Here is a 57,671-nt window from a genome sequence, read left to right as displayed (position 1 = left end):
CTGGTTTAAGTGGGGTTGCACCTGGTAAAGGAGAAATTAATATACCTCCTGTTTCCGTTTGCCACCATGTATCCACTATTGGACAACGTCCTTCCCCCACAATACTGTAGTACCAATGCCAAGCCTCAGGATTAATCGGCTCACCAACAGAACCTAATAACCGTAAACTACTTCTATCACTCTCTCGAACAAATTGATCGCCTTCTCTCATCATGGCTCGAATGGCTGTTGGTGCAGTATATAAAATACTGACATTATGCTTATCAACAATGTGCCCTGTACGTGCCCATGTTGGATATTGTGGCACACCTTCAAACATAACCGTGGTTGTCCCATTCGATAATGGACCATAAATTACATAGGAGTGACCCGTAATCCAGCCCACATCAGCGGTACACCAAAACACATCATCTTGTTTAATATCAAACACTTCTCTAAAAGTTGTGTTGACATAAGTCAGGTAGCCTGCCGTAGTATGTAGCACACCTTTAGGTTTTCCAGTCGATCCAGAGGTATACAAGATAAAAAGTGGATCTTCGGCATTCATGGGTTCAGCTGGACAAATATCCGTAACTGTCATAATTTCCATGTGATACCACAAATCACGTCCTGCTTTAATCTCAATTGGATTTCCTGTGCGATGAACCACGATAACTGTCGCAGCTATTTCAGTACCTGCAATTTCCAATGCAGCATCAACATTAGCTTTTAATGGAATCGGTTTTCCACCACGCATACCAGAATCGGCTGTCACCACCAGTTTTGCCTGACAGTCTTCAATACGACTGGCCAAAGCATCTGGTGAGAAACCGCCGAATACAACACAATGTACAGCCCCAATACGTGTACAAGCCAACATAGCAATAGCGGCCTCAGAGGTCATCGGCATATACAACACCACACGATCACCCTTTTTAATACCATGCTTCTTTAATACATTGGCAAAACGGCATACTTCATCATGTAGCTCTTCAAATGAAATAATCTTATGTCTAGACGGATGATCACCCTCCCAAATAATTGCGGGCTTATGTGGATGTTCTTTTAAATGACGATCTAAACAATTTGCACTGACATTTAACTGGCCATCAGCAAACCATTCTATTTTAAAGTTATCTTGCTTATAGCAACTATTTTTAACTTGAGTAAATGGCTTAATCCAATCCAACCTCATTGCGGCATCCGCCCAAAATTCGTTGGGATGCTCTATAGACTGTTTATAACGCTCAAAATACTGTTGCTCATTGGTGCGTGCGGTTTTTACAAAGTCTTCAGATACGGGGTAGATATTATTCATTCGACTCTTCCTTGTTGTTTTATCTCTTCACGAGAAGGTTAATCCTACATTCCACTGTTACTTTTTATGATGATGACCTGAATACCATAACGCAAATTATTGGCCTAATGGATAAAAATCGCTGACTATTTGTTCAATTTTATGACCACATCAAGATCCTGCATTAATTTAGTCTTGCCCAATAGACTTGCAAAAATGAAAAAATATGTTAAATAAAATATGATGTACTGTGCTTTAGCAATAGAATATCTATTCATTTTAAATGGAAAAAAACGTGACAACTCATACTGATAAATTAAGTATAGTGAGTGAAAATACTGCACAACTATTACAAAATGCCGGTGAAAAAACAGCACAAACCGTCATTGCTCAAACTGCAAAATATAATGATGCCTACACTATAATTGATAAAATCATGGATAGTTTTTGGCAACGTGTACCTTATATTATTATTGCCATCATTGTTATTCTGATCTTTTGGCTTCTATCCAAGCTATTTAAGTTCTTCATCAGTAAAACAATTGCCAATCGTTCCTATACACGACAAAACCTTGTGTTGGTTTTGAACCGACTGGGCAGCACCCTAATTGTATTCTTCGGCTTTCTGATTGCGATGGTTATTGCTATTCCTGGCTTTACACCTGCACAGCTCATGAGTGCACTAGGTATTGGTTCTGTTGCGATTGGCTTTGCCTTCAAAGATATTTTCCAAAATATGTTATCGGGTATTTTAATTTTACTAGGTGAACCGTTTCGCATTGGTGACACCATTATTGTCAATAATATGGAAGGCACCGTAGAAGATATTCAAGTTCGTGCAACATTCTTGCGTTCACCAGATGGCCGCCGCGTCGTTATTCCGAATGCAACAGTTTATACCAGCTCAGTTATTGTCAGCACAGCATACACTCAGCGACGTTGTGAATTTAATGTCGGAATTGGCTATGAGGATGATGTACAAAAAGCCAAACACATTATTTTGGCTATTTTGGATCGAGAACAAACCATTTTAACAACACCTAAATTTAGTGTAAACGTAAGCAATCTCGCAGATTTTTCTGTCAAACTCAGTGTTATTTGGTGGGTTGATACACAAGAAACCTCAACCTCGGCATCCATCAGTCAAGTACAAGAACGTGTTGTTGAAGCCTTCCATCAAGAAAAAATCTCTATCCCTTACCCAGTTCAAGAAGTAAAAGTATTCCGTGGTGATGCTCAACTCACCACACTCTCAAACGATGAATAAAATTGCTGGAGTCTAGTTGAATCATTCAAGTAGACTCCGCCATTAAAATCGACTCATCAACCGACCTAAAATATAAGAAATAGCAGTTTCCGTACGTAATATACGTGAACCTAAACTCACTGCCTGCACACCATTTTTTTCTAATAATTCAATCTCATAAGGAATAAAACCACCCTCAGGACCAATAATCACAGTACAACCATGATCACAAGCGAAAGGCATCGTTTTTTCTGCATAAGGGTGTGCAACAAAAGCTGGTCGTTCAGGACTTAAATACGTCGGTAAGATATCTTCTACAAATGGTTTAAAACGTTTAAAAATTTCAATATTAGGTGCAATTGTATCGCCTGCTTGCTCTAAACCGAGCGTGACATAATCATCAATCTGCCTAAGAAATGGGCTTTGCCAATAGCTTTTATCCACACGATAGCTATGTATAAGCACAATTTTCTCTACCCCAAGACTAACACTATCCATAATCAAACGGCGTAATACTTTAGGTCTAGGCATAGCAACAATCAAAGTAATCGGTAATTTTGCTGCAGGTGCTTGACTACTTATAGGCCGAAGCTCTATACGCTGTTCTGTAAGCTGAGTAACTTGTGTTAAATATCTGAGCTTAGAGCGAATACCGACTTTGAGAGTATCTCCAACATTTAAAGCCAAATGCTGATGAATATGTTGTAATTGGCGCGGATTCTCTGTAAACCAAATGTCTGCCTGACACTGTTCTTCAGAGAGAAGTACAATATTCATCCCTCAGTAACATCCATCAAATACCGATCAATGACATCAATATGCCGCTGCAATGATCCACGATTACGCATGAGGACATGCTGCGCATCTGTATTCAATTGCTCAGCTAGAGCTGGATCTTCTATACATGCTTGTAATTGCTGTACAACTTGCTGTGCATCTTGGCCAAGTAAGATGGCTTTAGAATTTAAAAATTCATCTACAATACTTTGAAAATTAAAATAATTTGGACCAATCACTGTAGCTACATTCAGTACCAAAGGTTCTAAAATATTATGACCACCACCTGGCTCATTTAAAGATCCACCCACAAAACAGACCTGACTTAGTGCATACCACAGCCATAATTCTCCCATAGAATCAGCCAAATAGACTTGAGTATCAACTTCTATTTTTTGTCCCAGACTTCGACGCTGTGTGTCAAGTTTTAAACTTTGACATAAATTAAAAATAGCATCAAAACGCTCAGGATGACGTGGTACAACAATGCAGACATAATCACGATGCTGGTCTAAGAGTGGTTTTAACAATGCCAGTATTTTTTGTTCTTCTGGAGCGTGCGTACTTGCAATTGTAATAATTTTACGTTTGGCCAATTGCCAGTTTTGCAATAACTTTAGCTTTTGCTCAGCCAAACCTATAGGTGCTTGAATATCATATTTGATACTCCCCACAACCTTATTCTTATTTAAGTCTGCGCCCAAATCATTAAAGCGTTGTTGTGTAGCCTGATCTTGCGCCAAAATTTGGCTTAAACACTGTAACATTGGGGCAGTTAATGAAGATACCTTTGCATAAGCTTGGGCAGACTTCTCTGAAAGGCGTGCATTAATGAGTAAACTAGGAACAGCAAACTGAGTCGCCTGATCAAGCAAATTTGGCCATAATTCAGTTTCCACCAATAATAAAATTTTGGGCTGATATTGAGTGAAAAAAGCGCGGACAATTTGTTTTTGATCGGCAGGTAAATACACTGCTTGGAATAAACCCGCATATTCATCTTTAGCAAATAATGCCTGACTACGTGCCTGCCCCGTAGTAGTCGTGTTGGTTACTAAAACCGCATGACCTAATGTTAAGTAATGCTCAATTAAAGGTTGAGCGGCATTGGTTTCACCAACCGAAACTGCATGAAACCAAATTGTTGCAGTATTTAAAGCTGGCTGAAATGGCCCAAAACGTTCTAAGCATTCTGTTTGGTATTGTTCTGAATTAGTCGCACGCTTTTTTATACGCCATTTATAAAAAGGCTTAATTAAAAATAATGCAAGGTTATACCAAATTGGGGTAGTCAAGCCTGCGCCCTGTCTGAAATCTAATTAACGCAATATATCAAAGCATACAGGTCGAAACCAAGCATTTAGCAGAGAAACTCGCTCAATTATTTACTCGTTTCACAAAGTCTCTTGGACATGTTTGATATATTGTTGAATCAATTCATCGTTCCGCGAAAAATAGCACCACTGTCCATGTTTTTGTACCGAAACCAAACCTGCCTGTTGCAGAATGGATAGATGATTCGACATTGTCGACTGTGAAACATTGCCTAGACGCTCAATATGTCCTGCACAAACACCACGTTGAAAATCTTGTCCTTGGTCTATGGCAAAATATTGTTCAGGGTATTTTAACCACTGCAACACTTGACGCCTCAAAGGATTAGAAAGTGCTTTAAAAATTAAATCCACGTCCATTGAATATGATTCATTTACAGACAAAACCTGCTACTCCTCAATAATATTGATGACTGAACAAACAGCTGTAGCCATTGACTGTCCTACACAGGTAATGTCTGTATCTCAGCTTAAACGCCTTGCTTCAAGCTGGCCTCGATAAATTTATCGAGATCTCCATCAAGTACTGCACCCGTATTTGAATTTTCAACACCAGTACGTAAGTCCTTGATACGAGAATCATCAAGCACATAAGAACGAATCTGACTCCCCCAACCAATATCCGATTTAGAATCTTCTAATGCTTGTGCAGCTTCATTTCGTTTAGACATTTCTAATTCATACAACTTGGCACGCAATTGTTTCCATGCTTGATCTCGGTTGGCATGTTGTGAACGTTGGTTCTGACACGCCACCACGATTCCCGTTGGTGTATGTGTTAAACGGACAGCGGAGTCTGTTTTGTTAATGTGCTGACCACCGGCACCAGAAGCACGATAAGTATCAGTACGTACATCTGATGGATTGATCTCAATATCAATGTTGTCATCAACTTCTGGGGAAATAAATACTGCAGAAAATGAAGTATGACGACGATTACCAGAGTCAAAAGGTGACTTACGAACTAAACGGTGTACACCAGTCTCAGTACGTAACCAGCCATAAGCAAACTCACCTTCTACACGGATCGTTGCTGACTTAATACCTGCAACATCACCATCAGAGACTTCCATGAGTTCGCCTTTAAAACCATGACGTTCAATCCAACGTAAATACATACGAAGTAACATTGATGCCCAGTCTTGCGCCTCAGTACCACCAGAACCTGCTTGAATTTCCACGAAACATGGATTTGGGTCCATTGGGTGATTAAACATACGGCGGAACTCAAGTCCAGCTAAATCTTTTTCTGCTGCATTTAATTCGGTTTGTACTTCAACAAGCAGGCTTTCATCATCAGCCTCAACAGCCAAGTCTAACATCGCCTGTGCATCATCCAACTGATCACTCAGCTGATCTAATACATTTAAGACGTTTTCTAACTCGCCTTTTTCTTTAGCCATTGCCTGAGCACGACTTTGATCGTTCCAAATCGCTGGATCTTCTAACTCACGAAGGACCTCTTCTAAACGCTCTTTCTTTAGATCGTAGTCAAAGATACCCCCGTAATGTTTGACCACGGTCGTTTAAGTCTTTTAATTGGTTTAGATAGGGATTAATTTCCACGCGTTGAATCCTTGTAAATCGATAAACGTGCAGATTTTAGCATAACAACCCAAACATCCATATAAGCCAATGTCGCATTCTGTTTTAACGGACATAATTTAAATGCAGCATCTTGATGAAACACGCTATAACCCAATCTTTTATATTAATTTTTTACTCTATTTCTCTTTAATATTTTCAATATTTAATCTGTTTTTAAAGTAATTGGTATAAAATTGTAAAACACATCTTATATCCATCTTGTTAATAAAAAGATAACACTTGAAATTAGACATTATAATTCAACAAGTTAAATAAAAGTTTTTTATATAATCTTTTAAAAAAAACCATATTGAGCATTACAGTGATTGACGAATACTCATTTTCCATTAGACTGAAGTTGTAACAAAAAATGTTTTTTTATTTTATTAATATTGACTCTCCTTGGGGGAAAGCCATGAAAAAATTAGCCATTCTCACTGCGATCATTTCAGCAAGTGCATTTTCTATTTCGGCTCAAGCGTACCAAGCTGAAGTCGGCGGTACTTATAGTTATACTGACCGTGATCAAGGTAATGATACAAATAACTTTGCCATTGATGGTACTTACTACTTCAAACCTGTCCAAACACGTAATTCACCATTAAATGAAGCAGCATTCCTTGACCGTGCAAGTAATGTAAATGCAGATTTCCGTTATGGTGATAATAAAGGCACTAAAGATACACACTTTAACGCAGGTCTTGAATACTTCGTTCCAAACACTGATTTCTATGTAAGTGGCCGTGCTGGTCGTGATGAAACTAAAGTCAACAAACAAGACTATAAAAACCGTGTAACAACTTACGGTGCTGAGATTGGTTATCTTCCTACTCCAGGTTTATTACTTGCATTAGGTGTAACTGGTTACGATAAGAAAGAAGACCAAGGTGATTACCGTAAAAAAACTGACGGTGCTGACCCAACTGTACGTGCAAAATATGTTACTCAAGTAGGTAACTATGACATGAATTTTGAAGCTTCTGGCGCATTCGGTGATCTTGATGAGTACCGTGTTCGCAGTGACTTCTACTTAGACAAAACACTAAGTTTTGGTGTTGACTACTACAACAATGACTTAACTAAGGCTGATGAGTGGGGCATTTCTGCGAAGAAATTCTTCAACCAAAACGTGAGCTTAGAAGGTCGTGCTGGTTTTGGTGACAACGACAATAACTATGCAGTCCGTGCAGCGTACCGTTTCTAATTTCTTAGAGATGTGCTAATCGTACAAACAACAATGCCGCTCAATATGAGCGGCATTGTTATTTAAGATTAAACCTAGATAAAGTTGCAGCCGATACAGCCTGATCAATGCTGTAAGTGGATGACATTAAGCTGCAGACTCACTCGACCATTAAATACATTACGATCTAAACTATAGACTAAATTTACCTGCGCATTAGATTGATCAAAAGTAAATTTATCTTTGGCAGAAAAGGCAATAGCTTCAACACGTTCACCATTACCCAGTCTTAACCACAGCTTAAGATGAGTATCCTTCAACCAACGATAATCATCAATCTGAAAAACACCCTGAAAAACAGGTGCTGGAAACTGGTGTCCCCAAGGTCCAAGTTGCTCGATTTTCTCAACGGTGCTGAGCTGAAGTGCAGCCTCCTCCAATTCACCATCTGTCCACAATGTTGCTTGAAAAATATCTGGATCCATCTCAGCAATCAGCTGATTAAATGCCTGTTTAAAAGCGACAAAATCATTTTTATGAATAGTCAAACCTGCAGCAGCGGCATGACCACCAAAAAAACGTACTAAATTAGGCTGTTTCTCCGCAATTCGTTCAATTGCATCCCGAATATGAATCCCTTCAATAGAGCGTGCCGAGCCTTTGATATGTATACCATCTTGACCAGCCGCGAATACAATGGCTGGACGATGAAACTGTTCTTTTAAACGTCCTGCAACAATACCAATCACACCTTGGTGCCAATGTTCTTCATACATCACCAAAGCGGCTGGTAAATCGTCTTGATCAAACTGAATCTGAGATAATGTCGTTAAAGCTTCTTGCTTCATTTGCGTTTCAACTTGGCGACGTTCAAGATTAAGTTGATTCAATTGTCTTGCTAGCGCATAGGCTTGAGTTGGCTCAGTTGCCAATAAACACTCAATCCCAATATCCATAGTCTCCATACGACCAGCCGCATTGATTCTTGGGCCAAGTACAAAACCTAAATCTTCAGCTCGTAACTGTGCGGCATCACGGTTTGCGACATCAAGCAAAGCTGTAATTCCAATACGGCATTGTTGTTGTCGAATACGCTGCACGCCTGCATCAATCAAAATACGATTATTGTGATCTAAACTTGCAACATCAGCATAAGTTCCAAGTGCAACTAAATCTAAAAATTGAGTCATTTTGACACTCAATTTCCCTTGTTGTTCACGTTGGCGACTCAAATGTGCCAATAAGTAAAAAGCAACGCCAACACCTGCTAATGCCTTACTTGGAAATGGACAACCCAATTGATTTGGATTAACTACGGCCTCTGCTGCGGGGGGAGCTTTCGTTGTGAGATGATGATCAGTAATAATGACCTTCATTGCTAAAGCGTGCGCACTTGCTACACCTTCATGACTTGAAATGCCGTTATCTACAGTAATAAGTAAATCAGGATGAAAACGACTAAAAGCAAGTTCAGCAATTGCTGGCGTTAAACCATAACCATATTTGAAGCGATCTGGAACCAAGTAATCAACCTGTGCCCCCATTGCCCTCAACGCAAGCAGCATCAATGCCGTACTGGTTGCACCATCTGCATCATAGTCACCAACAATCACTATTTTAGCTTGCTGATCAATGGCTTGATCAACTAACTCTACTGCAGCAGAAAGACCTTTCATTTCTGTTGTGAATAGATGCTTTAACTTTAATTCTAATTCACGCTCAGATTGGACGCCACGTGCAGCTAAAATTTGAGCAAGAAAAACGGGAACCCCCTGAAAACATTCAGGGGAACTCAAGTAAGGACGTTGTAAAATACGAAGTTTAGACATTTAAGGCATGAGTCGCTGTATTGTCCACCGCCCCTCGACCAGTTGATAGTTTAAACGATCATGTAAACGGTTTGGTCGGCCTTGCCAAAACTCAAAAGACGTTGCAACAAGACGATAACCTCCCCAAAACTCAGGTTTCATCGCTTCAGCTTGTCCCAATTGCTCTTGTAAGGTATGGAAACGCTGCTCAAGCAGTTCACGACTCTCAATAGCGCCACTTTGTGGTGTACTAATATGCGCTGCTATCTGGCTATCACGAGGACGCTTATGATAATACTGCGTTGATTCTTCTAGTGAGATTTTATCAACACATCCAGAAATGCGAACCTGTCTCTCAAGCTCTGGCCAATAGAATAATAATTCAGCATGCGGATTAGCAGCTAAATCTAAACCTTTTTGACTGTCATAGTTGGTATAAAAGTCATAGCCTGCATGTGTTGCACCACGCAATAATACAGTGCGTACATGTGGATGACCTTGATGATCGGCAGTTGCTAAATACATGGCATAAGGTTCATGTAATTTTGCTTCTAATGCTTGATTAAACCAAACTAAAAATTGCTCATGGGGATCTGCATCAACTTGATTCTCAAGTAATTCCCCTTTTTGATAACTTAATCGTAGTTCACTTAAATCTTGAATTGTATCGCTCATAACAACATCCTAAGCAGTTGCGGCATGTAAACGAATTTGATCTGCCAAATGGTTGGCAAGCGTTGTGACTTCTTCTAAGTCATTACCTTCAACCATAACGCGAATTACAGGTTCTGTGCCAGATTTTCGAATTAAAATTCGGCCACGACCTTGCATTTTCGTTTCCGCTTGAGTGAACTCATTCACTAACTCTGGAATGTCATAAGGATCTATCATTTGATCAAGACGTACATTGACTAAAATCTGTGGGAAAAGCTCAAAACCTTGTAACAGTTCATCAAGGGATTTTTGCTGTTCAACCATAACCGTCATTACTTGCAATGCCGCAATAATAGCATCGCCTGTTGTGCTTTTATCTAGGGTTAACACATGACCAGAAGGCTCACCACCAATGCTCCAACCATTTTCTTCAAGTGCTTGTAAAACGTAACGATCTCCAACCTTCGCCCGTACAAAAGGAACCTTAGCTTTGTTCAGAGCCAATTCTAGTGCCATATTGCTCATTACAGTGCCAACAATACCCGCTGGTTTTTTCTGTGCTTGAGTAGCCAATATATATAATATGTGATCCCCTGTGACTAACTGCCCATGACGATCAACTAAAATTACTCGATCGGCATCACCATCAAATGCAATACCAAGATCAGCTTCATGCTCAACTACTGCTTTTTGTAAATGTTCGGGATGAGTAGAACCACAGTCTTTATTAATATTAAGGCCATCTGGCACATGATGCATTGCAATAACTTTAGCACCTAGCTCACGAAATACGGCAGGACCAACGTTATATGCAGCACCATTTGCGCAATCAATCACAACTTTTAAATTTCGCAGATCATAATGGTATGGGAATGTAGATTTACAAAATTCAATATAGCGACCATTAGCATCTTTAACACGTACGCTCTTACCTAAATTTGCACTATCTTCGATATGTAGCTCATTCGAAAGTTCTGCGTTAATCGCTTGTTGCAATTCATTAGAAAGCTTTTTGCCTTCACCTGAAAAAAATTTAATACCGTTATCAAAATATGGATTGTGAGAAGCAGAAATTACAATGCCTGCATCCGCATGTAATGCACGAGTTAAATGTGCAATGGCTGGCGTTGGCAAAGGGCCCAATAAATGTACATAAACACCAGCAGCATTTAGACCAGCTTGGAGTGCAGACTCTAAAATATAACCTGATAAGCGGGTATCTTTCCCCATTACAACGATAGGTTTTTTATTTGGACGAATATTTTTTAAAACTTTACCTGCAGCAAAACCAAGTTGTAAAGCGAACTGCGGAGTGATCGGAAATTGACCAAACTCACCACGAATACCATCTGTACCAAAATAACTCATACTTTTCCCACACTTTTATCCCAAGCACACCCAATATGGTGCCACTAGGATCTATTTTTAAGCTACTTAATTGATTGTTTATTTCCGTCTAGAAAATCAGTTCTGACAGACTAAAATATAATTTTTCTACTTTACACTAAAAAAAGAAAAAGCTGTCTCTAAGAGACAGCTTTTTCAATGAAAATACTAAAATAAATCAACCAATACGATAGTTAGGTGCTTCTTTTGTAATCGTTACGTCATGGACGTGTGATTCTTGCATACCCGCAGAAGTAATTTTTGCGAATTTTGCATTATGGCGTAGATCATCAATGACCGCTGAACCGGTATAACCCATTGATGAACGTAAACCACCCATCATTTGATGTACAATGGCGCCCATTGGTCCTTTGTAAGGAACACGACCTTCAATACCTTCTGGTACTAATTTTTCTGCACCTGCTTTAGCATCTTGGAAGTAACGGTCAGCAGAACCTGTTGAACCTGCCATTGCTCCCAAAGATCCCATACCACGATAAGCTTTATAGTAACGGCCTTGGAAGAATTCAACTTCACCTGGTGCTTCTTCAGTACCAGCCATTAAAGAGCCAACCATAATTGTACTTGCGCCAGCACCAATCGCTTTTGCCATATCGCCAGAGAAGCGAATACCACCATCTGCGATTAAAGGAATTTGTTCTTTAAGTGCATTAGCAACATTATCAATAGCTGAGATTTGAGGTACACCAATCCCTGCAACAATACGTGTTGTACAGATCGAACCTGGACCAATACCAACTTTAACAGCATCAGCACCAGCATCAAGTAAAGCAAGTGCAGCGTCACCTGTTGCAATATTACCGCCAATAACCTGTACTTGAGGATAGTTTTGTTTCACCCAACGTACACGTTCAATTACACCAGCAGAGTGGCCATGAGCAGTGTCAACTACGATTACGTCTACACCGGCCTCCACTAATGCTTCTACACGTGCTGGCGTTTCTGCACCAGTACCTACAGCGGCACCAACGCGTAAACGTCCCAATTCGTCTTTACAACTATTTGGATATAGCTCTGCTTTACGGAAATCAGTAACCGTAATTAAGCCTCTTAATTCATTGTGATCGTTCACCACTAAAACTTTTTCAATACGATGCTTCTGTAACAACGCTTGAATATTTTCTTTGGATTCACCTTCTTTCACGGTGACCAAACGATCAGCACCTGTCATGATATTGCTGACTGGTTGTTCAAAATTGGTTTCGAAGCGTGTATCACGACCCGTTACAATCCCTACAACTTTTCCATCTTTAACTACAGGCACACCACTAATGTGGTTAGATTCGGTGATTGCAATCAATTCACGAACCGTAGTTTCAGGACTCACTGTAATAGGGTCTTTTACCATACCTGCTTCAAATTTTTTCACACGACGAACTTCCGCAGCTTGTGCAGAGATATCCATATTTTTGTGTAAAATACCTATCCCGCCATTTTGCGCCATCGCAATTGCCATACGTGACTCAGTCACTGTATCCATTGCTGCTGAAACGAGCGGAATATTTAATTGAATGCCACGTGTCAAACGTGTCTTTAAAGAGACATCTTTAGGAAGGATGGTAGAATAGGCAGGGAGTAATAAGACATCATCGAAGGTTAACGCTTCTTGAACGATGGTCAGCATAACAGTCTCACTGGTAATTTCCGTGAGCCATTATAAACAAATTTACGCATAAATTTCATTTATTCTTAAAATTATTATGTCAATCACAAATCATCCCTTGAATTTAAGCATATTCCTTGTTCATTCCAGCATTAAACGCCAATGTTTTATCTCAACATACTCAGCAAAGTAATAACTTATCCTGCTGAGCATCGTTCAACTAAACCTCATTAACAAACCTGATCATAATCATCATCATTACTTGGTGGGGCTGTTTCAATCTCAATGAGTGGAATTAAGCCGTGATGACTACGTGCTTTATTACACTGTGCATCCCCTGCTTGTACTTCTTTACAGCTAGAACTACGTTGAGTATAAATTTTACAACTCACTTGCTCACCCACTGTTCCATCCAAAGCAACACAACGAGGTTGTGTTTGATTTGTCCCTTGCATACAAGAATAAACTGCTGTTAAAGGTTCAACCATATCATGAGGTATAATTTCACCTTCAGCCCAATAAAATGAGACACGGAAAAAGGCACAGCAGGCACCACAGCTTAGACAGGCATCCTGCGCAGGTATTTGAGATAGCATGTTTATTCTCGTTTTTAAATTGGGTTTTTACCCACGAATGCTAAAAAAAAATAAAATCCAACACAATCAATTTTTATATTTTTTTTGTCAACAAAAAAAGGCCAAGAATAACTGTATGCAATCTCCGCAAACACAGTGCCTCTCAGCCTTAGCGCAGTTTTAACTTATGACCAGAAATAGTAACCAAGTAACGTCATGATTCCTAAAACTAAAAATATTAAGGCACCAATTTTATGAATCAATGAAACAGGTAAACGACTTGCAAAACGATCACCAATGAGTACTGCGGGCACATTGGCAATTAACATTCCAATGGTTGTACCCATCGTCACTAAAAATACACTGTCATATTTCGCAGCTAGAGCAATCGTTGCAATTTGTGTCTTATCCCCAATTTCAGCCAAAAAGAAAAGAACAAAAGTTGCGCCAAAAACCCCAAATTTTTGCCATTTTTTAATGCTTTCACTTTCATCATCAAGCTGATCGGGTACCAACATCCAAGCCGCCATAGCAATAAAACCTATCGCTAACCCCCAAACCAACCATAAGGGATCTAATACTTGAGTAATCCACTGGCCAAGCAAAGCTGAAACACCATGATTAATAATGGTTGCAGCTAAAATCGCCAAGATAATCGGAACGGGTTTTTTAAAACGTGCAGCTAAAAGTAATGCTAAGAGTTGAGTTTTATCGCCCATTTCTGCGAGCGCAACAATGAGTGTAGAAGAGAGAAGTTCTTGCATGATCACAATCTCTGGCTAGCAACAATTACCGATGACCTATCCCTCCTGCTAGCCAAAATCATCGAAATGAATGCGGAGTGATAAATCAAAGGTCTTGCCAACAAAAGATTGCTTAAAAGAAAGCGACATTGTTCTTTGCTATGATGACCATGTTCTGTTGAACAATTATGTTGACCATCACCTATTTACTTGATGTAAATAGCGGCTACTCCCCAATGAAGTTCCGCCATTGTATGCAGACAACGGCTATTTTGCAATCATGAGATACTAAAAAACCCAGGCTGCCGCAGCAATCTGGGTTTAAGTATGCGTGTAATAGCTCTAAAGAGAACTGTTACACATCATCAATATCAAAGTAAAATATTACGAATATCAGCCAATAACTTAGTCAATTTATTGGTAAATCGAGCAGCGTCTGCACCATTAATTACACGATGATCATAAGACAATGATAACGGTAACATCAAACGAGGAGCAAAACTTTCACCATTCCATACAGGTTGCATGGTTGCAGGAGAAATACCCAAAATTGCAACTTGAGGCCAGTTTACAAGTGGTGTAAAGGCTGTACCACCAATACTACCTAAGCTAGTAATGGTAAAGTTTGCACCCTGTAAGTCTTTTGGTGATAATTTCTTATCACGTGCTTTTTGACTCAATTCACCCAATTCAATTGCAATCTGCTTAATACTTTTTTGATCAGGGTTACGTAGCACAGGTACAGTCAGCCCATCTGGTGTTGCAACAGCAATACCCATATGGATCTCATTACGTAATAATACCGATTTCTGATCATCAGCTAAATGCCCAGCAAAGTAAGGCTCTTCTTTTAACAAGTGCGCTACAGCTTTTGCAATAAACGCTAAAATAGTCAAACTAACACCTTGTTTCTTAAAGTTAGCCTTCAATTCATTGCGCCACGCTTCAAGTTCACTAATATCAGCTAAATCAAACTGAGTAACCTGTGGAATAAAATTATTCAAAGATAACTGCGGTACAGAAACTTGCTGTAAACGCGTCATTACTTTAACTTCACCACCACCAAAAGCACTAAAATCTGGTAGTGCAGGTAAGCCTGAAGCTACAGCAACAGCAGCTGTAGGTGCGGCTTTTTCTGCTGTAAGTTTTGATTTGACAAATGCATAAACATCTTCTTTCACCACACGCGTATGTGGGCCTGAAGATTGTACTTGAGATAAAACAACACCAAGCTCACGTGCCAACTTACGTACAGCAGGCCCAGCATATACTTTTGCATTTTCAACTTGCTGCTCTGGAGTCAACTTTTCAGTTGATGTCACGGCAGGTGCAGTTGAAACAGTAGCTTGAACAGGAATACTTGGACTGGATTCCACTGTTGCAGCTTTAGGTTCAGTAGTACCAACCTGAACAGCCTGATCACTTTTAATAGTGACCAAAGCAGTACCAAGTTGTACAGCCTGACCCGAAGTCACGTGAATAGCCGTAATGATACCCGCAACCGTACTTGGCACTTCGACAGAAGCCTTGTCAGATTCAACGACACATATACTTTGCTCTGCATCAACGTGTTCACCAACCTGAACCAAAATTTCAGATACAGTTGCTTTATCTACACCAAGATCTGGAACAGTCACTTCAACCGTATTAGAACTAGATGCTGCAGCAGCTGGAGCACTTGCAGCAACTTCAGCACTTGTCGCACTCACTGGAGCAACATTCGAAGTAGCCGTTGATGTAACTGTTTTAACAGTCATCAGCACAACACCTTCTTTTACTGTATCTCCAGACTTGACTACGATGCTTTCAACAATACCAGCAACCGTACTTGGTACCTCAACAGAAGCTTTATCAGATTCGACAACAACTAAGCTATCGTCAACATCAATCTGATCACCCACTTTAACCAAAATCTCTGCAACGAGTGCTTTTTCTACACCAATATCAGGAACTTTAAGTTCTACAACTTGAGCAGCATTTGCTTGCACTGTTGTTGCTGGTTCAGGCTTATGCGAAGGTTCAACTACTACTTCAGATTTAACAACTTGCTCAACGACTGGTGTTGTTGTTTCTTGCGTAGTTGTAGCAGACTCAACCTCAATGAGTACAGCACCTTCAGCAACCGAATCACCCACTTGTACTAAAATCTTAGTCACTACACCCTCAAGTGTACTCGGTACTTCTACAGAAGCTTTATCAGACTCTAATAGAACAATACTGTCATCTAGGGCAATACTGTCACCCACTTTAACTAAGATTTCAGCAACCGTTGCTTGGTCTACACCAATATCAGGAGTTTTGATTTGCATGCTTAGTTCTCCTCTCCTGACTGTTCTGTATATGCAGCCACTTCTTGTACTTGAGGGTGTGCTTGAGGCATCCAAGCAACTGGACGATCAACATCAAGTTCAAAACTCGAAATAGCATCTTTGACCAAACGAGCATCAACTTCACCTTCATCGGCAAGTTTCTTCAAGGTCGCAACCACAATATGTGCAGCATCAACACCAAAGTAACTACGTAAGTTACCGCGCGTATCTGAACGACCATAACCATCTGTACCCAATGTTACATATGGACGACCATCTGGGAGATAAGCACGAATCTGCTCACTATATGCACGCATATGATCCGTAGCAGCAACGACAATACCGTCTGTAGAACGCAATTGTTTAGCAACCCAAGACTCTTGTGGTTCCTCAGTTAATGGATGTAAACGGTTATATTCATCAACAGCCATACCATCACGCGCCAACTCATTGAAGCTTGTTACGCTCCAAACATTGGAATGAATTTGATATTCATCGCGTAAAATTTCCGCTGCTTTCATTACTTCACGTAAAATCACACCAGAACCCAGCAACTGCACTGTCGCTTTGGTATCTTCTTCCAATAGATACATACCACGCTTAATGCCTTCTTCAGCATCTTTTGGCATTGCTAGCTGTTCATAGTTTTCATTCATTAATGTTAAGTAATAGAAGATACGCTCTTGATTCACATACATACGTTTTAAACCGTCATGTACAATCACAGCGAGCTCATATCCAAAACAAGGATCATAGGCAACACAATTAGGAATTGTGCCAGCTAAAATGTGAGAATGACCATCTTGGTGCTGTAAGCCTTCACCATTCAATGTAGTACGACCTGCTGTTGCACCACACAAGAAACCTTGTGCTTGTGAGTCACCAGCCGCCCATGCAATATCACCAATACGTTGGAAACCAAACATTGAGTAGTACATATAAATTGGGATCATTGGTAAGTTATTTGTTGAATAACTTGTACCTAAAGCTGACCACGCACTCATCGCACCAGCTTCATTAATCCCTTCTTGTAACATGTGACCATCTTTTGCTTCACGATAGTTCATCAATTGTTCTTGGTCTTCAGGCGTATAGTTTTGACCATGCGCAGCATAAATACCTAATTGACGGAACATACCCTCCAAACCAAAAGTACGCGCTTCATCTGGCACAATAGGTACCACACGATCTTTAATTGCTTTTTCTTTAAGTAATGCTGCAATTAAACGCACCATGACCATTGTAGTAGATTGTTCTTTACCACCACTACCACGAAGAACGGCATCAAACACAGACAGATCAGGAATATCTAAAGGCACGCTCTCTTTACGACGAGCAGGTAAATAACCACCTAAAGCCTCACGACGCGCTTTCATATATTTCAATTCAGGAGAATTTTCACCTGGACGATACAATGGCAACTCTTCAAGTTGTTCATCAGTAAACGGTAAATTAAAACGATTACGGAAGTATTTTAGCGACTCCAAATGCATTTTTTTGATTTGGTGTGTTTTGTTTACAGCTTCAATCTCGTCTGATAAACCATAACCTTTTACGGTTTTCGCTAAGATAACCGTTGGTTGCCCATTGCTGTTCATTGCTGCAGCATAAGCAGCATAAACTTTGTATGGGTCATGTCCACCACGGTTAAGATGGTCAATATCATCATCGCTAAGATGTTTTACCAACTCTTCAGTTTCTGGATACTTACCAAAGAAATGCTCTTTGGTATATCCACCACCTTTCACTTGATAACGTTGGTAATCACCATCTAGCGCCTCCTCCATACGCGCTTTAAGCGCCCCAGAAGCATCTTTAGCCAATAGTGGGTCCCAATGACGGCCCCATACCACTTTAATGACACGCCAGCCTGCACCACGGAAAACAGACTCAAGCTCTTGAATAATCTTACCATTACCACGTACTGGGCCATCCAAACGCTGTAAATTACAGTTAACAACCCAAATGAGATTATCAAGCTTTTCACGGCCAGCTAAAGAAATTGCACCAAGGCTTTCTGGCTCATCCATTTCACCATCACCGAGATAAGCCCAAACCTTACGATTCTCTTCTTTGATTAGGCCACGGTTCATTAAGTATTTTTGGATATGTGCCTGATAAATAGACATAATAGGCCCTAAACCCATCGATACTGTTGGGAACTGCCAATAGTCAGGCATTAAGTATGGATGAGGATAGCTTGATAAGCCTTGACCATTCACTTCACGACGGAAGTTATTAAGCTGGTCTTCTGTTAAGCGCCCTTCAAGGAAAGAGCGCGCATAAATACCTGGTGCACAGTGACCTTGATAGTAAATCATGTCACCACCAAAGTGATCACTATTTGCACGGAAGAAATGGTTAAAACCAACATCATACAATGTTGCAGAAGAAGCAAAACTTGCTAAGTGTCCACCCAAGTCATCCCCAGTTCGGTTTGCACGCAATACCATTGCTAAAGCATTCCAACGAATCAAAGCTCGGATACGACGTTCCATATCTTGATCACCAGGCATTGCTGGCGTTTCATCCACTGAAATTGTATTAAGATAAGGGGTATTTAATCGCTGAATGGGAACATGCTTAGTAATGGCACGCTGGAACAACTTTTCGAGCAAAAATGCAGCACGTTCCGTTCCCATGTTTTGTAAAACTGAATCAAACGCATCTTGCCACTCTTGTGTTTCCAGAGCATCGGAATCGCCATAGTACGCCATATTTCACCTATTCCTTGATTTGATTTATAACTGATATTTGTATCATATTTTATGGGTATTAAGTTATTGCCACGGCTAAATGTCACAGTAGACCATTATTCATTAAATAAATAGTGATTGACTTTATGTACAATAATTCTACTTATAATCAGCAGTTAGACTCTAGCACAGGTTAAATTGCAACAAAGCGAATAAATCGTCAAATCAACTGAATAATATTCATTTTTTATAAACAACAAAAAAGCCCCTTCTATTTTTATAGAAGGGGCGCCATTCAATTCAAAATTTAATAATAATTTTTTAACTTATACCCATAAAGGGAATATTTGATCGCTTACGGCAACATAGCCAAATAAGTCGATGGATTTTTTCGTTGACCATTTTTCACTACTTCATAGTGCAAATGTGGACCAGTACAACGTCCAGTACAACCTACATTCGCAATATGGTCACCAGCTTTAACATTTTGCCCTACAGATACAACCAAACGTGATGCATGTGCATAACGAGTTACATAACCATTACCATGGTTAATTTCAACATATTGGCCATAACCCGTACCCCAGCCTGATTTTGTAACAACGCCAGGTCCTGTTGCATAGATTGGTGTACCGCTTGGTGCTGACATATCTAAACCAGAATGATTCTCTGCACGGCCACCCATAGTACGACCGCCATAATTAGAGCTAACACGCGCCATATCAGGCAGTGGATGAGTCACTAACCAAGATAAATCTGATCCAGAAGATAAATTCAATGAAGTAGAAGCGCCGTATTTACCAGAAAGATATTCGTTATTAATAACTTTGGTCTGTTCGCCACGAATTTTAGCATCTAGCTTAGGAGCTTCATAAGTACCTTGTACTGTTTTAACTAACTCACCAAGCCGATCATTTGAAACAGCAGAATTTTGATCAATTAAATCTGCAAAAGCAGCTGAAGCAGTTGTTGCGGCGAGAGAAAACGCCAATAAAACACGTCTCGATTGCATAAAAACCTCTTTCAACTATTTTTAGCTATTGTTCTGCTTGCTGTACTCACCTTGATCTTTTCTCTCACATCGGCTTAAGATGAAGTTCATAAGTTGTAAGCATTTGGAAACACTCAATGTCTGAACCAAACAATCTGTTCCAAACATCAAATCAACATCTAAAAACAGGAAACTTATCGTTTCTGAAAAAGCAAGTTGCTGAATGGCAAAAACTTACTAAATTAATCCAACCTTTACTTCCACAGCCTGAGCAGTGGCAGGTGGTCTGTTATCAATACGGCATCTTGACAATCACCGGTGAAAATCAAGCAATGATTAGTCAACTCGGCTATCTTCAAAAGCAGTATATTTCTCAATTATCTCAAATCGAGGGGCTAAATGACTTAAACAAAATTCAGGTTAGATTGAGACAAAAAGCAAAGCCTCAACATAAAACCACAAAGATTGAAAAGCAAATCACACCCGAAGCCCGCAACATGCTTGAACATGCAGCAAACTTTGTTCAGGACCCTAAGCTTAGTCAAGCACTACTGCGTTTGGCAAGCGATAAAATGTAATTATTACATTATGATAGTTCAAATTGCCATAAAAACGCAGACGATCCAACAGCGACAAAGCGTTATAATATAACATAAATCTAGATATGATAAGGCTTTAAACCACTTTTACATATTGAATTGGGCAAGATTTACTATCATCAAATGTTACAATTTCGTAGCTACTTGGATCACTTTTCACATTGCGCAATAATTGGTTATTAAGTGCATGTCCAGACTTATACCCATCAAATTTGGCAATGATCTGGTGTCCAAGCAAATATAAATCACCAACAGCATCCAAAATTTTGTGGCGTACGAATTCATCAGCGAAGCGCAGTCCCTCTTCATTAACAACGCCGGTGTCATCCACACCAATTGCATTATCTAGACTCGCACCTAATGCTAAATTATGTGATTTTAAATAATCTAAGTCTTTCATAAAGCCAAACGTACGTGCTCCACTCACTTCATATACAAAAGTTTCAGTAGAAAAGTCGATTGTCGCTGATTGATATTCTTTAGCAAAAGCAGGATGATCAAAATCAATGGTAAAGTTAATTTGAAAACCATCATGAGGTGTAAAAACTGCTCGCTTATCCTCAATAAATGCTGTCACAGGTTTTAAAATACGAATAAATTTTTTGGGTGCATCCTGTTCTACCAAGCCGCCCTTGTTGAGCAGGTAAATAAATGGGCCAGCACTACCATCCATAATAGGAACTTCGGATGCTGAGACTTCGACAATAATATTATCAATGCCTAAACCCGCAATCGCACTTGTTATATGTTCAATCGTACCGACCTTATAGTCATCAATGACCAAATTTGAGCACATAAATGCTTCTTGCACTAAAAGTGCGTCAGCGGGGATCTCCACAGGTGGATCTAAATCAATTCGGCGGAAAACAACACCCCCATCCACCACATGTGGCAAAAAATTAATAATGACTTTTTGCCCACTGTGTAATCCAATGCCACTGGCTTTCACGGCACGTTTTAGGGTACGTTGTTTCAACATGCTTTTATGGTCTTCATCCTCAAATCCACTATACGTTAGCATATTTAGCCATTGATAAAAAACAAAAATGGCAGTGATTCTCACTGCCATTTTAGGTCGAAAAATAATATAATTATATATTTCAACTATTTACGCTGTTGATTCTTCAAATAGTCTTGAATACTCATTGGCGTAGAACGTGGTGAAGCACTTGGTGCCGATGTTGGAATCTCTGCATTTTGTCTACGACTGATAGCTGGAATGTCTTCATCTTCCACATTTTGAGCTGAATGCTGTGCATGTGTAGCTGTTGCAGATACTGGCTTACGGCGTGTATCCGCAGCATCATTTGCATTACGTGTTAAGCCTGTTGCAATCACAGTTACTCTAATTTCATCACGTGCATCTGGATCAAATACAGTACCGAAGAATACTTCACCATCATCTAAATCAACGATTTGGTTAACTACATCAGTAATCACTTCAGTTTCACGTAAAGTTACGTCAGCGCCACCAGTGATATTGATTAACACGCCTTTAGCATTGATAATGTTGACATTATCAAGTAATGGGCTACGAATCGCCAAACGTGCAGCTTCTTCAGCACGGTCTGGACCACTGCTTTTACCTTCACCCATCATGGCATAACCACGTGTGCTCATCGCTGTTTTTAAATCTGCGAAGTCAAGGTTAATGTGACCAGGGCGTACCACCAAATCAAAAATACTGCGCACAGCATTCAGTAATACATCGTCTGCTTTGCGATATGCATCTTGCATTGAAATATCACCATACACGCTTAATAGGCGTTGATTTGGGATAATAATCAATGAATCTACGTGTGTTTCTAAAGCTTCAATACCCTTCTCTGCAGAACGTAAACGACGTCGGCCTTCGAAGTTAAATGGTGTTGTTACCACGCCAACGGTCAGGATACCCATTTCTTTGGCAATTTCAGCAACAACAGGTGCTGCACCAGTACCTGTACCACCACCCATACCCGCAGTAACAAAAACCATATCAGCACCCTCAAGGTGTTGACGTATTACTTCACGGCTTTCTTCAGCAGCAATTTGTCCTACATCTGGATTAGCTCCAGCACCTAAGCCACGTGTACTTTGTTCTCCAAGCTGAATCTTGAAAGGTGCATTCATACGATCAAGTGCTTGTTTATCCGTGTTTGCGCAAACGAATTTAACACCCTGAATATCAGATTGCACCATGTGCTGAACGGCGTTACCACCACCACCACCTACACCAAATACAGTAAAACGGGCTTGACCGTTACCATCACTTCGTTCATCTTCCAAAAATTCAAATGAGGCCATGACCTTTAGCTTTCCTAATTAATTTTGGCAGTCACTTAAGCCCGTATACTGCCTTGATCTTCATAAACATAAATTATTTTTAGGATGCTTCGCAATGCCAAGCTTGTCAAGTTTTCACTAGGATAGTTACAACTCACCGACAATCTTCCCAAAAAAAACTATACCTAAAAAATGCCCTTCAACTTGTTATTCATTGTATTCCAGCCATTGGCTAAACGCTGTAGAAATGATCGTTTTCTTGCCCCATCAGGCTCATCAATCGTTTCTTGCATTTCACTTTGGCTAAAAAGCAATAAGCCAGCAGCTGTTGCATACATTGAGCGTCTTAACGAAGGTAAATATTGATCATCAGCAACAACTTGCAAAGGTGGATTACCCAAATGAGCTGATACACCTAGACTACGACGTGCAAATGCGACCATTCCTTCAATCTGACACGCATCTCCAGTAAGCACCACACCATGATACAAACTCTGTAGCGCACCATGTGCTTCTAACTTTTCATGGACTAAGCCCATGATTTCCATATAACGTGCCAAGATAATTTCAGATAACTCAATACGACTGATACTCTGCGGACCATCAATAGCTTCAAATTGAATCATGTGATCAGGCTTGACCTGATTTAAATCAACACAACCATACAACAGTTTGATCCGCTCTGCTTCCTCTGTTGTCGTTTGTAATACTGAAGCAATATCACGTGTTACATTTTCACCACCCAGCTGAATGGTATGAGCCATTGCCAAGTGACCTTCAATATATACTGCAATACTCGTCGTCCCAGCGCCGATATCGAGTAAACACACGCCATATTCTTTTTCGTCTTTAAGCAAGCTGCTTTCAACTGTTGCCAAGGAAGATAACACCATTTTTTCAACTGAAATATTGGCTCCCTTCATCGCACGATCTAAATTTTGCATCGTGCTAATTGGCAACATCATCAATTGGTAATGTGCAGTCATGCTGTGTGCAGATAAATTAATAGGATTCTGCACCCATTCTTCAGCATCATCGAGTTCAAAACCTAATGGAACTGCACTGGCCAAGTAATAATCTGCAGTCATATGACTGGCTTTGGCTAACTCTAAAGCGCGAACCATCTCGTTTGTTGTAATAATACGATCTGGATTTGCAATAGGTGTGCGACCAACAGCGTAAAAACTCTGCATTTCTGTGTTAGGAATAGATACCCATGCTGAGTGTACCCGACACTCAGCCATATCTTCTGCTTCTTGCACAGCATTTTTAATTGCGGTAATGACTTTATCAAGGCTAACAATTTTTCCTTTGCTCATCCCTCGATTACGCGCACTCGCCATACCTATCACCTGAATATTATCAGGAGCATGCACCTTACCGATCAAGACTGAAACCTTATGCGTTCCAATGTCGATCGCAACAACTGATGGAACAGTTTCATTCATTATTCATTACCATGTTTTTCATTGTTTAAATTTCAATAGGTTAAATTTTATCTGTCTATACAACCCATATTACCGCGTACTTATTGGCACTGTCTCACTGGTTTGCACTGTAGAATACACAAATTGTCCATTCACAATCTTAGGTGGCATAGAGTTTTTCCACTGAATCGCCAAACCATTCCTATAACGTAAATCAATTGCAGCAACTTGAGACCATACAGGTTTTAAGTCAGATTGAACCAATTGATTTAAACGCTGCAATTTGCTCATGGTTTGATCTTGATCAACAATCACACGTAAACCTGAATCAAATTGCATAAACCACGTCATACGATCTGTTAAATACAAATCTTTCAACCTCAACTGTGCTGGTTGAAAAAGTTGATTTATCTCATTATAACGTCGCATCATCACCTTAGATTGGCCCAATGGACCATGCAGCATTGGCAATTTTGAATTATCTTTAGCTGTCGCTTCAGTGAAAACAACACCTGCATCACTTAACAAACGCCCTGTTCCCCAACGCGCAATAGCATGTCTAGGAACAATACGTACACTAATACTATTTGGCCATGTTCGTGAAACAACAACACGATCAACCCAAGGAATCTCTAGAGTACGGTCGCGAATTTGCTCCAAATCCGATGTAAAATAATTATTCTGCACTACAGGCTGTAAATGCTGGACGATGTATTGTTTTTCTACATCTGAAGATATGCCCACTACATTTAGAGCAGCAACTCGGGCATCAGTCATCACTTTATATAGACCGAATATTCCCGCCAGCAATACCACAACAGCAATCACCAGTAGCACCCAACCACCCAAATTTACGAACTTATCTTTTCGTGTAGGTGGCTTTTCATGTATCGAGGTAATTGCTGCGCGCTTAGGGCGCATAGAAGCAGGGAGCTGCGCCATAATCAGTTAGTTATCCGTTAAAGTTTGCTCAAGGATTGCAAGACACAATGAGTCAAAACTATAACCCACTGCTCCAGCTGCCTTAGGTACCAATGAATGGCTAGTCATTCCTGGTACAGTATTCACTTCAAGCAACCAGAAATTACCCTCTTGATCTTGCATCGCATCAATACGGCCCCAACCACTTGCACCTACAGCTTGAAATGCCGTTAAAGACAATGCTTGTAATTGTTGTTCTTCTGCTTTGCTCAAACCACAAGGGATGCCATATTCCACGTCATTACGTAGATATTTTGCATCATAGTCATAAAACGCGACATCAGCAGGTGGCTGTAGTCGAATAACAGGAAGTGCCTGACCATTTAAGAGCGCAATGGTAAATTCACGCCCAGTAATCCACTTCTCTGCCATAACTAAAGCATCATGCTGGCTTGCTTTAACGACAGCACTTGCTAAATCTTCCGCTCTCTCAACTTTGGTCATACCAACACTAGAGCCCTCATGAACAGGCTTAATAATCAAAGGTAAACCTAAGCTTTGTACAACTTCGTTGAGATCAGTTTGCTCTGAGATAATACGATAAGGAGCTGTTGGTAAATCACAACCTTGCCAAATTTGCTTGGTTTTTACCTTATCCATCCCAATCGCTGAACCTTGTACACGAGTACCGGTATAAGGCAAATTCATCCACTCTAAGGCACCTTGAATTTGACCATCCTCACCACCACGACCATGTAAGACAATAAATGCGCGATCGTAATTTGCAAGTTCAGTTACACTACGTTCAAGTGGGTCAAAAGCCTCAGCATTGACACCAGAACGGATCAATGCCTCTAAAACTGCCTTACCACTATCTAATGACACCTCACGCTCAGCAGATTTACCACCAAGCAATACAGCAACTTTGCCGAATTTAGAAGCATTTGACACGTTTATATCCTTAAACTTTTGCATAAATTATGGTGAAATATCTGCTAATGAATGATATTACCTGTTTTTCACCAATGAAAATTTCATTATTTGGTAAATAATTCACTTTGTGCTAATTCTAACGAAATTGCACCAACGTTACCTGCACCTTGTGTTAATAATAAATCATTAGGTTGTAACACTTTTTGTATCACGTTTTGCAAGTTACCCTCAACCGGATCAATAATGATCGGTTCAACCTCACCACGCAAACGAATACTACGTGCAAGACTGCGGCTATCTGCGCCAACAATTGGTTTTTCGCCAGCAGGATAAACTTCAAGCAAAAGCAGCTGATCCACTTGAGATAACACCTCAACAAAATCGTCAAAACAATCACGAGTACGTGAGTAACGATGTGGTTGGAACATCATCACCAAGCGACGATCAGGATGACTTTGTCGTGCTGCCTTAATTGTTGCTTCAACTTCTTTTGGATGATGACCATAATCATCAACCAACTTAACCATTCCATCAGCGATTGCATATTCGCCTTGTACTTGGAAACGGCGTCCAACCCCACTAAAACCTTCTAGTGCACGACAAATTGAAGCATCTGACACGCCTTCATCAGTCGCAATACCAATTGCAGCCAACGCATTCAACACATTGTGCAAACCAGGTTGGTTTACTGTAACACGTAGAGGTTCACGCCCTTTACGTAAAACAGTGAGATGAGTCTGCATACCGTTCTGATCAACATCTACAGCACGAATGTCATTATCTTCATTAAAACCATATGTTAGAATTGGGCGACCAATTCTAGGCATAATTTCGCGCACATTTGCATCGTCACCACAGACAACAGCTAAACCGTAAAATGGTAATTTTTGTAGAAACTTAACAAAAGTATCTTTCAGATTCTCGAAACTACCGCCATAAGTATCCATATGGTCAGCATCAATATTTGTCACCACAGCTGCCATTGGCTCTAAGTATAAAAAAGATGCATCCGATTCATCTGCCTCAGCAATAATGAAACGACTCGCACCTAAAGCTGCATTTACACCAGTACGATTTAATTGACCACCAATGACATAAGTTGGGTCCATGTTCTCTTCAGCGAGCATACAAGTAATCAAGCTTGTCGTCGTTGTTTTACCATGTGTACCAGCAACAGCGATACCATGTCGATAACGCATTAACTCACCGAGCATTTCGGCACGACGTACAATTGGAATACGTTGTTCAATCGCAGCTTTAACTTCAAGGTTTTCTACATCAATAGCTGTTGAAACGACAATCACATTGGCATCTTTAATATTCTCTACCGCATGACCAATATAGACTTTAATTCCATTCGCTTCTAAGTGCGCTGTTGTTTTGGATACTTTAATATCAGAACCAGAAACACAATAGCCTTGGTTTTTCAGTACCTCAGCAATACCGCACATTCCAGCACCACCAATACCCACAAAATGAATATGTTTAATACGGCGCATTTCTGGAACTTTAATTAAATTTTTAGCTTTATTGGCTGGGCTGCTATCAGACATAATCTACTCTAATTTACAAATCTTGGATGAGTTGGACAACGCGTTGCGTGGCGTCGACTTGCGCAAACTGTTGTGCTTTGATTGCCATATCCATCAAATGTTGACGCTGCATAAGCGGAATCAACATTTCTTTTAGTGAATCTGGGGTCATACTGGTTTGTGGACAGATCTTCGCAGCACCTAAGCGCTCAAGAAATCTAGCATTAGCAGTTTGATGATCATCAACAGCGCTAGGTAAAGGCACAAAAATAGCAGCCACACCCGCTGTTGCAACTTCGGTCACTGTTAATGCACCAGCACGACAAATAATTAAATCGGCATCAGCATAAGCCTTAGCCATATCTTCAATAAAAGGTTGCACTTCAACTTTTAAGTGAGTTGGCGCGCCTTGATAAACTGCAAGCGTCTCTTCTTGTTTATTTTGACCACATTGATGAAAAACATCTAAAGGCACAGAAAGCTGCTTCAAGGCTAAGGGCACACACTTATTTAGCGCCTGTGCACCTAATGATCCACCAACAATCAAAACTTTAAGTGCTTGCTGAGCCACTTCTCGTTGTTGGTAACGCTGCTCGGGTTTAGACAAAGCCAAAATATCTTGGCGTACAGGATTTCCAGTGGTTTGTACTTTTTCACTTTGGGCAAAGGTATCAGGAAAAGCCTGACATACTGTTTTCGCAATTCGAGATAATTGTGTATTGGTAAAACCCGCAACTGCATTTTGCTCATGAATCAGTATTGGAATACCTAAAATTTTAGCTGCCAAGCCACCCGGCCCAGCAACATAACCCCCAAAGCCTGCAACAGCATCAACCTTGAGTTGCTTCATATAACGCATCGCACTTAGCGTTGCAGCCAACACTTTAAAAGGTGCGAGTAACTTACGAAGTATCCCATTTCCTCGTACACCTTGAATATCAATTTGATAAATTGGAATGTCATGTTGTTTTAAGAGACGGTTTTCCATTCCTGCTGGTGTTGCCAGCCAGGAAACTTGGTGACCTTGTTGTTGTAGTTGTTTTGCGACAGCAAGCGCTGGAAAAACATGTCCACCTGTGCCTGCGGCCATCATCATCACATGTCGAGAAGCTTTTTTTGGGAAATCAGTCACGGCTTAATTCTTCAAGGCTAAAATACAAAAGGATTTACTTAAAACGGTCAATTGTAATCCCAAAAAGACATAACAGAAAGTTAATTTCAGGATTTTTCACTAACTGTTTCATTTTTTCTAATTACTGAATAATTCAATAAGATCTTATATAAATATTTATCCTCAAGGGATAATGCATTGTGAAGGGCTTTCTTGCATTTTCCATCCCTTCAAACAATGCACACACTTTACTTAATTTACAGTTTTTTTGCCTCAATAACATCAAATAAATCATCTGCAATTGAAGTGCCAAATTGTGCATCAATTTCACGAATACAGGTTGGACTAGTAACATTGATTTCGGTTACATATTCTCCAATCACATCTAACCCAACAAAAACCAAACCTTTTTCACGAAGAAATGGCCCAACTTCCAATGCAATTTGACGATCACGCTCAGTAAGTGGACGAGCCTCTCCCAAGCCTCCTGCTGCAAGATTACCTCGAACTTCACCATTTTGTGGGATACGTGCAAGACAATACGGTACAGCTTCACCATTAATCATCAAAATACGTTTATCTCCATCCACAATTTCAGGAATATAACGTTGAGCCATAATTGGTAAACTGCCATTTTGGGTCAACATTTCTAATGTCGAACCAATATTCACGCCTTGACTATGTAGACGGAAAATACCCATTCCCCCCATACCATCAAGAGGCTTCACAATAATATCTTGATGTTTCTCTAAAAATTCGCGGATTAAACTTTGCTGAGAACTTACCAAGGTTGGTACTTGCAACTGAGGGAACTGTGTTGCAAATAGTTTTTCATTACAGTCTCTTAAGCTTTGTGGCTTGTTAATAATCCAAGCACCTTCTCGTTCAGCTTGCTCAAGAATATAAGTGGTGTAAACAAAGTTCATATCAAATGGTGGATCTTTACGCATCAACACCACATCATAGCTTGCAACAGGCTGAGATTTTTTTTCTGTCAATTCATAATATTTTTCTGAATCTTCAAATACTTGTAATGATGAAATCAGGCCCATTGCTTGACCTTGATCAATATATAGGTCTTGCTGTAAAACATAGCCCAACTCATGTCCGCGACGAGCTGCTGCCCAAAGCATCGCCATTGTGGAGTCTTTTTTTAAATTGACATTTTCAATTGGGTCCATGACCACCAATACGCGCATAGCTCAGCTCTTCTCAGTATATGAATTAAATTTAGTATAGCGGAGATTATCTCTCAATATTCTGTATTTTACTTTTATCTCAATCGATTAAGCCCAATGGGTTTCTCTTGTTCTTCATTTTTTTCTGAGCACATTATAAATAAATTAGTGCAAAGCATTTATTAACACTGATACATCTTTGGGTAAATCCACCGATATTTTACACTTCATAGCTTGAGAGGCATCACACAACACATGAATCTCAGATAAAACTTCTATTGGCCGTCCTACATTAAAATCTGTCTGACTTAGGCTTTGACACATTTGTTGAGCATAATGTTGATCAAGATAGCCCAATTCAATATGCTCCAAAATTACTTTGACACGCGGCATATGTATATTGCGCTGTTCTTCTTTTTGAATAAGTACTTTTTTTAAATAGTGTTGTTTGACCTGTTTCCACATAAAGGTATTAATCAATTTAATTTGAACATGCCGATCTAAAGGAAGATTGATGTTAAACAGGCCATCTCCCTGAAATTGTAGTGGGTGGTTTTGAAAATAATTTTCACGCTCTACTGCATACCGACGCCAACGATATTGATCTAACTGACGTAATACCATGAAGCCAACAATAAAAATGACAACTGCAATAATAAGAAAAATCATAGCAAATAGACCATTAATCCAATGATCTGTTGACCATTTAAAGCTAAATCGTCAACAGATGCTCTTAGTCGAATCGACCTTGTAGTCGTTATTTCAGACTAGATCCCGTAGTTCACACGATAAGATTGCATTTTCTTCAATGCCTCAACATCACCCTTTTGCTCTAAATACTGCATAAGGTCTTGCATAGTAATTAATGCATGTACTGGAATTTCCAGTTCCTTCTGTACTTCTTGAATCGCAGAGAGTTGACCTTGGCCACGCTCTTGACGGTCTAGAGCAACTAAAACGCCCGCTATAGTTGCACCAGAGTTTTTCAGTAATGTGACTACTTCACGAATCGCTGTACCAGCGGTGATTACATCATCAATAATCCAAACTTTTTTACCTTGCACTGCAGCACCAACCAACATGCCACCTTCACCATGATCTTTGGCTTCTTTGCGATTGAATCCCCAAGGCACACTAATATTATGTACTTGAGATAAAGCAACTGCGGTTGCTGCGACAAAAGGAATTCCCTTGTATGCTGGCCCAAAAATTACTTCAACATTGCTACATTGTGTTAATTTATCTGCATACCCCTGTGCAAGTAGAGATAATGCTTCGCCATCGTTAAGCAAGCCAGCGTTAAAAAAATAAGGACTTACCCGACCTGATTTTAAAGTAAACTCACCAAATTTAAGCACACCACGTGTTAGTGCGAGTTCAATGAAGGCTTGTGGGTTAAATTGAGCTGGTGATGTCATGGGTGCTCCAAAATTCATATATGAGGTTATGACTGCGAATGATACCAAAGAGTAGCTATCCGAGTGATCAAAAAATTTTAAGAGTGGTTTCACTCAATGTAAATGGCTTACGCTCTTCTGTCAGTAAAGGCTTATTAGAGTGGCTAGAAAAATCTGAGGCAGATGTGGTTTGTATGCAAGAAAGCCGCATCACACATGCCCAATGGACAGATAAATTTAAACCTGAGGGATGGCATACACATCTTTTCCCAGCTGAACGCCCAGGCTATGCTGGTACGGCTATTTATAGCCGCTTGCCCTTTATTGCCGTTAAAGAAGGTTTAGGCTTTGAACTCGCAGATTCACAAGGGCGCTTTATCAGTGCTGAGTTTGATCTTGGACTCGATCAATCCGTGCATATTTGTTCACTCTATCTCCCTTCTGGCTCTTCTGGTGAAGAAGCTCAAGTACGCAAAGATCATTTCCTTGAACAATATAAGTTGATTCTTAAACAATGGCGCGATGAAAATCGCTCAATCATTGTTTGTGGTGATTACAACATCGTACACAAACGTATTGATATTAAAAACTGGTCTGGTAATCAAAAATCTTCAGGGTGTTTACCCCATGAGCGTGCATGGCTTGATCATATTTATGATGATTTAGGTTATGTAGATACATTTCGTGAGGTTCGTAAAGAAGCTGAACTTTACTCATGGTGGTCGAACCGTGGTCAAGCGCGTGCTAAAAATGTAGGTTGGCGCATTGACTACCAAGCCTGCTCACCTGACTGGAAACAACGTACCAGCAATGCTTGGGTCTATCGCGATGAGTGGTATAGCGATCACGCACCCGTAATTATTGACTACACTTTATAAACAATCACAATGAGCGAACAAGTGTTTACTAAAACGAGGCGATTTGCTCACAATAGATGTCGTGTTTGCTCATTTTTACTTTTTGTAAAGCAGTGCATTATAGCTGCACGGCACAGGGATATTGTCAGGATGACAACATAGGGACAGGAAGCCGTAGGATGAAACAAACAAGTGTGGATGCATTTGTTTAAAAGGATTTGACAACGGACGTTGTGATGAGACCCGCATAATCAGGATGATTAGATGCGGGTTTTCTCTATTTATACAACACTCTTATATCAAATACGTTCTTTCCCTAAATAATCACGACAATAACTGCTTTGGTCATTTCGATTAATCGGTTTTCGCTCACAATATTTTTTCTTCACAACAAACACACTTATCTTAGTTTACTTGCCAGCAGGATAAATTATTTTTGTTATAGCCCTGCTAGCTCTTATTGCTCTTTATTTAACTTGTAAAAATTTTTCTTCTTCATTTTATTTTTATGTAAGTATTGTTGTTTAAGAAGATTACAGTTTGATGAAATATCTCGTGGGTAACAAAAAAATCTACAGCGACAATCTTGAACGAGAGCACACAAGTTGTTTATTTTCAGCAAATCACTTTTAATAATGTGCATTCAACATTAATGGATCTATTCATGATAAAAATTTATGGTATTAAAAACTGTAACTCAATGAAAAAAGCATTTGATTTACTCAATGAGTTAAACATCACTTTTGAATTCCATGACTATAAAAAACAAGGAATTGATACGCATACGCTGCAAACATGGATTACAGATATTGGAGCTGATATTGTTCTAAATAAAAAAGGAACAACTTGGCGTAAGCTTAGCCCAGAACAGCAAGCCTTAGCATTAAGTAGCACTGATGAATTAATTCAGGCTCTCAGCACGCATACTAGCCTCATTAAACGACCAGTTTTACAAAATGGCCAAGACTATATTGTTGGTTTTGATGAAGAGCGCTATCGTGCACTAAAAGCGACTACTGAATAAAAGTGATGACCAACAGCAGTGCAATATAATTGTCATGCTGTTTTTTTATACTAACAAAGTCAAGTGACTTCCTAATTAACCATTTATAAAACAAGTGAGTAGATTAATTTTGCTGTAATACATTTACTCACATCTGTATTATTTATTATTCGCAATATTTTAAAGCACAATTTAGAATTTATGTTTTAATCATTTTACATTTCATATTTACAAGGACTTGGTTCATGACAATGTCAATTCAAACACGTGAGATTCAGTACACCGCAGCAGATGGCTCAAACCTAAGCGCTTACTTTGCAGCTCCAACACAACAAACTGCTACAGCAGGAATCATTGTTGCACCAGAATGGTGGGGGCGAAATGAATATACTGAACAACGTGCACGTGAATTGGCCGAGCAAGGTTATGCCGCCCTCGCCATTGATATGTATGGAGACAAAAAAGTAACTACTGATGCCAAACAGGCATATGAATGGATGATGCAAACTTTTGAACATTCAGACACGCTTGTAATACGTGCAACAGCGGCATTAGAGACACTGGCAAAACAACCCGAAGTAGATGCAACACGGTTAGCTGCTATTGGTTTTTGCTATGGTGGTAAAGTCGTCTTGGATTTGGCACGTTCAGGCGCAGATCTTAAAGCTGTTGCAACATTCCATGCTGTGCTTGCAACTCAAACCCCAGCTCAACAAGGTCAAATCAAAGCTGAAATTTTAGTTTCACATGGTGCGCTCGACAGCATGGTAAGTCTTGATGATGTTGAAAACTTCAAAGCAGAAATGAACGCTGCTGCTGCAAACTATCAAGTACTCATTTTAGAAAATGCAAAACATGGCTTTAGTAACCCACTTGCAGATGAACGTGCTAAAGCGAATCAAGTTGATCTAGGTTATGATGCAGTAGCCGAAAAAACCAGTTTGGCGGCAATGTATGAACTATTAAATCGCAATTTAAAGTAAAACACTGTATGCGTGACCTCAGTGAAATAATCAAATATTCAATGAAATAAGAGGAACTCATATGACTACAACTAACTGTGTTTATTGTAATTTTGATGAATACGATATTATTGCTAAAAATGACTTTGGGGTAATTTTACCTGAAATAGACCCACTTTCTCTTGGGCATACGGTCATTATTCCATTACGTCATGTGACATCATATTTTGATGTCACTGACAAAGAACGTAAAAGCTTACAGTCTTTACTTGAGCTTGCTCGAAATGAACTAAAACTACGCCATCAACCAGAAGGTTTTCATATTGCATTCAATGATGGCAAAGTTTTCGGTGAAGAAGAAACTCATTTTCATATTCATATCATTCCACGTTATAGCAACCAAACCTTAAAGTTTGATCAACGTTGGGGTATTGTTGCCGAATAACTTACTTTTTTTAACTACACCAACGGTCATTTCAAATGTTCATTTGGTGTAGTTATTTAAAAATTTCACAAAATGATTATAAGCCTCACCCATGTTCGATCAGGATATTCTAATCAGCGCCAACAACATGCTTATTCAAGCATTCCTTAGCAAACACTCACAATAACTTAATAATTATTTACAACTCAATTTATTTCGTCCGATTTTAAATGTACATGTGGTAGAAAAATAAAGTGGTATGGTTGCTGAAACTCCATAATGAGGGAACGTAATTGAATAATAAAACTCTCCGCCTCATCTTTACTTAACCCAATGCCAAAAGAACATCCTTCTTGGGTAGAATGTATATGAATATTTCCATCTTGCTTATTTGGTAGGTAAGGATAAGTAGCACTCACGCAAGGTGCATATGTAATCTGAATAATTTTCTGTGTATCAATATCTACTACTGACACCAATTTTCCAGCACAATACTTAGAAATTTTCAGATTATTTTTAGAAATTAAAAAAGATTCCTTTGCATGATTAATCCAATTTTTATTTTTTCTATATTCATAATAACAAAATAAGTAGCCTAAAATGAGTGCAAATACCCAAATGCCTTTATGTTCGAGATAAAAGCCATAAGCAAAATATAAAAATACAATAGCTAATATAATTAATACCATACGACTGAGCAGAATTCGATTTTTAAAAGGAGCTGCATTTATCTGCAAATCAATCATAATTTCTGTATCTAAGCGAGTCATTTTAAGTTGATTTAACATTTTAATCTCTTAAGGATAGTTATTATCATGGTTAATTTTTTGGTATGGAAACACTTATTGCAAAATAATCATGATCATCATATTTAACTTTTAACAGAAATTTTTAAATATACCAGTCACTCACACTCGTTTTGCCCCCTTGCAATGATAAAACCATCACTTTCATTCACCTAACCTTCTGTCAAACTCACTCGATTGTCATCAATTCAACCATCTCAATTTAACAACACTCAGCTTATTTTATTTTTCATACCGTTTTCACGCTTTTATATTGGTTATACTGAGCACCTCATTTTTTACTTATCTCACTATGTCGCAATTTTCTTTTTCTGATGCGCTTCTACATTGGTATGACCAACATGGCCGACATGATTTGCCTTGGCAAGTCGCTGATGATCCATATAAAGTCTGGGTATCAGAGATTATGCTGCAACAGACACAAGTGAAAACGGTGTTGCAATATTTTGAGCGTTTTATACAGCGCTTCCCCAATGTTGAAGCACTCGGACAGGCACAATGGGATGATGTTGCACCGTATTGGGCAGGTCTTGGTTATTATGCTCGTGCCCGCAATTTGCACAAAGCAGCTGGAATAGTTGCTCAGCTAGGTTCTTTTCCAAAAGATCTTGATGGATGGATTGCCCTTCCAGGCATAGGCCCCTCAACAGCAGGTGCACTTATGTCACTAGGATTACGTCAATATGGCGTAATTATGGACGGTAATGTAAAGCGCGTATTATCACGCTTTTACGCCATTGAAGATGATTTATCAAAACCAATTCATGAACGCCAAATGTGGAAAATAGCTGATCACTTGTGCCCAATTGAGCGTAATCATGATTACACTCAGGCGATTATGGATTTAGGTGCAACAATCTGTACACCCAAGAAACCGCTATGTATGCACTGCCCAATGCAAATCCACTGCAAAGCACACCAACAAGGCCTAGAATTACAACTGCCCTATAAAAAACCGAAAAAGCCAGTACCCATTAAATCAGCCAAAGTTTTGGTGATCCAACACAATGAACACTGGTTGTGGCAACAGCGTGATCCAGCTGGACTTTGGGGTGGCTTACACTGTCTTCCTGTCATTGAACAAGAGCAACTTTTTGTACAACTATGTCAAATACTTGACCTTAAATCTGTACAGCAAACAGTAACCATCTCACACAGTTTTACTCATTTTACTTGGCAACTTGAAGCCTTTGTTGTTCAAGTTGAAGCTGATCAAAAAGAACATATTGAAACTGAATTAGTCGGGAAATGGCACACACCTATGCAAGCAATTGATTTAGGAATACCCACTGCAATGAAAAAATTGATTAATGCCTTGTAGATTGGACACTAAGTTATGTTAGGGTCTATCTATCGACCATCAATAAAAGGCGACAGCGTGTTTGCATCTCTACGTTATGCTTTAATCCTATGCAGCATTGTCGTTTTAGCTGCATGTCAAAGCACACCAAAAAAGAAACCAATAACAAGCAATAGTGCCCAAGCAATCGAACTTAAGAGGATGTCTTTTCCAAAGCGTCTTCCTGTACCTGTGGATGGCATACAAAGCAAAAATCTGACTGACACATGGGGAGCATCCCGTAGCCAAGGCCGTACCCATGAAGGCATTGATATTTTAGCTCCACGTGGAACCAAAGTTTATAGTGCCACAGATGGGATTGTGATGAGCTTAAAAGGCAATAATCTTGGTGGTAAAGTCATTTGGATCATGGGGCCTGCAGGATCATGGCACTACTATGCACATCTTAATGACCATGCACGCAAACTTAAAGAAGGAGATTATGTCCGTGCAGGAACCTTAATTGGTTATGTTGGCAATACTGGCAATGCTCGCCATACTGCCCCTCACCTACACTATGGTGTCTATCTGTCGGGTAAAGGCCGTGGTGCGACTAATCCCTACCCTTATTTACGTTAATTTGAGAGGAGAATTTTAATGTCTGAAGCTTTCATTCAGCGCTTGGTCGAATTTGCAGAATCTGGTAACCAACAAAAAATTCAATTAAAAGGTAACATATACCAGGGTTGGATTATGGAAATTAGTGACCAAGCCCTATTGATCAGTACTGGTTTTGCTGAAAAAACTGGGAAAGAAATATGGATTGATTTTAATGATCTACAAAATGCAGAATTGAGTTTTTGGAATACTCAAACTGACCAGTGGACGATCTTCCAACTTTAGACATAAGTGACCACAATACCTTCACTTTAGCCAACCACAAAAATACCGACCAGCCTCTTTGCTATACCCTAAACTTATCTAGCAATGCATAGATGCGTTGTTAGATAAAAAAACATCAAACAAATTAAAATCATAGCAAAATATTGAATGTCTATTTTATCCAATGTTTATGGTCTAAATATTTAAAAAGTGCCTGATTAAATTGGCTTATTTATATACACTCTAAAGTTTATATTGACTCAGTAGATACACACCTATATGGTTTTTTAAAATCAATTTGTTATAGCTTTCAATATCGTTTATATACATATCTATCAAAAAATTTAAGAAAGCGGGTAAATACAATGACAAGCAAGCGCTGTGGTTGGTGTAGCGATGATCCTATTTATATCCACTACCATGATCATGAATGGGGCAAAGCAAGCTTTGATGAACAGCACTTATTTGAAATGCTTTGTCTAGAAGGCCAACAAGCAGGACTATCTTGGATTACGGTATTAAAAAAACGTGAATCTTATCATCATCACTTTTTTCAACACCCAATTACTGAAATTGCAAAACTGAGCGATGAAGATCTGGCTCAAAAATGTCAGGATACTGGATTAATTCGACATATAGGTAAGCTAAAAGCCATTCGAGACAATGCCTTAGCTTGGGACAATATGTGCAAACAAAACATTGATATGGTGCAATGGTTATGGAACTTTGTTGAACAAAGCCCTCAGTTAAATGATGTTGAACGTTATCAAGATGCTCCAGCTCAAACAGAAACCAGCCTATACATGTCGAAAAGTTTGAAAAAAAATGGCTTTAAATTCGTTGGCCCAACAACTTGTTATGCCTTCATGCAAGCAGTAGGCATGGTTGACGACCATGAAAATACCTGCCCTCAAAAATCAACCTCCCCTCACATTAATCAATAAACACTTCACAGCTTAATATGGAGCAAGTGCAATGCCCAATACTATCCATGCTTATGCTGCCCTAGAGGCAGGTGCAAGTTTACAACCTTACCAATTTGATGCCGGTGAATTGGCAACTCACCAAGTTGAAGTCCAAGTGGAATACTGTGGTCTGTGCCATTCGGATGTCTCTGTGATTAATAATGAATGGCGCAATGGCCTTTATCCAGTCATTGCAGGCCATGAAATCATTGGAGTCATCACGCAGCTTGGATCAGAAGCAAAAGGTCTTCGTATTGGACAACGTGTGGGTATTGGCTGGACTGCTGATAGTTGCCAACATTGTTCCCAATGTCTCTCTGGCCAACACAACCTTTGTCATGAAAGCCAAGCAACTATTATAGGACATGCTGGAGGCTTTGCAGATAAAGTCCGTGCATCATGGCAATGGGTTATCCCTCTACCAGATAATTTAGACCCACAAAGTGCTGGACCTTTGCTGTGTGGTGGCATTACTGTATTTGATCCACTGCTCAAACATCAAATCCAAGCCCGTCACCATGTTGGAGTGATTGGCATTGGTGGTTTAGGCCATATAGCAATCAAACTGCTTAAAGCTTGGGGCTGTGAAATCACGGCTTTTACTTCTCAGCTCAGCAAAACAGATGAACTCAAGGCAATGGGAGCTGACCACGTTGTAGATAGCCGTGATTCAACTGCTCTAAAAGCCCATGCAGGAAAGTTTGATCTGCTTCTAAGTACAGTCAACGTCAGTCTAGATTGGAAAGCCTATTTACATACACTTGCACCTCAAGGACAGCTCCACCTACTTGGTCTTGTACTTGAACCACTTAACATCTCTGCAGGCCAACTCATTTCTAATGCACAATCTGTCACTGGCTCGCCTACGGGTTCACCTACGGCACTGCGTGAACTTTTAGCCTTTGCAGCACGTAAAAATATTTCACCTCAAGTTGAACTTTACCCAATGTCTAAAATTAATGAGGCAATTGAACGCTTGCTTTCAGGACAAGCACGTTATCGAATTGTACTCAAAGCAGATTTTGACCAAACATCTTCATCAACATAAGGGCTCTTATCATTATTAGCTACTCGTTTGTAGTTGGGTCCGTGTCCAATCCGCTAAGCAATCGATTGCTTGGCGGATCTCGTCTGTAAGCTCATGCCCAGCATTTAAACGAATACAGTTGTGATAGCGATTATCTTCACCAAATACTTGCCCAGGTACAATGTTAATACCCTGTTGTTGAGCAAAACGATACATTTCCAAACCATCAATTTGTTTAGGGAACTGTAACCACAATGCATACCCACCTGACGGACAACTTAAACGTAGCTCTACCCCCTCAAAACTCTGAGCAATAAAAGTCCGATATTGCTGCACTTGCGCCATAAGAATTGGGCGTAATTGATTCAGAAAGTTACGATAAGCTCGACTATAAATTAAATCGCTCAAACCTAATTGTAGAGGTGAGTTGACCACAACATTGCGTAAAATCAATGCTGAACGCAGATGCTGTAATCGTGATGTCAAACAAAACCAGCCTACACGGTACGATGGCGATAAAGATTTTGAAACTGAACCACAATACAACACATAGCCTTGTTTATCCCAATAGCGAATCGGCAAGGGACGCTGTGTGGCAAAACTACATTCAGCATAAATGTCATCTTCAATAATAAAGCACTCTAACTCAGCAGCAAGTTGTGCAATTTTTTCTTTGTCAGTGTTGCTTAAACAAAAACCTAAGGGGTTCTGATAATTGGCTGTCAGCAAACACACTTTTGCCCCTGAGCTACGCATTGCCTGCTCTAAACGTTGTAAATCTATACCCTCTGTACTTGCGGGTACCTCAACAATTTTCCGTTTCAAAGCAGCCAACAACTGCAACTGACCATTAAAGTTAGGGGTAGGAATAATAATACTATCCCCCACCTGAGTCAGACATTGAATCAACACGGAAAGTGCAGGCATACAACCATTACTAATAAAAATATCGTCTTTTTGAATAAAAAAACCATCTTCAGCCCAATGAGCTGATAAAGCTTCTCTTAAGCGAATATGCCCCTGACGCTCACTATATAAAAAATCTTCTGGATGGCTGTGCTTCATCGCACGTTGCATTGAACGTCTTAAGGCATCAATGGGTACTAAGTTTGCAGAGAGTTGAATTGCACCTAGATGAATTAACTGTGAATTAATTGATGCCTGATGAATTTCAATCTGTAATTCTAGATTCGAAATCTGACGTGTCTTCGGCTTAAAATCAGGATGTTCAGGCAACAAAAGCGCTTGATGCTGTTGTTGTTTGTGACTAACAAAATAACCTGCCTTATGCTTAGCATAAATTAGCCCTTGAGCTTCAAGTAATTCATAACAATTTTTCGCAGTATTCAGACTGACCTCTTGCTGTAAAGCAAATTGGCGTAAGGAATTAAGACGCTGGCCACTACTCAGCTCTCCATTAAAAATACGTTGGGCAAGCTGTTGAGCTAGATTTTGATACTGAAACTGCATGACAAGATACTCAAGCGGAAGCCCAATGAGTATATATCACTGTACCCTTTTTTTAAATTACTCTGTATCTGTACCCATAAAAATAATCTCATTATTCTAAGCCTACTCAGTATCAATGTCTTAGCACACTTAAAGGAGCACAAAATGAAAATAGCTTATCTTTGTCTCATCAGTAGCCTTCTTATGGCATGCCAACCAACTGCAATACATCAGGCCAACCAGCAACAAAGTTATGTGTGTAAATCATTGATCGAAGGTTTCTTAAAAACACAATCTTTAGGTCAATATGAACTACGCAGCATACAACCTGATTTAACCGAGACTGCTGTAGAAAGAACTTACACCTACAACACTAATTCAGATATTACAATGCGGCTGAATACCCCAACACAGCCTTGGCTCGCATTTCAGTGTAATCAACAAAATAATCATTACTCTGTGCAACTGATTGATACGCGTAGTAAAGAACGTCTCCCCTTACTCAGCTTGGACTTACCAGAGACAAAGCTGATGCGTGGTATGACCGCATTTAAGATTGAGCCATCTGAATAAATTTGTGCCCGAACTCAATACAACCTGTCCCATAGATCTGCAATTTAAGAATGGGTCAGGTGATCCTTAAAATATAAATCATCATGAAAAAATTATAATTATTCCTACTTTTACACTAAAATTACATTACAGCACCAATGATTCACTGTATTCCTTGCTATTTTTTTATTTCAGCATTGAATTGTGTTAACACTATCGCCATTATTGAACACAATACTTAGCTTTATCGCTCAGATTATGTGCCCATAAATATTGCCCCATTATTACGTGCTTTGCGAGATTGATAAGCAAATCAACTCAAAACACGTTAAACTATGGCGCACTGAATATCCTCAAAACGTCTAGATAGACATAGCAAAAGGTGAAGTTGGATGTCACTCAATACGGTTGAAGAGCTTGTAGCGGATATTCGCGCAGGTAAAATGGTCATTCTGATGGATGATGAAGATCGTGAAAATGAAGGCGATCTCGTTATTGCTGCGACACATGTACGTCCAGAAGACATTAACTTTATGATCACCCATGCACGTGGGTTGGTTTGTTTGACCTTGAGTAAAGATCGTTGCCAACAATTAAATTTACCACTCATGGTAGATGCAAATGGTGCTCAACACGGTACAAACTTCACCTTATCTATTGAAGCTGCTGATGGCATAACGACAGGTATTTCTGCCGCAGAACGTGCACATACTATTCAAACAGCCGTTGCTGCACATGCAAAACCAAGTGATATTGTTCAACCTGGACATATTTTCCCACTTATGGCACAGCCAGGGGGAGTATTACATCGTGCAGGACATACAGAAGCAGGCTGTGACCTGTCTCGTCTTGCAGGGCTAGAACCAGCATCTGTTATTTGTGAAATTATTAATGAAGATGGTACGATGGCACGCCGTCCAGACCTTGAAGTTTTTGCAGAAAAACATGGTCTAAAAATTGGAACCATTGCCGACCTAATTCACTACCGTATGACCAGTGAACAAACAGTTGAACGTATTGATCAACAACAGATAGATACAGAATACGGCCCATTTGAATTGTATCGTTATCATGAAATGGGAAGCCCTGACGTACATTTAGCCTTAGTTAAGGGTGATCCTCGTCAAGGCGTATCCACTGTACGTGTACATGGTTTTAATCCTATTCATGACCTATTAAAATTAAGCCCCGCAGACCAAGAGAGTAAATGGAACTTTGATAAAGCATTAAAAGCAATCAGTCAAAGTGAGCGCGGTGTTTTGGTCTGGATTGGTCAGCAACACCCTACAGACTTAGGGGTTGCATTAAACAAATTGCATCAAACAAAGCCACTCAAATCCAATGCTGCATTATCACAGCAATATCAAACCATTGGAGTTGGCGCACAAATATTATGTGATCTAGGTGTAGAAAAAATGAAATTACTTAGTTCACCATTACGTTTTAATGCCATTTCTGGTTTTAATCTTGAAGTCGTGGAATATATCACGGCTGATCAAATTTCAATTTAATTATCGAGGTAGCTATGGCAGTTCGCCGTATTGAAGGTATGTTGCATCTCGCGAGCGAAGGTCGTTACGCGATATTAGTTGGACGTTTTAACAGCTTTGTTGTTGAGCATCTTTTAGAAGGCGCAATTGACGTATTGCGTCGTCATGGTGTTTCTGATGACAATATTACTGTCATCCATGCACCAGGTGCTTGGGAACTTCCTGTCGTGGCGAAAAAACTTGCTGCATCAGCTCAATATGATGCAATCATCGCGCTTGGTGCGGTGATTCGTGGTAGCACACCACACTTTGATTTCGTTGCTGGTGAATGTGCAAAAGGTCTAGGCGTTGTTGGCTTAGATGCAGGTCTTCCTGTAATTAATGGTGTACTCACTACTGACAGTATTGAACAGGCGATTGAGCGCTCTGGTACGAAAGCAGGTAATAAAGGTGGCGAAGCTGCACTAACTGCTATTGAAATGGTTAATTTGTTAAAGGCAATCTAAGATATGTCGCAGACCCTCCAAGCGATTTATGCAGCAAAACGCAAAGCACGTCGTTTTGCTGTCCAAGGGATTTATGAATGGCAGATGAGCCATAATCCTGTACATGAAATTGAAGCTCGTACCCGTGCTGACAATGCAATGCACAAGACCGATTTAGGCTACTACCATGAACTACTCAGTGAAGTGATTAGTAATACGGAAGTTCTAGATGCATTGCTCATTCCTGTACTTGACCGTGAAATTTCTGCACTCGATGGTGTTGAGTTAGCAACTTTACGTCTTGGTGCTTATGAACTTAAAGAACATGTTGAAATTCCATATCGTGTAGTTTTAGATGAAGCGATTGAACTTGCCAAACATTTTGGCGGTGCAGATAGTCATAAGTACATTAATGGTGTCTTAGACCGTTTGGCTCAAAGTCTTCGTACAGCAGAAAAGCAACAAGCAAAATAATCGTAGTTATGGCTGAATTTTCTATTATCGAAACCTATTTTAATCGTCAACATGCGTCAAACCAGGTTGACCTTGGCATTGGTGATGATTCGGCCTTAATTTCTCCACCAGACCAACATCAACTGGTGATTTGTGCCGACACTTTAGTTTCAGGACGTCATTTTCCAACACATACTGCTGCACATGCAGTGGGCTGGAAAGCAGTTGCTGTTAACTTATCTGATATAGCGGCCATGGCAGCCAAGCCCCATAGTATTCTATTGGCATTAAGCATGCCCACTGTAGATCATGAATGGCTACAAGGTTTTAGCGATGGGCTCTATGCTTGTTGTGATCGTTATGGTGTGCAGTTAATTGGTGGTGATACCACTCAGAGTCCACATTTAAGTTTAACTGTAACTGCTATGGGCTGGGTTGAAACAGGCAAGGCTGTACGACGTTCAGGTGCTCAAATTGGTGATCTGATAGTAGTGAGTGGCAGTATTGGTGATGCAGCTTTTGCATTACAACACTTAGGTCATCCCCTACAACAACGCTTAGATTACCCCACACCTCGTTGTGAATTAGGTCAACAACTTTGTGGTTTAGCTTCAAGTATGATTGATATATCTGATGGACTCATACAAGATCTCGGGCATATTTTGACTGCATCACAAGTTGGAGCCAAAATCGCACTTGAACAGCTACCAATCAACACTCAGTTACAAGGAATTGCAGAGCACTTACGTTGGCAATACGCCTTAGCTGGTGGCGATGACTACGAATTATGTTTTACTATCTCAGAAGCAAACTACCAAAAATTATTACACTTACAACCTGAAGTGACAACAAGTGTGATTGGCCGTATTCAAGAACAGCCTGGTCTGAGTTTTACCCTGCATGGCCACACTCAGCCATTACAACTTCATGGATACCAACACTTTGCCTAAGCCACCAATCAACTTTAAGCACATGAATTGGAAACAACGCTGTATCGTTTGGAGTGGTGTTGGTTTTGGTTCAGGTTTAGCACCGAAAGCGCCAGGAACTTTTGGCTCTGCTTTTGCCTTACTTTTTGTACCTTTTTGGTTCTCAGTTGGTTTTAGTACATCCTTAATCGTGATCTTAATCATGTCTATTGTTGGCATTTATATCTGCGGAGAAAGTGCCAAGCTCATGAATGTACATGATGATGGTCGCATTGTTTGGGATGAGTTTGCTGGACAATCCATTACCTTCCTGCCCCTCATTTATATTGGACAAATAAGTTGGTTGTGGGTGCTTATTGCATTTGGATTATTTCGTTTATTTGATGTATGGAAACCTTGGCCAATCCGCGTTATTGATCGCCAAGTTGGCGGTGGATTCGGCATTATGTTTGACGATATTATCGCCGGCATATGGGCAGCGCTGTGCATCATGATTTATATTTTTATTTCTCAGGCTTAAGCCAAATAATAAGGTGTGTTATGTCGACGAGCGTCATTATACTTGCCGCAGGAAAAGGAACGCGTATGCGTTCTTCTCTGCCAAAAGTGTTACAACCTCTAGCAGGCCGTCCTCTTCTTGGACATGTAATCGAAACTGCCAAAAAATTAAAGGCAGATAAAATTATTACAATTTATGGTCACGGTGGTGATCGTGTGCAGCAAACTTTTGCACACGAACAAATTGAATGGGTTGAACAAGCAGAACAACTAGGGACCGGACATGCAGTACAAATGACACTGCCTGTTCTACCTCAAGACGGTATGTCTTTAATCTTATCTGGTGATGTACCTTGCGTTAGTGTTGACACTTTGGAGCGCTTATTAAGCGTGTCAAATGAAACAGGCATTGGATTGGTCACACTCACTTTAGACAATGCAGCAGGATATGGTCGGATTGTCCGTAATAACAACCAAATTCAAGCGATTGTTGAGCATAAAGACGCCAATGAACAACAACGTCAAATCAAAGAAATCAACACAGGTATCTACTGTGTCAGTAATGCCAAATTACAGCAATGGTTACCCAATCTAAACAACAATAATGCCCAAGCGGAATACTATCTTACTGATATTGTTTCCATGGCACTTCAAGACGGTATGTCTATTGCTTCTGTACAGCCCAATATGGCCTTTGAAGTTGAGGGGGTGAATGATCGCACTCAACTTGCTGCATTAGAACGTGAATTTCAAAGTTTTCAAGCTCAACAGCTGATGCTACAAGGCGTGCATTTAATTGATCCAAGCCGATTTGACTTACGAGGTCAATTAAAAGCTGGTCAAGATGTTCGTATTGACATAAATGTCATCATAGAAGGCAACTGTGAGTTTGGAGATGGTGTTGAGATTGGCGCAGGTTGTGTTATTAAAGACACGCGTATTGCCGCAGGAACTCACATTAAACCCTATAGTATTTTTGACAATGCCATTGTAGGCGCAAGAGCAGAAATAGGCCCATTCTCACGTTTACGCCCAGGCGCAGAACTGAGTGATGAAGTGCATATTGGTAACTTCGTTGAAGTTAAAAATACTCGCATAGGTACTGGATCAAAAGCCAATCACTTTACTTATCTTGGTGATGCTGAAATTGGTACACAAAGCAATATCGGTGCAGGAACAATTACTTGTAATTATGACGGTGCCTATAAACACAAAACAATTATTGGCGACTCTGTGTTTATTGGTTCAAATAGCTCACTGGTTGCACCGGTTCACATTGGCCATGGAGCAACAGTTGGTGCAGGCTCAGTCATTACCCAAAATGTTGAAGATGGTAGCCTCGCTTTTGAGCGTGCAAAGCAAATGAGCAAAGCAAATTATCAACGTCCCCAAAAAGTGGAAAAATAAGAAGGTATTATTATGTGTGGAATCGTAGGTGGCGTTGCAGAACGTAGTATTACAAATATCCTTATTGAGGGCTTAAAACGCTTAGAATACCGTGGATATGACTCAGCAGGTTTGGCGTTAGTCAATGGCGGGCAACTACTACGCGAGCGTCGTGTAGGGAAAGTTATCAACCTCGATACAGCGGTAGAACAATCTGATATTCAGGGTAGTCTAGGTATTGCACATACGCGTTGGGCTACTCATGGCAAACCAACTGAAAACAATGCTCACCCTCATGTTTCAGGTAAAATTGCTGTTGTACATAACGGTATCATTGAAAACTATCAAGTTCTCAAACAAAAATTACAAGATCTAGGTTATGTCTTTAGTTCAGAAACAGATACTGAAGTTGTTGCGCATTTAATTGCAGAAGCACTCAAACACAGCGATAACCTCTTTAGTGCTGTAGAAAAAATCGTACCACAACTTGAAGGTGCTTATGCACTCGGTATTATACATACCGATTATCCTGATGAACTGATTGTTGTACGTGAAGGTTCGCCTTTAGTTATTGGTGTTGGTATTGGTGAAAACTTTATTAGTTCTGACCAGTTAGCACTACTACCTGTAACTAACCGCTTTATCTACCTTGAAGAAGGTGATATGGCACGCTTAACACGTGAACATATTGAAATCTTTGCCAATGGTAAGGCCATTGAACGCCCTATTAAAGAATTAGATGCAACTGTCAGCCATGCAAGTAAAGGTGAATATAAACACTTCATGCTCAAAGAGATCTATGAGCAACCTGAAGCTATTCAACAAACAATGGCTCAAGCGCTTAATGGCAATGCATTACGTGATGACTTCCTAAAAGATGCAGAAGCTGATTTTAGTCAAATCAAACAAGTACAAATTATTGCCTGTGGTACAAGCTACCATGCCGGCATGATTGCGAAATACTGGTTTGAACAACTGATCGGCTTACCTTGCCAAGTTGAGATTGCCAGCGAATATCGCTACCGTACTCCAGTGATCGTAGCTGATACACTTTATATATGTGTATCTCAGTCAGGTGAGACAGCAGATACCTTAGCAGCTCTACGTGACACACAAAAACGCGCTGCTAATCGTAATATTAATATTTCAACACTGACGATCTGTAACGTTGCAACATCTTCAATGGTACGTGAAACTCAGCACCACCTGCTCACACTTGCTGGTCCTGAAATTGGTGTTGCATCAACCAAAGCATTCACAACCCAGCTTACTGCCTTCATGTTATTGGTTCTAAAAGTAGGACAAACTAAGCAGCAAATTTCCCCTGCTCAGTTAAGCGAGATTGCAGCGACATTATGGCATTTACCAAGTGTAATTCTAAAAACCTTACAATTTAACAATGCCATTCTAAATCTGTCTGAATTGTTTGTTGAAAAGAACCACTGTTTATTCTTAGGTCGCGGTACACAATTCCCTATCGCACTTGAAGGTGCTTTAAAGCTGAAAGAAATTTCATACATTCATGCTGAAGGTTATGCTGCAGGTGAACTAAAACATGGTCCTTTGGCACTTGTTGACAATGAAATGCCAGTTGTTATTTTAGCGCCAATGGATGATATGTTAGATAAACTCAAATCTAATATGGAAGAAGTTCAAGCACGTGGTGGTGAACTATTTGTTTTTGCTGATGAAAATAGTGAAATCAACAGTAAAGACCGTCAACATGTTGTACAAATTCCAAGTGTTAGCACATGGTTAGCACCAATTGTTTATAGTATCCCTGTTCAATTGTTGTCATATCATGTTGCGGTATTACGTGGTACTGATGTAGACCAGCCACGTAACTTGGCCAAATCAGTTACTGTTGAGTAAGCAATTTCACTGACCACACAGTTGTTGTGTTTGGACAATATAGTTCTAAACTAGACATTAAAATTGTAAACCAGATAAACCCAGCTATACTGATTGAAAAGTAGGCTGGGTTTTTCTATGAGTAGAACACCGAGATTCTTCACACAAGAACAAATTAAAAATCAGAAAAATAGAATTAAGTTAGCCATTGCTACATATTTTCCATTAGGAACACGTTTAGTCTCTTCAGATGGCGGAATGACTTCATGGATAGAGTTACCTGAAAAAAAATCGGCAGATATAATTCTTGAAGCTGCTTTACAAGAAGGAATTTTATTTGCCCTAGGTTCCTTATTCTCAAATTCAAATCGTTTTAACCATTGCCTCCGGATTAATTGCGGTTACCCATACAGATAAAATTGATAATGCTCTTAAACAATTGGATTTAATCATTAAAACAGCAATGAAATAAAAATACGTTCTTCATCAGATAATCTAAAAGGATAATATTAATGGTTACATCCGTTGTAAAAGCAGAGTATAAAATTTTTAAAGACAGAGGTTTAAAACTGGATATGTCTCGAGGAAAACCTTCTTCAGAGCAGTTAGAGTTGTCCAATGCAATTCATAACCAATTAACTACATTTAAATCTAAAGAAGGCATTGATATCCGAAATTATGGTGGTGCTCATGGTCTATTAGAAGCAAGATTACTATTTGAAAGCTTATTGGATATTCCATATTCACAAATTATTGTAGATAACAATTCCAGCCTAGCTTTAATGCATGATCTTATTGTTTTTGCTTTGATTTATGGTTTCCCTGATGGAGCACCATGGATCCAGAAACCAATATCAATTTTATGCCCAGTTCCTGGATATGACAGGCATTTTGCTATTTGTGAAGCATTAGGCATAAACATGATTAATATTAATATGCATGAAGATGGCCCAGATATTGAAGAAATCAGAAATATTGTAAAAGATAATCCAGACATTAAAGGAATATGGTGTGTACCAAAATACAGTAATCCAACTGGTGCTATATATTCAGATGAAGTAGTGCATAGTCTAGCAACAATAGAAACAGCCGCAACCGATTTTAAAATATTTTGGGATGATGCCTATCGCTTTCATCACCTTACTGATGAAAGAATTTCAACAGCTAATATTCTCGATCAATGTACCAAAGCTGGTTATCCGAACAGACCCATTATTTTTTCATCAACTTCTAAGATAACTTTAGCTGGAGCAGGCATTTCAGCTCTTGCTGCATCTCCAAGCAATATAGCATGGTGGGAAAAATGCACTGCTGTCCGAAGTATTGGACCAGATAAAATAAATCACTTTCGTCACGTACAGTTCCTAAAAGATCGGTGTAATATTGAACACTTAATGGAACAACATCGTCGGATTCTCAAACCTAAATTTGATGCAGTGATTGAACAATTTGAATATTACCTAAAAGATAATCCAAATATTTCATGGACGAATCCCAAAGGGGGATATTTCATCGATTTAAAAGTTCCACAGGGCTTTGCAAAAAGAACCATCGAATTAGCTAAAGATTTAGGAATTACATTAACGCCTGCTGGCGCTGCATTTCCTTATAGAATTGATCCAACAGATAATCATATTCGCATTGCACCGAGTTATCCTTCACTTTCAGAAATTATACAGGCCGCTAAGGGTATTTCTCTGTCCTTACTCTTAGCACTGAATGAGTGATCTCTAAAAAGGAACAGTCATTCAAAAGGGGGGAGTTGATTGGCTGTAGTGAAGTTGCAAGGCGATAATGCACTGAAAAAGCCCTTTTTAGGGAGAATATGTTTGGACTATTTATCAATAAAAACTAGTTTACAGCTCTATTGTCCAAACACAGTTGTGATCAAGTTTAAGTACGATTTGCTGTTCTAAATTGTGCTTAATGATTAAAAGCCCAGATATTGATTAAACAATATACTGGGCTTTTTTATAGCTAGAAATACTTGAATGGTTTAAGCAGAGGCATGAGATTTTTTAAATAAATAGCGAATTTATACTCTTACATTACTTAACCGCATAACGCTTATAACAATGATCTTTCCCTACCAGCACAATTTGGCAATCAAATTTTTCCCCGTCTACAGTCGCTACAAACTTGGTCTCAGTAATTGATGAAGAGCGATTAGAAATTGTGACCTTATCCACCGTTGTATTTAATTGTTTTGCTGTTTCGGCTGCAAGGCTCTTATCACTCATCATCGCACTACTTACTGTGGTACATCCTACTGTAGATAAACTGAACATTATAATAAATATTATTTTTTCCATTTTTAATCCTTAACAAGCAATGATCCCCAGTAGTACTGAGGACCATTCATTTTTTATAAATAATAAAATAGACATTTTAACGATGATGTATAAAAACTTACGCTTTATACATCAGCCGCTACTTTAATCGATATCCTTAATTTTAAAAAGTTATTTTACAATTAAAACGTGATTATTTTACCAAGATAGATTTCAATTCTAATAACATGCAGATCAAAAATTACTGCGTATTTTTATTAACCAACTGATTTTATGGTTAATTTTTAAACTAAAATTAAAAGGCAAGTTGGTATACTTCACTTCTTGATTACAAAGAGATCATTAAATATTATTTATGAATAAAACATATCATGCTGAGTTTAATACAGAGTTCAACCACCCCAATAAATAAATTGATGGTTACTCAAAGGAACTAAGACATTTTTTTGATGAAAATCTCTAAAAATTTGATCTGTAATTGCTGTGAAAGGCTCATCAGCAAAGTGTGGCAATATTGAAAAAGGAATAATGCCTAATCCTTTACTGTTTGCTAGATCTGGAGCTTTTGAGACATCATCCATCAATTTGATATATTCTAAGTCTGGAGCCAATATAATTGAACCAGCAGAACTTCCAATATAAAGCTTACCTTGCTCAATTAATTGTAAAATAATCTGATCGGCACCAGAACGTTTCAATTCTTGTAATAGATAAAAAGTATTGCCACCTGAAACGAAAATAAAGTCATTTCGGTTTAATGTCGCTTCTATCGTCTTTTGATCTGCTTCATCAATATCTAGAATCTCGACTTTTATCCCGAGTTGTTCAAAAGCCTGTTTATCATTCTCGACATAAAAAGTTATAGACTCTGGTTTACTCGCTGTAGGAATAAAAGTAACTGTTTTACCTACAAGTTCTTCATGAATACTTGTTTTAAAATCAAGATATACATCTGAAAATGAAGATGTTAAAAATAGTCTTGTCATCATAATGCCCTATTCGTATTTTAAACCACTCACCAACATGATAGGACGGATGCTTACTGTCCTTTTATTCTGCATTATATTCATCGCAATTCACTACACAACATGTTTAAATGTTCTAGATTGCAAAGAGAAAACTTTAATTTTATGCAACATTTAGCGCTCTATGTTGGTTTAATTCAACAACCCAATTCAAATCCTTTACTGCACATCATCAAACATGAACAGGTGCAGACTAAACAGCAGGATACTGATTTAGAAATCCAAACCTCTACAGAAAAGTTTTATTTTAATGATGGTGCTATCATTGAGAAAAATACTGAACAAGATGATTTAGCGATTGAAGTAGAAGCGTGTAATGAATGTTGGATTCAATATCAAGTCCTCCAACACCCAAACAACTTAAAAATTTCACCGAATAAAATTCAGTTTAACTCACATTGTCGTGAACAATATTGGTTAAAATACTTTAAATCTTCCACCTAATCGTTTAAACACAAGAGAGTCATGTTAGCTTAATCAAGCTGACCAAAGTGACCCTTTGGCTGCATGCTGTGCACGTACCCGAGCTTGTTGGTAAAAACGTAAAAATAGACCGGCAAAAATTAGAGCAAATACATCGATCCACCATAATGAACCATTGCTATACCAAAGACCATTCACAGGAAATAAATAAGCACACAGTGAAGTGAAAGGAATCAACAAAAGAACAATTGCAATAGCGAACAATAGATGAGGCAAAGCACGCGCAGCCCCAATGCAAAAACTATAAATTAAGCAACTCAAGAAAATGACATAATAACTATAAACCAATAAATGGTTGATGCTACTCAGCTGAGGTATTAAAACAAAGGCCCAACGCCCAAACAACATTGTGGTAAAAATAGCCAACACACAACCTAGGCATGCTCCAACAGTCAAACATGCAACGAAGCGAACGCTTTTAGCTTGCTCAGGGACAGCAATTTGAGGATTCTTCTGCCTTTTTACACGCGATTCAAGCCATAAAAGATTACCAGAATAAAATAAAAATGCGCCTCCCATACCCAAAACAAGATAAATCCAACGTGTAAAATCTCCACCGAAATTGCCAAAATGCAAACTAAACATGGAGTTAAGTAGTTTATCTAATGGGGCATTAAAGGCATTTAATGATGAAACATCGTAAGGGGTCGTTTGATATGGATTAAAAACAAGATAATCAAAACGATCACCTCGTAGCATATGATTCGGACTATATAGCGCTGCAAAAGCCATTGCCTTCTCAGGCTGATCTGCTTGTGTAAAACGTATAGAACTCACTTGATAGTCAGGTGCTTGCTGCTGTAAACGTAATAATATTTGCTCAACATCTAATTGCGCTGTAGGCTGATCGAGTTTTAATTCTGCACGACGTTCAAACATTGGACGATCTGCATAAGCCAATTTCGCCATTGCATCATAAAACACATCATGAAACGCGAATACTATAACTGTCACGCTAATAATGATATGAAAAGGTAGACTGCTAATACCTACAACATTATGCGTATCCAACCAAAAACGCTTTTTATTTTTACCCTTTCGAACTGCGAAGTAATCTTTGACCAATGTGGGTAAAAGAAGGATTAGCCCTGTCATCATTGCCATAAAATAAAGCAGTGCAACTATCCCCATGACATAAACACCAATAGTATGATGTCCAAACATGCCAGGAATACCACCTGTTTCATGTAATTGTTCAATCAGCCAGCCTACGTTAGAACGGTTTTCTTGTTGCACGTGCAATCGCCCATCTGTAGACAATGTTGCCAACATACTATTTTGGGCTGTATCAAACTGATCTTGAGCAACAAGCTGCTGCTTAGACTGCCACATCATCGGTGCATGATGGTACTCTTTGGAATCAACATTAATCTGGAAATTACGGATACTTTCAGGAAAGGCGGCCTGAGTCTGCTGTACCAATTGGTTAAACTGAGTCGGAGCAATTTGAGCCAAGCGTTGCTGTGGTGGTGTTGCCCATCGACTTAGATCATGTTGAAACATGGTCAATCCGCCTGCAAAGAAACAGATAAACAGCAAAACACCTGCGCTAATACCAACCCAAGTATGTAATTCTTTTGCAATTTTTAAAATATCAGTACGAACTTTCATCTTAACCTCGCAGCCAAAGGATACAGCTATAAGCCAACACTGCTGTGACTGCATAAATGGTGAGAGCTTGCCAACCTCTAGGAATAAAATAGGCAAGAAAAAATAGTGGGCACCATGACCAAGCAATAGCCCACATACCCAATTGTGGTGCCAAAGCACGATCTATATTTGTAAAACCTTGTGCAACTAAAGCACCAACTTCGATTGCAATAACCAACCCAAGGACAACCCCTGCTAGTGTTTTAGACCACCAATCAGCTCGGATTTTTACTTGATTTTTCACTTTCATATGCAACATATCTTTTTAAGGTAAATATCAAGGGAGTGAAACTCCAAACCATAATTGCGGTGACCATACACATAAAAATGGCGACCAATACATCCAAACAATAACTCAACATGCTCACTGCGATACCACCTATCAATATGGCGATATAACGTGAGATTTTTAATGGTTTCATCAGTAAAGTTTGGTTGTTATGACTGAGATAAATTAAAAAACAAGCCAAAGCAAACAATAAAATGGCGAATATCTTCATAGTCCTTTTACTCTCAAGGCAGATGATGATCAGCAATATTAGATTATAAAAAAAGCAGCTGATTTGGGATCATCAGCTGCCTTGTCAGTCATCTAAAAATCGAAACTTACACCCACTTTATAGGTACGCTCTGCACCAATAAGTGCATAGTTTGGATTGAACATCCCCTCCCAGTACTTTTTATTGGCGACATTATCAATATTGGCCATAAAACTTGTTTCTACTCCACCTAAACGCGTTTTATAACGTGCACCGACATCAACAATCGTAAAACTAGGCAGTGTTACATCATTATTGTCGTTGATATATTGTGAATCTACATGTGATACACGTGTATTCACGTTCAAGCCATCAACAAAAGGAAGCTGGTAATCTAAACCTATCCCAAAAGCAAACTTAGGTGTACCGAATTGAGTATTCCCCTCAGTCGCTTGACTTGCAGGTGACCGAGTAATTTTCGTATCAGTATAAGCAGCATTGAGCAGTAAATTTAAACCTTGATAAATTTCCCCCGATGCAGTCCACTCCACCCCTCTAGATCGTGTTTCCTTGCCATCAGTTGTAATCTGAATAATTTCACTATTCTTTGGGTCTCGATAGGTTTTATCTGTTGCTGTATCCGGTTTCTCAATTTGATAAATTGCGAATGTATTTAACCAAGATCCTTGTTGATATTTAGCACCAATTTCATATTGTTTGGTTTGATATGGGGCAAAAGTAACGCCATCATTTGCATCTTTGGGGTTATTAATCGTTGTACCCGCAGATAAACCTTCCACATAACTTGCATAAAGTGAACTGTTTTCACCCCATGGTTTTATCACCACAGCTAGACTTGGAGAAAGTTTGGACTCTTTGTACTGTGTTTTGTTAGTTAGAACTCGAGTATCCATTTCTTGATAACGTGCCCCTAAAATAAACTGTAATTTATCATTGAGCATTGAAATCTGATCAGTAAGCGTATAACTCACAAACTTATCATCTTTATACGGCACAACTACAGGTGGTGCTGGCATACTCCCACCTTGGCTTGGCTGATATAAATTGGTATTAAACGGTGTAACACCAGTAGCTTTATGCTGGTTATATTTACGAGTTAGATAATCTGCTCGTAAACCTAAAGTGTGTTGAATTACACCAGTATTAAACTTTCCTTCAACGCCAACATTACTGCTTACATTATGTTCTTTTGAGCGAGTACTATAATACTGTGATGTCGCGTTGCCTTGAGTATCAGTAAGAATCATCCGTGTGCCGAACATATGACCCGCATATTCCTTTTCAACATAACCTGCTCCAGCAAAAGCTTTGAGCTCAGGTGTAAATTGATACTCTGCATTGACACCAGCAAACTGACTGTTGGTCCAACCTTTCAAATGTGAGAAGTAATTACTACTACTTTTAGGTGCAGAAATAATCTGATTGATATTGGCAAATGACACCATTGCTGGAGAGCCACCATCACGATTCTCTCGTATGCTATAAGCATCAACATTGAGTTTGAGCTTTTCACCACGATAATCTGCTGCAATTGAACCTAATGCCAATCGGTCTTGCATATTATCTATAATATGCTCACCATCAGCATACACAGCATTTACACGTACCCCAAATTGATCATTTCCACCAAAACGACGTGCAAAATCAAAATGGGATTTATAATAACTATCTCCATCAAAACTCATACCAATGTGGTTTAAATCTTGATCAGCACGTTTCATATTTGCAATTAAAACCGCTCCAACATTGCCTGTTGGTGACATTCCTCCGACTAAAGCATTCGGTCCCTTCAATACAGTTATTGACTGTAAAAATTCTGTCGGTAAACGGCTAGTAGGCCCCATACCATATAAACCATTTAAAGCAACATCGTCGTTATGTAAAACAAAACCACGAACCTGAAAGTTTTCATTAAAGTGCCCTTGATTGGTACTTATTCGGATACTTGGATCATTCTTTAATACAGCGGCAAGTGTGCTACTTTGCTGGTCTTCAATCATTTTAGAAGTATAGGTGGTCACACTAAATGGTGTATCAATAACATCCTTATCACCTAAAGCAGTTAATTGTGCTGTTTTAGCCAAATGTCCATTAGCAAAACTTTGTGGCTCTGCATCTGCTTCTAATGTAATTGTTGGCAAAGCAACACGCTCATCCTCTGCCCAAATATCTGCTGATACACTGCTCAACATCAAGATTGCAACCGAGTGTGCAAGATGTTTCCGATAAAACTGCTTCATAGGAGAAAATTCAAAATAAACTAAATGATAATCATTATTATATTTATAATAATTATTGTTATTAATTGTATATTTAAATTAACCCATACATCTTGATTGTTTTTTACATTGGGAATTAATAAAAATTATTTAAAGTCAAATAGATAATACAAACATATTCTGATCATTCTTGATTATTTCATACCGTTCACACTTGAAATGTTTATTTTAATGATGATGTTTCAATAAAACTGGAACCATAAAAAATCATTAAAGTGTACCTTATAATGGTACCACCTAGCTCATTAAACTCAGCACTCTAATTTTCAAAACAGTTTAGAGGGCCATGCGATGGATTCTTTACGCTCTAACACTTCCTACGGTATTTCAGATGTACTCCCACCAACCATTGCTGGATTAATTTCAGTCATTGTTAATTATGGCGGTACATTTATTTTAATCTTCCAAGCTGCTCAAATTGCTGGACTCAATGCAGAGCTCACAGCGTCTTGGGTATGGTCCATTTCAATTGGTGTTGGGGTGAGTGGTATTTTACTGAGTTGGTATACACGTGAGCCGATTATCACGGCGTGGTCAACTCCTGCAGCAGCATTTTTAATCACCGCATTGGCTGCGGTACCCTATGCTGAAGC

Annotated in this window: 55 protein-coding genes, 2 pseudogenes and 1 riboswitch (2 of these 58 running past the window's edge); of the genes and pseudogenes, 24 read left to right on the top strand and 33 right to left on the bottom strand. The window is 39.3% G+C overall.

Annotation, left to right across the window (positions count from 1 at the left end):
* A protein-coding gene (gene acs / locus RFH42_RS06535) for an acetate--CoA ligase (protein WP_308974789.1) crosses the window boundary here: on the bottom strand, positions 1-1,297 show its 5' portion. 656 nt of this gene lie to the left of the window's left edge; the window shows 1,297 of its 1,953 coding nt (coding positions 1-1,297); it begins with the start codon at positions 1,295-1,297; its stop codon lies off the left edge, out of view.
* 262 nt (positions 1,298-1,559) lie between these two features.
* Here acs and RFH42_RS06530 point away from each other — a divergent pair, with 262 nt between their 5' ends.
* Complete coding sequence (locus RFH42_RS06530) at positions 1,560-2,543, top strand: mechanosensitive ion channel family protein (RefSeq protein ID WP_308974788.1); 984 nt, start codon at positions 1,560-1,562, stop codon at positions 2,541-2,543.
* A 42-nt stretch (positions 2,544-2,585) separates the two neighbouring features.
* Here RFH42_RS06530 and RFH42_RS06525 read toward each other — a convergent pair whose 3' ends face one another.
* The 5 genes from RFH42_RS06525 to RFH42_RS06505 form a co-directional block, all read right to left on the bottom strand.
* The gene (locus RFH42_RS06525; RefSeq protein ID WP_308974787.1) at positions 2,586-3,299 is read right to left on the bottom strand and encodes a 16S rRNA (uracil(1498)-N(3))-methyltransferase; all 714 of its coding nucleotides are present in this window, start codon (positions 3,297-3,299) and stop codon (positions 2,586-2,588) included.
* Positions 3,296-4,594, bottom strand: coding sequence for a 3-deoxy-D-manno-octulosonic acid transferase (locus RFH42_RS06520; RefSeq protein WP_308974786.1), 1,299 nt, complete (start codon positions 4,592-4,594; stop codon positions 3,296-3,298). Before RFH42_RS06520 ends, RFH42_RS06525 begins: the two co-directional genes overlap by 4 nt.
* Positions 4,595-4,693: 99 nt before the next feature.
* Positions 4,694-4,993 (bottom strand): ArsR/SmtB family transcription factor, encoded by a 300-nt coding sequence (locus RFH42_RS06515; protein ID WP_308974847.1) that lies wholly within the window; start codon positions 4,991-4,993, stop codon positions 4,694-4,696.
* Between the two features lie 110 nt (positions 4,994-5,103).
* Positions 5,104-6,199, bottom strand: a protein-coding gene (gene prfB / locus RFH42_RS06510; RefSeq protein ID WP_308974785.1) for a peptide chain release factor 2 whose coding sequence is annotated in 2 segments (ribosomal slippage) — positions 5,104-6,126 and positions 6,128-6,199 — 1,095 coding nt in all. Because the reading frame shifts where the segments join, the coding sequence is not laid out codon by codon here.
* Positions 6,189-6,323, bottom strand: coding sequence for a hypothetical protein (locus tag RFH42_RS06505; RefSeq protein WP_308974784.1), 135 nt, complete (start codon positions 6,321-6,323; stop codon positions 6,189-6,191). The genes prfB and RFH42_RS06505 overlap by 11 nt, the downstream gene beginning before the upstream one ends.
* A gap of 312 nt (positions 6,324-6,635) precedes the next feature.
* Here RFH42_RS06505 and RFH42_RS06500 point away from each other — a divergent pair, with 312 nt between their 5' ends.
* Positions 6,636-7,424: a putative porin gene (locus RFH42_RS06500; RefSeq protein ID WP_308974783.1), complete on the top strand. Its 789-nt coding sequence runs from the start codon at positions 6,636-6,638 to the stop codon at positions 7,422-7,424.
* Positions 7,425-7,528: 104 nt separating this feature from the next.
* Here the strand turns inward: RFH42_RS06500 and recJ are convergent, their stop codons facing one another.
* The 10 genes and pseudogenes from recJ to RFH42_RS06455 all read right to left on the bottom strand — a co-directional run bounded on the left by recJ (position 7,529) and on the right by RFH42_RS06455 (position 20,210).
* Positions 7,529-9,232, bottom strand: coding sequence for a single-stranded-DNA-specific exonuclease RecJ (recJ, locus tag RFH42_RS06495; RefSeq protein WP_308974782.1), 1,704 nt, complete (start codon positions 9,230-9,232; stop codon positions 7,529-7,531).
* A complete protein-coding gene (pdxH, locus tag RFH42_RS06490; protein ID WP_308974781.1) occupies positions 9,233-9,886 on the bottom strand; it encodes a pyridoxamine 5'-phosphate oxidase in 654 nt (217 codons plus the stop codon).
* Positions 9,887-9,895: 9 nt separating this feature from the next.
* Complete coding sequence (glmM, locus tag RFH42_RS06485; RefSeq protein ID WP_308974780.1) at positions 9,896-11,233, bottom strand: phosphoglucosamine mutase; 1,338 nt, start codon at positions 11,231-11,233, stop codon at positions 9,896-9,898.
* A 196-nt stretch (positions 11,234-11,429) separates the two neighbouring features.
* Positions 11,430-12,896, bottom strand: a complete 1,467-nt coding sequence (guaB, locus tag RFH42_RS06480; RefSeq protein ID WP_308974779.1) for an IMP dehydrogenase — start codon at positions 12,894-12,896, stop codon at positions 11,430-11,432.
* 209 nt (positions 12,897-13,105) lie between these two features.
* Positions 13,106-13,471 carry a YkgJ family cysteine cluster protein gene (locus tag RFH42_RS06475; protein WP_308974778.1) on the bottom strand — a complete coding sequence of 122 codons (366 nt, stop codon included), beginning with the start codon at positions 13,469-13,471 and terminating at the stop codon, positions 13,106-13,108.
* 164 nt (positions 13,472-13,635) lie between these two features.
* On the bottom strand, positions 13,636-14,214 hold the full coding sequence (locus RFH42_RS06470) for a TMEM165/GDT1 family protein (protein ID WP_308974777.1): 579 nt from the start codon (positions 14,212-14,214) through the stop codon (positions 13,636-13,638).
* Positions 14,215-14,297: 83 nt separating this feature from the next.
* A riboswitch (yybP-ykoY riboswitch) is annotated at positions 14,298-14,440 on the bottom strand.
* Between the two features lie 124 nt (positions 14,441-14,564).
* Positions 14,565-16,199: pseudogene (locus RFH42_RS06465) on the bottom strand (2-oxo acid dehydrogenase subunit E2); the annotation flags it as partial.
* Between the two features lie 83 nt (positions 16,200-16,282).
* Positions 16,283-16,502: pseudogene (locus RFH42_RS16935) on the bottom strand (biotin/lipoyl-containing protein); the annotation flags it as partial.
* A gap of 2 nt (positions 16,503-16,504) precedes the next feature.
* On the bottom strand, positions 16,505-19,219 hold the full coding sequence (gene aceE, locus RFH42_RS06460; protein ID WP_308974775.1) for a pyruvate dehydrogenase (acetyl-transferring), homodimeric type: 2,715 nt from the start codon (positions 19,217-19,219) through the stop codon (positions 16,505-16,507).
* A 334-nt stretch (positions 19,220-19,553) separates the two neighbouring features.
* The gene (locus tag RFH42_RS06455) at positions 19,554-20,210 is read right to left on the bottom strand and encodes a M23 family metallopeptidase (RefSeq protein ID WP_308974774.1); all 657 of its coding nucleotides are present in this window, start codon (positions 20,208-20,210) and stop codon (positions 19,554-19,556) included.
* 116 nt (positions 20,211-20,326) lie between these two features.
* Between RFH42_RS06455 and RFH42_RS06450 the strand changes: the two genes are divergently transcribed.
* Positions 20,327-20,767, top strand: coding sequence for a DUF721 domain-containing protein (locus RFH42_RS06450; RefSeq protein WP_308974773.1), 441 nt, complete (start codon positions 20,327-20,329; stop codon positions 20,765-20,767).
* 97 nt (positions 20,768-20,864) lie between these two features.
* Here RFH42_RS06450 and lpxC read toward each other — a convergent pair whose 3' ends face one another.
* The 10 genes from lpxC to pyrE form a co-directional block, all read right to left on the bottom strand.
* Entirely contained in the window at positions 20,865-21,767 is a 903-nt protein-coding gene (lpxC, locus tag RFH42_RS06445; protein ID WP_308974846.1) for a UDP-3-O-acyl-N-acetylglucosamine deacetylase, read from the bottom strand.
* A gap of 125 nt (positions 21,768-21,892) precedes the next feature.
* Positions 21,893-23,074, bottom strand: coding sequence for a cell division protein FtsZ (gene ftsZ, locus RFH42_RS06440; RefSeq protein WP_308974772.1), 1,182 nt, complete (start codon positions 23,072-23,074; stop codon positions 21,893-21,895).
* A gap of 164 nt (positions 23,075-23,238) precedes the next feature.
* On the bottom strand, positions 23,239-24,501 hold the full coding sequence (ftsA, locus tag RFH42_RS06435; RefSeq protein ID WP_308974771.1) for a cell division protein FtsA: 1,263 nt from the start codon (positions 24,499-24,501) through the stop codon (positions 23,239-23,241).
* A gap of 69 nt (positions 24,502-24,570) precedes the next feature.
* The gene (locus RFH42_RS06430; protein WP_308974770.1) at positions 24,571-25,422 is read right to left on the bottom strand and encodes a cell division protein FtsQ/DivIB; all 852 of its coding nucleotides are present in this window, start codon (positions 25,420-25,422) and stop codon (positions 24,571-24,573) included.
* A 6-nt stretch (positions 25,423-25,428) separates the two neighbouring features.
* The gene (locus RFH42_RS06425; RefSeq protein ID WP_308974769.1) at positions 25,429-26,352 is read right to left on the bottom strand and encodes a D-alanine--D-alanine ligase; all 924 of its coding nucleotides are present in this window, start codon (positions 26,350-26,352) and stop codon (positions 25,429-25,431) included.
* Positions 26,353-26,438: 86 nt separating this feature from the next.
* Positions 26,439-27,887 carry a UDP-N-acetylmuramate--L-alanine ligase gene (gene murC, locus RFH42_RS06420; RefSeq protein WP_308974768.1) on the bottom strand — a complete coding sequence of 483 codons (1,449 nt, stop codon included), beginning with the start codon at positions 27,885-27,887 and terminating at the stop codon, positions 26,439-26,441.
* 13 nt (positions 27,888-27,900) lie between these two features.
* Positions 27,901-28,998 carry an undecaprenyldiphospho-muramoylpentapeptide beta-N-acetylglucosaminyltransferase gene (gene murG / locus RFH42_RS06415; RefSeq protein WP_308974767.1) on the bottom strand — a complete coding sequence of 366 codons (1,098 nt, stop codon included), beginning with the start codon at positions 28,996-28,998 and terminating at the stop codon, positions 27,901-27,903.
* A 236-nt stretch (positions 28,999-29,234) separates the two neighbouring features.
* Positions 29,235-30,176 (bottom strand): glutathione synthase, encoded by a 942-nt coding sequence (gene gshB / locus RFH42_RS06410; RefSeq protein ID WP_308974766.1) that lies wholly within the window; start codon positions 30,174-30,176, stop codon positions 29,235-29,237.
* Positions 30,177-30,320: 144 nt separating this feature from the next.
* Complete coding sequence (locus RFH42_RS06405) at positions 30,321-30,824, bottom strand: hypothetical protein (RefSeq protein WP_308974765.1); 504 nt, start codon at positions 30,822-30,824, stop codon at positions 30,321-30,323.
* Between the two features lie 98 nt (positions 30,825-30,922).
* Positions 30,923-31,573: an orotate phosphoribosyltransferase gene (pyrE, locus tag RFH42_RS06400; RefSeq protein ID WP_308974764.1), complete on the bottom strand. Its 651-nt coding sequence runs from the start codon at positions 31,571-31,573 to the stop codon at positions 30,923-30,925.
* Between the two features lie 38 nt (positions 31,574-31,611).
* On the opposite strand from pyrE, the gene RFH42_RS06395 reads away from it, so the two are divergent.
* The 4 genes from RFH42_RS06395 to RFH42_RS06380 all read left to right on the top strand — a co-directional run bounded on the left by RFH42_RS06395 (position 31,612) and on the right by RFH42_RS06380 (position 34,819).
* Positions 31,612-32,430, top strand: coding sequence for an exodeoxyribonuclease III (locus RFH42_RS06395; protein ID WP_308974763.1), 819 nt, complete (start codon positions 31,612-31,614; stop codon positions 32,428-32,430).
* Between the two features lie 643 nt (positions 32,431-33,073).
* Positions 33,074-33,433, top strand: a complete 360-nt coding sequence (locus RFH42_RS06390) for a Spx/MgsR family RNA polymerase-binding regulatory protein (RefSeq protein WP_308974762.1) — start codon at positions 33,074-33,076, stop codon at positions 33,431-33,433.
* Positions 33,434-33,636: 203 nt separating this feature from the next.
* Complete coding sequence (locus RFH42_RS06385; protein ID WP_308974845.1) at positions 33,637-34,395, top strand: dienelactone hydrolase family protein; 759 nt, start codon at positions 33,637-33,639, stop codon at positions 34,393-34,395.
* A gap of 61 nt (positions 34,396-34,456) precedes the next feature.
* The gene (locus RFH42_RS06380) at positions 34,457-34,819 is read left to right on the top strand and encodes an HIT family protein (RefSeq protein ID WP_308974761.1); all 363 of its coding nucleotides are present in this window, start codon (positions 34,457-34,459) and stop codon (positions 34,817-34,819) included.
* Between the two features lie 185 nt (positions 34,820-35,004).
* On the opposite strand, the gene RFH42_RS06375 is transcribed toward RFH42_RS06380, so the two are convergent.
* Positions 35,005-35,586 (bottom strand): hypothetical protein, encoded by a 582-nt coding sequence (locus tag RFH42_RS06375; RefSeq protein ID WP_308974760.1) that lies wholly within the window; start codon positions 35,584-35,586, stop codon positions 35,005-35,007.
* Between the two features lie 310 nt (positions 35,587-35,896).
* On the opposite strand from RFH42_RS06375, the gene mutY reads away from it, so the two are divergent.
* The 5 genes from mutY to ahr all read left to right on the top strand — a co-directional run bounded on the left by mutY (position 35,897) and on the right by ahr (position 39,778).
* A complete protein-coding gene (mutY, locus tag RFH42_RS06370) occupies positions 35,897-36,925 on the top strand; it encodes an A/G-specific adenine glycosylase (protein WP_308974759.1) in 1,029 nt (342 codons plus the stop codon).
* A 57-nt stretch (positions 36,926-36,982) separates the two neighbouring features.
* Positions 36,983-37,522, top strand: a complete 540-nt coding sequence (locus RFH42_RS06365; protein ID WP_308974758.1) for a M23 family metallopeptidase — start codon at positions 36,983-36,985, stop codon at positions 37,520-37,522.
* Positions 37,523-37,540: 18 nt separating this feature from the next.
* Positions 37,541-37,786 carry a hypothetical protein gene (locus RFH42_RS06360; protein ID WP_308974757.1) on the top strand — a complete coding sequence of 82 codons (246 nt, stop codon included), beginning with the start codon at positions 37,541-37,543 and terminating at the stop codon, positions 37,784-37,786.
* A 344-nt stretch (positions 37,787-38,130) separates the two neighbouring features.
* Positions 38,131-38,709, top strand: coding sequence for a DNA-3-methyladenine glycosylase I (locus RFH42_RS06355; protein WP_308974756.1), 579 nt, complete (start codon positions 38,131-38,133; stop codon positions 38,707-38,709).
* A 31-nt stretch (positions 38,710-38,740) separates the two neighbouring features.
* Complete coding sequence (ahr, locus tag RFH42_RS06350) at positions 38,741-39,778, top strand: NADPH-dependent aldehyde reductase Ahr (RefSeq protein WP_308974755.1); 1,038 nt, start codon at positions 38,741-38,743, stop codon at positions 39,776-39,778.
* Between the two features lie 15 nt (positions 39,779-39,793).
* Here the strand turns inward: ahr and RFH42_RS06345 are convergent, their stop codons facing one another.
* Positions 39,794-41,227 (bottom strand): aminotransferase-like domain-containing protein, encoded by a 1,434-nt coding sequence (locus RFH42_RS06345; RefSeq protein ID WP_308974754.1) that lies wholly within the window; start codon positions 41,225-41,227, stop codon positions 39,794-39,796.
* A 144-nt stretch (positions 41,228-41,371) separates the two neighbouring features.
* On the opposite strand from RFH42_RS06345, the gene RFH42_RS06340 reads away from it, so the two are divergent.
* The 10 genes from RFH42_RS06340 to RFH42_RS06295 all read left to right on the top strand — a co-directional run bounded on the left by RFH42_RS06340 (position 41,372) and on the right by RFH42_RS06295 (position 50,577).
* Complete coding sequence (locus RFH42_RS06340) at positions 41,372-41,779, top strand: hypothetical protein (RefSeq protein ID WP_308974753.1); 408 nt, start codon at positions 41,372-41,374, stop codon at positions 41,777-41,779.
* A 371-nt stretch (positions 41,780-42,150) separates the two neighbouring features.
* Positions 42,151-43,269: a bifunctional 3,4-dihydroxy-2-butanone-4-phosphate synthase/GTP cyclohydrolase II gene (gene ribBA, locus RFH42_RS06335; RefSeq protein WP_308974752.1), complete on the top strand. Its 1,119-nt coding sequence runs from the start codon at positions 42,151-42,153 to the stop codon at positions 43,267-43,269.
* Between the two features lie 14 nt (positions 43,270-43,283).
* Positions 43,284-43,754, top strand: coding sequence for a 6,7-dimethyl-8-ribityllumazine synthase (ribH, locus tag RFH42_RS06330; RefSeq protein ID WP_308974751.1), 471 nt, complete (start codon positions 43,284-43,286; stop codon positions 43,752-43,754).
* Between the two features lie 3 nt (positions 43,755-43,757).
* Complete coding sequence (nusB, locus tag RFH42_RS06325; protein ID WP_308974750.1) at positions 43,758-44,207, top strand: transcription antitermination factor NusB; 450 nt, start codon at positions 43,758-43,760, stop codon at positions 44,205-44,207.
* Positions 44,208-44,215: 8 nt separating this feature from the next.
* Positions 44,216-45,136 (top strand): thiamine-phosphate kinase, encoded by a 921-nt coding sequence (thiL, locus tag RFH42_RS06320; protein ID WP_308974749.1) that lies wholly within the window; start codon positions 44,216-44,218, stop codon positions 45,134-45,136.
* A complete protein-coding gene (locus RFH42_RS06315; RefSeq protein ID WP_308974748.1) occupies positions 45,114-45,635 on the top strand; it encodes a phosphatidylglycerophosphatase A family protein in 522 nt (173 codons plus the stop codon). Before thiL ends, RFH42_RS06315 begins: the two co-directional genes overlap by 23 nt.
* Before the next feature lie 20 nt (positions 45,636-45,655).
* Positions 45,656-47,020: a bifunctional UDP-N-acetylglucosamine diphosphorylase/glucosamine-1-phosphate N-acetyltransferase GlmU gene (glmU, locus tag RFH42_RS06310; protein WP_308974747.1), complete on the top strand. Its 1,365-nt coding sequence runs from the start codon at positions 45,656-45,658 to the stop codon at positions 47,018-47,020.
* Between the two features lie 12 nt (positions 47,021-47,032).
* Entirely contained in the window at positions 47,033-48,871 is a 1,839-nt protein-coding gene (gene glmS / locus RFH42_RS06305; protein WP_308974746.1) for a glutamine--fructose-6-phosphate transaminase (isomerizing), read from the top strand.
* Between the two features lie 117 nt (positions 48,872-48,988).
* The gene (locus RFH42_RS06300) at positions 48,989-49,267 is read left to right on the top strand and encodes a hypothetical protein (RefSeq protein WP_308974745.1); all 279 of its coding nucleotides are present in this window, start codon (positions 48,989-48,991) and stop codon (positions 49,265-49,267) included.
* 95 nt (positions 49,268-49,362) lie between these two features.
* Positions 49,363-50,577, top strand: a complete 1,215-nt coding sequence (locus tag RFH42_RS06295; protein WP_308974744.1) for an aminotransferase class I/II-fold pyridoxal phosphate-dependent enzyme — start codon at positions 49,363-49,365, stop codon at positions 50,575-50,577.
* 321 nt (positions 50,578-50,898) lie between these two features.
* Here RFH42_RS06295 and RFH42_RS06290 read toward each other — a convergent pair whose 3' ends face one another.
* Both RFH42_RS06290 and RFH42_RS06285 read right to left on the bottom strand, forming a co-directional pair.
* Positions 50,899-51,162 carry a hypothetical protein gene (locus tag RFH42_RS06290; protein ID WP_308974743.1) on the bottom strand — a complete coding sequence of 88 codons (264 nt, stop codon included), beginning with the start codon at positions 51,160-51,162 and terminating at the stop codon, positions 50,899-50,901.
* Between the two features lie 371 nt (positions 51,163-51,533).
* Positions 51,534-52,127: a Type 1 glutamine amidotransferase-like domain-containing protein gene (locus RFH42_RS06285; RefSeq protein ID WP_308974742.1), complete on the bottom strand. Its 594-nt coding sequence runs from the start codon at positions 52,125-52,127 to the stop codon at positions 51,534-51,536.
* Positions 52,128-52,271: 144 nt separating this feature from the next.
* Here RFH42_RS06285 and RFH42_RS06280 point away from each other — a divergent pair, with 144 nt between their 5' ends.
* Complete coding sequence (locus RFH42_RS06280) at positions 52,272-52,610, top strand: hypothetical protein (RefSeq protein ID WP_308974741.1); 339 nt, start codon at positions 52,272-52,274, stop codon at positions 52,608-52,610.
* Positions 52,611-52,643: 33 nt separating this feature from the next.
* Here the strand turns inward: RFH42_RS06280 and RFH42_RS06275 are convergent, their stop codons facing one another.
* The 3 genes from RFH42_RS06275 to RFH42_RS06265 all read right to left on the bottom strand — a co-directional run bounded on the left by RFH42_RS06275 (position 52,644) and on the right by RFH42_RS06265 (position 57,039).
* A complete protein-coding gene (locus RFH42_RS06275; protein ID WP_308974740.1) occupies positions 52,644-54,260 on the bottom strand; it encodes a PepSY-associated TM helix domain-containing protein in 1,617 nt (538 codons plus the stop codon).
* A 1-nt stretch (position 54,261) separates the two neighbouring features.
* Positions 54,262-54,549 (bottom strand): hypothetical protein, encoded by a 288-nt coding sequence (locus tag RFH42_RS06270; protein WP_308974739.1) that lies wholly within the window; start codon positions 54,547-54,549, stop codon positions 54,262-54,264.
* Positions 54,550-54,891: 342 nt separating this feature from the next.
* A complete protein-coding gene (locus tag RFH42_RS06265; RefSeq protein ID WP_308974738.1) occupies positions 54,892-57,039 on the bottom strand; it encodes a TonB-dependent receptor in 2,148 nt (715 codons plus the stop codon).
* A gap of 330 nt (positions 57,040-57,369) precedes the next feature.
* Here RFH42_RS06265 and RFH42_RS06260 point away from each other — a divergent pair, with 330 nt between their 5' ends.
* Positions 57,370-57,671: the 5' portion of a benzoate/H(+) symporter BenE family transporter gene (locus RFH42_RS06260; protein ID WP_308974737.1), read on the top strand. Its footprint extends 889 nt past the window's final position; only the first 302 of its 1,191 coding nucleotides appear in the window; its start codon is at positions 57,370-57,372; its stop codon lies off the right edge, out of view.

It is taken from the genome of Acinetobacter rudis (assembly GCF_031157835.1).
Lineage (GTDB): Bacteria > Pseudomonadota > Gammaproteobacteria > Pseudomonadales > Moraxellaceae > Acinetobacter > Acinetobacter rudis_A.
Note: the sequence above shows the minus strand (reverse complement) of the source record. Positions and strands in the feature narration are given on the sequence as shown.

Coding starts and splice junctions, on each gene's coding strand:
- ftsZ (WP_308974772.1), bottom strand. CDS start 23,074: ATGGCCTCATTTGAATTTTTGGAAGATGAACGAAGTGATGGTAACGGT.
- glmM (WP_308974780.1), bottom strand. CDS start 11,233: ATGAGTTATTTTGGTACAGATGGTATTCGTGGTGAGTTTGGTCAATTT.
- RFH42_RS06380 (WP_308974761.1), top strand. CDS start 34,457: ATGACTACAACTAACTGTGTTTATTGTAATTTTGATGAATACGATATT.
- pdxH (WP_308974781.1), bottom strand. CDS start 9,886: ATGAGCGATACAATTCAAGATTTAAGTGAACTACGATTAAGTTATCAA.
- RFH42_RS06270 (WP_308974739.1), bottom strand. CDS start 54,549: ATGAAAGTGAAAAATCAAGTAAAAATCCGAGCTGATTGGTGGTCTAAA.
- RFH42_RS06285 (WP_308974742.1), bottom strand. CDS start 52,127: ATGACAAGACTATTTTTAACATCTTCATTTTCAGATGTATATCTTGAT.
- mutY (WP_308974759.1), top strand. CDS start 35,897: ATGTCGCAATTTTCTTTTTCTGATGCGCTTCTACATTGGTATGACCAA.
- RFH42_RS06375 (WP_308974760.1), bottom strand. CDS start 35,586: ATGTTAAATCAACTTAAAATGACTCGCTTAGATACAGAAATTATGATT.
- ahr (WP_308974755.1), top strand. CDS start 38,741: ATGCCCAATACTATCCATGCTTATGCTGCCCTAGAGGCAGGTGCAAGT.
- RFH42_RS06525 (WP_308974787.1), bottom strand. CDS start 3,299: ATGAATATTGTACTTCTCTCTGAAGAACAGTGTCAGGCAGACATTTGG.
- recJ (WP_308974782.1), bottom strand. CDS start 9,232: ATGTCTAAACTTCGTATTTTACAACGTCCTTACTTGAGTTCCCCTGAA.
- RFH42_RS06395 (WP_308974763.1), top strand. CDS start 31,612: ATGATACCAAAGAGTAGCTATCCGAGTGATCAAAAAATTTTAAGAGTG.
- ribBA (WP_308974752.1), top strand. CDS start 42,151: ATGTCACTCAATACGGTTGAAGAGCTTGTAGCGGATATTCGCGCAGGT.
- thiL (WP_308974749.1), top strand. CDS start 44,216: ATGGCTGAATTTTCTATTATCGAAACCTATTTTAATCGTCAACATGCG.
- RFH42_RS06475 (WP_308974778.1), bottom strand. CDS start 13,471: ATGCTATCTCAAATACCTGCGCAGGATGCCTGTCTAAGCTGTGGTGCC.
- lpxC (WP_308974846.1), bottom strand. CDS start 21,767: ATGTTGAAACAACGTACCCTAAAACGTGCCGTGAAAGCCAGTGGCATT.
- RFH42_RS06430 (WP_308974770.1), bottom strand. CDS start 25,422: ATGGCGCAGCTCCCTGCTTCTATGCGCCCTAAGCGCGCAGCAATTACC.
- RFH42_RS06265 (WP_308974738.1), bottom strand. CDS start 57,039: ATGAAGCAGTTTTATCGGAAACATCTTGCACACTCGGTTGCAATCTTG.
- RFH42_RS06355 (WP_308974756.1), top strand. CDS start 38,131: ATGACAAGCAAGCGCTGTGGTTGGTGTAGCGATGATCCTATTTATATC.
- RFH42_RS06345 (WP_308974754.1), bottom strand. CDS start 41,227: ATGCAGTTTCAGTATCAAAATCTAGCTCAACAGCTTGCCCAACGTATT.
- nusB (WP_308974750.1), top strand. CDS start 43,758: ATGTCGCAGACCCTCCAAGCGATTTATGCAGCAAAACGCAAAGCACGT.
- RFH42_RS06340 (WP_308974753.1), top strand. CDS start 41,372: ATGAAAATAGCTTATCTTTGTCTCATCAGTAGCCTTCTTATGGCATGC.
- RFH42_RS06315 (WP_308974748.1), top strand. CDS start 45,114: ATGGATACCAACACTTTGCCTAAGCCACCAATCAACTTTAAGCACATG.
- RFH42_RS06530 (WP_308974788.1), top strand. CDS start 1,560: ATGGAAAAAAACGTGACAACTCATACTGATAAATTAAGTATAGTGAGT.
- guaB (WP_308974779.1), bottom strand. CDS start 12,896: ATGCTGACCATCGTTCAAGAAGCGTTAACCTTCGATGATGTCTTATTA.
- ftsA (WP_308974771.1), bottom strand. CDS start 24,501: ATGAATGAAACTGTTCCATCAGTTGTTGCGATCGACATTGGAACGCAT.
- RFH42_RS06280 (WP_308974741.1), top strand. CDS start 52,272: ATGCAACATTTAGCGCTCTATGTTGGTTTAATTCAACAACCCAATTCA.
- glmU (WP_308974747.1), top strand. CDS start 45,656: ATGTCGACGAGCGTCATTATACTTGCCGCAGGAAAAGGAACGCGTATG.
- RFH42_RS06300 (WP_308974745.1), top strand. CDS start 48,989: ATGAGTAGAACACCGAGATTCTTCACACAAGAACAAATTAAAAATCAG.
- RFH42_RS06455 (WP_308974774.1), bottom strand. CDS start 20,210: ATGCAATCGAGACGTGTTTTATTGGCGTTTTCTCTCGCCGCAACAACT.
- RFH42_RS06390 (WP_308974762.1), top strand. CDS start 33,074: ATGATAAAAATTTATGGTATTAAAAACTGTAACTCAATGAAAAAAGCA.
- RFH42_RS06275 (WP_308974740.1), bottom strand. CDS start 54,260: ATGAAAGTTCGTACTGATATTTTAAAAATTGCAAAAGAATTACATACT.
- glmS (WP_308974746.1), top strand. CDS start 47,033: ATGTGTGGAATCGTAGGTGGCGTTGCAGAACGTAGTATTACAAATATC.
- RFH42_RS06450 (WP_308974773.1), top strand. CDS start 20,327: ATGTCTGAACCAAACAATCTGTTCCAAACATCAAATCAACATCTAAAA.
- RFH42_RS06360 (WP_308974757.1), top strand. CDS start 37,541: ATGTCTGAAGCTTTCATTCAGCGCTTGGTCGAATTTGCAGAATCTGGT.
- RFH42_RS06500 (WP_308974783.1), top strand. CDS start 6,636: ATGAAAAAATTAGCCATTCTCACTGCGATCATTTCAGCAAGTGCATTT.
- ribH (WP_308974751.1), top strand. CDS start 43,284: ATGGCAGTTCGCCGTATTGAAGGTATGTTGCATCTCGCGAGCGAAGGT.
- pyrE (WP_308974764.1), bottom strand. CDS start 31,573: ATGACATCACCAGCTCAATTTAACCCACAAGCCTTCATTGAACTCGCA.
- RFH42_RS06290 (WP_308974743.1), bottom strand. CDS start 51,162: ATGGAAAAAATAATATTTATTATAATGTTCAGTTTATCTACAGTAGGA.
- RFH42_RS06405 (WP_308974765.1), bottom strand. CDS start 30,824: ATGATTTTTCTTATTATTGCAGTTGTCATTTTTATTGTTGGCTTCATG.
- aceE (WP_308974775.1), bottom strand. CDS start 19,219: ATGGCGTACTATGGCGATTCCGATGCTCTGGAAACACAAGAGTGGCAA.
- murC (WP_308974768.1), bottom strand. CDS start 27,887: ATGTCTGATAGCAGCCCAGCCAATAAAGCTAAAAATTTAATTAAAGTT.
- RFH42_RS06295 (WP_308974744.1), top strand. CDS start 49,363: ATGGTTACATCCGTTGTAAAAGCAGAGTATAAAATTTTTAAAGACAGA.
- RFH42_RS06470 (WP_308974777.1), bottom strand. CDS start 14,214: ATGCAAGAACTTCTCTCTTCTACACTCATTGTTGCGCTCGCAGAAATG.
- RFH42_RS06515 (WP_308974847.1), bottom strand. CDS start 4,993: ATGGACGTGGATTTAATTTTTAAAGCACTTTCTAATCCTTTGAGGCGT.
- gshB (WP_308974766.1), bottom strand. CDS start 30,176: ATGCGCGTATTGGTGGTCATGGACCCAATTGAAAATGTCAATTTAAAA.